General features: G+C 51.3%; 51 protein-coding genes, 1 tRNA gene and 1 pseudogene. 6 read left to right on the top strand and 47 right to left on the bottom strand.

Translation table 11 applies throughout. The annotated features are described in order from the left end of the window. Nucleotides 1-212: 212 nt before the first annotated feature. Nucleotides 213-1,565, bottom strand: coding sequence for an amino-acid N-acetyltransferase (argA, locus tag BUB73_RS15140; RefSeq protein ID WP_073287134.1), 1,353 nt, complete (start codon nucleotides 1,563-1,565; stop codon nucleotides 213-215). 113 nt (nucleotides 1,566-1,678) lie between these two features. Next, nucleotides 1,679-2,626, bottom strand: coding sequence for an FKBP-type peptidyl-prolyl cis-trans isomerase (locus BUB73_RS15135; protein ID WP_073287131.1), 948 nt, complete (start codon nucleotides 2,624-2,626; stop codon nucleotides 1,679-1,681). A gap of 299 nt (nucleotides 2,627-2,925) precedes the next feature. Between BUB73_RS15135 and BUB73_RS15130 the strand changes: the two genes are divergently transcribed. After that, the gene (locus BUB73_RS15130; protein ID WP_073159099.1) at nucleotides 2,926-3,147 is read left to right on the top strand and encodes a hypothetical protein; all 222 of its coding nucleotides are present in this window, start codon (nucleotides 2,926-2,928) and stop codon (nucleotides 3,145-3,147) included. Nucleotides 3,148-3,302: 155 nt separating this feature from the next. Continuing rightward, entirely contained in the window at nucleotides 3,303-4,148 is an 846-nt protein-coding gene (gene folD, locus BUB73_RS15125; RefSeq protein ID WP_073235761.1) for a bifunctional methylenetetrahydrofolate dehydrogenase/methenyltetrahydrofolate cyclohydrolase FolD, read from the top strand. Between the two features lie 199 nt (nucleotides 4,149-4,347). On the opposite strand, the gene BUB73_RS17455 is transcribed toward folD, so the two are convergent. The 4 genes from BUB73_RS17455 to BUB73_RS15105 all read right to left on the bottom strand — a co-directional run bounded on the left by BUB73_RS17455 (nucleotide 4,348) and on the right by BUB73_RS15105 (nucleotide 8,545). After that, nucleotides 4,348-6,081, bottom strand: a complete 1,734-nt coding sequence (locus BUB73_RS17455) for a carbohydrate-binding protein (RefSeq protein ID WP_158535434.1) — start codon at nucleotides 6,079-6,081, stop codon at nucleotides 4,348-4,350. 120 nt (nucleotides 6,082-6,201) lie between these two features. Further along, a complete protein-coding gene (locus BUB73_RS15115) occupies nucleotides 6,202-7,188 on the bottom strand; it encodes an SIR2 family protein (protein WP_073159105.1) in 987 nt (328 codons plus the stop codon). Nucleotides 7,189-7,256: 68 nt separating this feature from the next. Then, nucleotides 7,257-7,973 (bottom strand): histidine phosphatase family protein, encoded by a 717-nt coding sequence (locus tag BUB73_RS15110; RefSeq protein WP_254795037.1) that lies wholly within the window; start codon nucleotides 7,971-7,973, stop codon nucleotides 7,257-7,259. After that, nucleotides 7,973-8,545 (bottom strand): phosphatase PAP2 family protein, encoded by a 573-nt coding sequence (locus BUB73_RS15105; protein WP_073159108.1) that lies wholly within the window; start codon nucleotides 8,543-8,545, stop codon nucleotides 7,973-7,975. Before BUB73_RS15105 ends, BUB73_RS15110 begins: the two co-directional genes overlap by 1 nt. 160 nt (nucleotides 8,546-8,705) lie before the next feature. Here BUB73_RS15105 and BUB73_RS15100 point away from each other — a divergent pair, with 160 nt between their 5' ends. Further along, a complete protein-coding gene (locus tag BUB73_RS15100; protein ID WP_073287125.1) occupies nucleotides 8,706-9,884 on the top strand; it encodes an acetate/propionate family kinase in 1,179 nt (392 codons plus the stop codon). 249 nt (nucleotides 9,885-10,133) lie between these two features. Here BUB73_RS15100 and BUB73_RS15095 read toward each other — a convergent pair whose 3' ends face one another. The 9 genes from BUB73_RS15095 to BUB73_RS15055 all read right to left on the bottom strand — a co-directional run bounded on the left by BUB73_RS15095 (nucleotide 10,134) and on the right by BUB73_RS15055 (nucleotide 22,873). Beyond that, the gene (locus BUB73_RS15095; protein WP_073287122.1) at nucleotides 10,134-12,806 is read right to left on the bottom strand and encodes a tandem-95 repeat protein; all 2,673 of its coding nucleotides are present in this window, start codon (nucleotides 12,804-12,806) and stop codon (nucleotides 10,134-10,136) included. A 420-nt stretch (nucleotides 12,807-13,226) separates the two neighbouring features. Further along, nucleotides 13,227-15,113 carry an ATP-binding cassette domain-containing protein gene (locus BUB73_RS15090; RefSeq protein ID WP_073287120.1) on the bottom strand — a complete coding sequence of 629 codons (1,887 nt, stop codon included), beginning with the start codon at nucleotides 15,111-15,113 and terminating at the stop codon, nucleotides 13,227-13,229. Nucleotides 15,114-15,146: 33 nt separating this feature from the next. After that, nucleotides 15,147-15,626: a hypothetical protein gene (locus BUB73_RS15085; RefSeq protein ID WP_101480032.1), complete on the bottom strand. Its 480-nt coding sequence runs from the start codon at nucleotides 15,624-15,626 to the stop codon at nucleotides 15,147-15,149. 203 nt (nucleotides 15,627-15,829) lie between these two features. After that, nucleotides 15,830-18,211 (bottom strand): endopeptidase La, encoded by a 2,382-nt coding sequence (gene lon, locus BUB73_RS15080; RefSeq protein ID WP_073287117.1) that lies wholly within the window; start codon nucleotides 18,209-18,211, stop codon nucleotides 15,830-15,832. A 165-nt stretch (nucleotides 18,212-18,376) separates the two neighbouring features. Next, nucleotides 18,377-19,672, bottom strand: a complete 1,296-nt coding sequence (clpX, locus tag BUB73_RS15075) for an ATP-dependent Clp protease ATP-binding subunit ClpX (RefSeq protein WP_073159120.1) — start codon at nucleotides 19,670-19,672, stop codon at nucleotides 18,377-18,379. After that, the gene (locus BUB73_RS15070) at nucleotides 19,672-20,262 is read right to left on the bottom strand and encodes an ATP-dependent Clp protease proteolytic subunit (protein ID WP_073159122.1); all 591 of its coding nucleotides are present in this window, start codon (nucleotides 20,260-20,262) and stop codon (nucleotides 19,672-19,674) included. The genes clpX and BUB73_RS15070 overlap by 1 nt, the downstream gene beginning before the upstream one ends. Before the next feature lie 14 nt (nucleotides 20,263-20,276). Continuing rightward, complete coding sequence (gene tig / locus BUB73_RS15065) at nucleotides 20,277-21,536, bottom strand: trigger factor (RefSeq protein WP_073159124.1); 1,260 nt, start codon at nucleotides 21,534-21,536, stop codon at nucleotides 20,277-20,279. A gap of 49 nt (nucleotides 21,537-21,585) precedes the next feature. After that, a tRNA-Leu gene (locus tag BUB73_RS15060) sits at nucleotides 21,586-21,665 on the bottom strand. A 104-nt stretch (nucleotides 21,666-21,769) separates the two neighbouring features. Next, nucleotides 21,770-22,873: an acyltransferase family protein gene (locus tag BUB73_RS15055; protein ID WP_073287114.1), complete on the bottom strand. Its 1,104-nt coding sequence runs from the start codon at nucleotides 22,871-22,873 to the stop codon at nucleotides 21,770-21,772. A gap of 67 nt (nucleotides 22,874-22,940) precedes the next feature. On the opposite strand from BUB73_RS15055, the gene BUB73_RS15050 reads away from it, so the two are divergent. After that, on the top strand, nucleotides 22,941-24,014 hold the full coding sequence (locus BUB73_RS15050) for a glycosyltransferase family 2 protein (protein ID WP_073287111.1): 1,074 nt from the start codon (nucleotides 22,941-22,943) through the stop codon (nucleotides 24,012-24,014). Continuing rightward, entirely contained in the window at nucleotides 23,999-25,525 is a 1,527-nt protein-coding gene (locus tag BUB73_RS15045; protein WP_073287108.1) for a lipopolysaccharide biosynthesis protein, read from the top strand. The genes BUB73_RS15050 and BUB73_RS15045 overlap by 16 nt, the downstream gene beginning before the upstream one ends. On the opposite strand, the gene BUB73_RS15040 is transcribed toward BUB73_RS15045, so the two are convergent. Genes BUB73_RS15040 through BUB73_RS15030 form a run of 3 tightly spaced genes read right to left on the bottom strand, consistent with a single transcriptional unit; the run spans nucleotide 25,496 to nucleotide 29,135 of the window. Then, nucleotides 25,496-26,806, bottom strand: a complete 1,311-nt coding sequence (locus BUB73_RS15040; RefSeq protein ID WP_073159132.1) for an O-antigen polymerase — start codon at nucleotides 26,804-26,806, stop codon at nucleotides 25,496-25,498. The two genes, BUB73_RS15045 and BUB73_RS15040, sit on opposite strands and share 30 nt — an antisense overlap. 18 nt (nucleotides 26,807-26,824) lie before the next feature. After that, nucleotides 26,825-28,027 carry a GumC domain-containing protein gene (locus BUB73_RS15035; protein WP_073159134.1) on the bottom strand — a complete coding sequence of 401 codons (1,203 nt, stop codon included), beginning with the start codon at nucleotides 28,025-28,027 and terminating at the stop codon, nucleotides 26,825-26,827. A 1-nt stretch (nucleotide 28,028) separates the two neighbouring features. After that, nucleotides 28,029-29,135, bottom strand: a complete 1,107-nt coding sequence (locus BUB73_RS15030) for a polysaccharide biosynthesis/export family protein (protein ID WP_249269450.1) — start codon at nucleotides 29,133-29,135, stop codon at nucleotides 28,029-28,031. Here BUB73_RS15030 and BUB73_RS17780 point away from each other — a divergent pair. After that, nucleotides 29,113-29,262, top strand: coding sequence for a hypothetical protein (locus BUB73_RS17780; RefSeq protein WP_249269449.1), 150 nt, complete (start codon nucleotides 29,113-29,115; stop codon nucleotides 29,260-29,262). The two genes, BUB73_RS15030 and BUB73_RS17780, sit on opposite strands and share 23 nt — an antisense overlap. A 34-nt stretch (nucleotides 29,263-29,296) precedes the next feature. Here the strand turns inward: BUB73_RS17780 and rplQ are convergent, their stop codons facing one another. The 29 genes and pseudogenes from rplQ to tuf form a co-directional block, all read right to left on the bottom strand. After that, nucleotides 29,297-29,764 carry a 50S ribosomal protein L17 gene (gene rplQ / locus BUB73_RS15025; protein ID WP_073159138.1) on the bottom strand — a complete coding sequence of 156 codons (468 nt, stop codon included), beginning with the start codon at nucleotides 29,762-29,764 and terminating at the stop codon, nucleotides 29,297-29,299. A gap of 2 nt (nucleotides 29,765-29,766) precedes the next feature. Further along, entirely contained in the window at nucleotides 29,767-30,741 is a 975-nt protein-coding gene (locus BUB73_RS15020) for a DNA-directed RNA polymerase subunit alpha (protein ID WP_073159140.1), read from the bottom strand. An 18-nt stretch (nucleotides 30,742-30,759) separates the two neighbouring features. After that, complete coding sequence (gene rpsK, locus BUB73_RS15015; protein WP_073287138.1) at nucleotides 30,760-31,182, bottom strand: 30S ribosomal protein S11; 423 nt, start codon at nucleotides 31,180-31,182, stop codon at nucleotides 30,760-30,762. Nucleotides 31,183-31,208: 26 nt separating this feature from the next. Then, the gene (rpsM, locus tag BUB73_RS15010) at nucleotides 31,209-31,577 is read right to left on the bottom strand and encodes a 30S ribosomal protein S13 (protein ID WP_073159142.1); all 369 of its coding nucleotides are present in this window, start codon (nucleotides 31,575-31,577) and stop codon (nucleotides 31,209-31,211) included. 9 nt (nucleotides 31,578-31,586) lie between these two features. After that, a complete protein-coding gene (gene rpmJ / locus BUB73_RS15005) occupies nucleotides 31,587-31,703 on the bottom strand; it encodes a 50S ribosomal protein L36 (protein ID WP_014546097.1) in 117 nt (38 codons plus the stop codon). A 27-nt stretch (nucleotides 31,704-31,730) separates the two neighbouring features. Further along, nucleotides 31,731-31,949 carry a translation initiation factor IF-1 gene (gene infA / locus BUB73_RS15000; RefSeq protein ID WP_014546098.1) on the bottom strand — a complete coding sequence of 73 codons (219 nt, stop codon included), beginning with the start codon at nucleotides 31,947-31,949 and terminating at the stop codon, nucleotides 31,731-31,733. Then, nucleotides 31,949-33,310, bottom strand: coding sequence for a preprotein translocase subunit SecY (gene secY, locus BUB73_RS14995; protein WP_073159144.1), 1,362 nt, complete (start codon nucleotides 33,308-33,310; stop codon nucleotides 31,949-31,951). The genes infA and secY overlap by 1 nt, the downstream gene beginning before the upstream one ends. Continuing rightward, complete coding sequence (gene rplO, locus BUB73_RS14990) at nucleotides 33,310-33,747, bottom strand: 50S ribosomal protein L15 (RefSeq protein WP_073159146.1); 438 nt, start codon at nucleotides 33,745-33,747, stop codon at nucleotides 33,310-33,312. The genes secY and rplO overlap by 1 nt, the downstream gene beginning before the upstream one ends. A gap of 1 nt (nucleotide 33,748) precedes the next feature. Further along, nucleotides 33,749-33,928 (bottom strand): 50S ribosomal protein L30, encoded by a 180-nt coding sequence (gene rpmD, locus BUB73_RS14985; RefSeq protein WP_073159148.1) that lies wholly within the window; start codon nucleotides 33,926-33,928, stop codon nucleotides 33,749-33,751. An 11-nt stretch (nucleotides 33,929-33,939) separates the two neighbouring features. After that, entirely contained in the window at nucleotides 33,940-34,434 is a 495-nt protein-coding gene (gene rpsE, locus BUB73_RS14980; RefSeq protein WP_073159149.1) for a 30S ribosomal protein S5, read from the bottom strand. Beyond that, entirely contained in the window at nucleotides 34,434-34,805 is a 372-nt protein-coding gene (gene rplR / locus BUB73_RS14975) for a 50S ribosomal protein L18 (protein ID WP_073159151.1), read from the bottom strand. Before rplR ends, rpsE begins: the two co-directional genes overlap by 1 nt. 9 nt (nucleotides 34,806-34,814) lie before the next feature. Beyond that, the gene (gene rplF / locus BUB73_RS14970; protein WP_073159153.1) at nucleotides 34,815-35,354 is read right to left on the bottom strand and encodes a 50S ribosomal protein L6; all 540 of its coding nucleotides are present in this window, start codon (nucleotides 35,352-35,354) and stop codon (nucleotides 34,815-34,817) included. Nucleotides 35,355-35,356: 2 nt separating this feature from the next. Further along, the gene (gene rpsH, locus BUB73_RS14965) at nucleotides 35,357-35,752 is read right to left on the bottom strand and encodes a 30S ribosomal protein S8 (protein WP_073159155.1); all 396 of its coding nucleotides are present in this window, start codon (nucleotides 35,750-35,752) and stop codon (nucleotides 35,357-35,359) included. A gap of 13 nt (nucleotides 35,753-35,765) precedes the next feature. After that, nucleotides 35,766-35,951 carry a type Z 30S ribosomal protein S14 gene (locus BUB73_RS14960; protein ID WP_072799949.1) on the bottom strand — a complete coding sequence of 62 codons (186 nt, stop codon included), beginning with the start codon at nucleotides 35,949-35,951 and terminating at the stop codon, nucleotides 35,766-35,768. A 9-nt stretch (nucleotides 35,952-35,960) separates the two neighbouring features. After that, entirely contained in the window at nucleotides 35,961-36,500 is a 540-nt protein-coding gene (gene rplE, locus BUB73_RS14955; RefSeq protein WP_073159157.1) for a 50S ribosomal protein L5, read from the bottom strand. Between the two features lie 8 nt (nucleotides 36,501-36,508). Beyond that, nucleotides 36,509-36,808: a 50S ribosomal protein L24 gene (gene rplX, locus BUB73_RS14950; protein ID WP_073159159.1), complete on the bottom strand. Its 300-nt coding sequence runs from the start codon at nucleotides 36,806-36,808 to the stop codon at nucleotides 36,509-36,511. After that, entirely contained in the window at nucleotides 36,808-37,176 is a 369-nt protein-coding gene (gene rplN, locus BUB73_RS14945) for a 50S ribosomal protein L14 (RefSeq protein WP_073159161.1), read from the bottom strand. The genes rplX and rplN overlap by 1 nt, the downstream gene beginning before the upstream one ends. Before the next feature lie 21 nt (nucleotides 37,177-37,197). After that, the gene (rpsQ, locus tag BUB73_RS14940) at nucleotides 37,198-37,452 is read right to left on the bottom strand and encodes a 30S ribosomal protein S17 (protein ID WP_073159163.1); all 255 of its coding nucleotides are present in this window, start codon (nucleotides 37,450-37,452) and stop codon (nucleotides 37,198-37,200) included. A gap of 18 nt (nucleotides 37,453-37,470) precedes the next feature. Continuing rightward, nucleotides 37,471-37,662 (bottom strand): 50S ribosomal protein L29, encoded by a 192-nt coding sequence (gene rpmC / locus BUB73_RS14935; RefSeq protein ID WP_073159165.1) that lies wholly within the window; start codon nucleotides 37,660-37,662, stop codon nucleotides 37,471-37,473. Continuing rightward, the gene (gene rplP, locus BUB73_RS14930; protein WP_073159167.1) at nucleotides 37,662-38,075 is read right to left on the bottom strand and encodes a 50S ribosomal protein L16; all 414 of its coding nucleotides are present in this window, start codon (nucleotides 38,073-38,075) and stop codon (nucleotides 37,662-37,664) included. Before rplP ends, rpmC begins: the two co-directional genes overlap by 1 nt. A 2-nt stretch (nucleotides 38,076-38,077) precedes the next feature. Next, nucleotides 38,078-38,737: a 30S ribosomal protein S3 gene (rpsC, locus tag BUB73_RS14925; RefSeq protein WP_073159169.1), complete on the bottom strand. Its 660-nt coding sequence runs from the start codon at nucleotides 38,735-38,737 to the stop codon at nucleotides 38,078-38,080. A gap of 5 nt (nucleotides 38,738-38,742) precedes the next feature. Then, nucleotides 38,743-39,072 (bottom strand): 50S ribosomal protein L22, encoded by a 330-nt coding sequence (gene rplV / locus BUB73_RS14920; RefSeq protein ID WP_254794902.1) that lies wholly within the window; start codon nucleotides 39,070-39,072, stop codon nucleotides 38,743-38,745. Between the two features lie 17 nt (nucleotides 39,073-39,089). Then, on the bottom strand, nucleotides 39,090-39,371 hold the full coding sequence (gene rpsS, locus BUB73_RS14915) for a 30S ribosomal protein S19 (RefSeq protein ID WP_073159173.1): 282 nt from the start codon (nucleotides 39,369-39,371) through the stop codon (nucleotides 39,090-39,092). A gap of 3 nt (nucleotides 39,372-39,374) precedes the next feature. Continuing rightward, complete coding sequence (gene rplB / locus BUB73_RS14910) at nucleotides 39,375-40,205, bottom strand: 50S ribosomal protein L2 (protein WP_073159175.1); 831 nt, start codon at nucleotides 40,203-40,205, stop codon at nucleotides 39,375-39,377. 2 nt (nucleotides 40,206-40,207) lie between these two features. Continuing rightward, nucleotides 40,208-40,513: a 50S ribosomal protein L23 gene (gene rplW / locus BUB73_RS14905; protein WP_073159177.1), complete on the bottom strand. Its 306-nt coding sequence runs from the start codon at nucleotides 40,511-40,513 to the stop codon at nucleotides 40,208-40,210. Continuing rightward, a complete protein-coding gene (gene rplD / locus BUB73_RS14900; RefSeq protein WP_073159179.1) occupies nucleotides 40,513-41,133 on the bottom strand; it encodes a 50S ribosomal protein L4 in 621 nt (206 codons plus the stop codon). The genes rplW and rplD overlap by 1 nt, the downstream gene beginning before the upstream one ends. Then, nucleotides 41,133-41,750, bottom strand: a complete 618-nt coding sequence (gene rplC, locus BUB73_RS14895; protein WP_073159181.1) for a 50S ribosomal protein L3 — start codon at nucleotides 41,748-41,750, stop codon at nucleotides 41,133-41,135. Before rplC ends, rplD begins: the two co-directional genes overlap by 1 nt. A 5-nt stretch (nucleotides 41,751-41,755) precedes the next feature. Beyond that, nucleotides 41,756-42,064 carry a 30S ribosomal protein S10 gene (gene rpsJ / locus BUB73_RS14890; RefSeq protein ID WP_014546117.1) on the bottom strand — a complete coding sequence of 103 codons (309 nt, stop codon included), beginning with the start codon at nucleotides 42,062-42,064 and terminating at the stop codon, nucleotides 41,756-41,758. A gap of 10 nt (nucleotides 42,065-42,074) precedes the next feature. Further along, nucleotides 42,075-42,284, bottom strand: a pseudogene (tuf, locus tag BUB73_RS14885) (elongation factor Tu); the annotation flags it as partial.

The following is a 42,284-nucleotide window of genomic DNA, read 5'->3' as shown; positions in this document are numbered from 1 at the left end:
TGTAGATGTACAGATAGCCTACGAATGGGAATCGGAATCGAGAGAATCATCTAGCAAGGCTGCCTAAATGCTTCCACACATGTTGATGATGCCTCATTTTTTTTATCCTGCACCTTCGAACCTAATTCAGCTAAGGAACTAAAGTTCCTAGTTTCGTACAGCTCGCGGGATTGGATCCTTCACTTCGTTCAGGATGACGCACCTGCGGTGCGTCACCTCTCCAGCGGGAGCATCAAGATCCTTGACTTTCTGCTGTAATTGTAGTGATCGCGCTTGGTCTTGGGGAGTTCCTCCACAGTACCATCCACAAAGCCGAAATGGTAGAACCAGTCCAGCGCCTGGGTAGTCAAGAGGAACAGCTTCTTGCAACCCTTCATGCGACCAACGGAAATCAGGTGGCGGACAATGGCGTCGCCAATGCCCGACTTACGATAGTTGGCGCCAACGGCAATGCCAGCCACTTCGGCCATACCATCCTCAAATTCATGGAGGGCGCCGCAACCGTGAATGCTGTTATCGATGCTGTACACCACATAGTCCGAAAGCTTTTCGGAGATGCTTTCCTGAGTACGGGGCACCAGGAATCCCTTGTCGATATAGTCCTGCATAATGCGGAGGATATCGGGAATATCTTCCATGGTGGCCGGGCGGATACTAGAGTACTGGTTGGCGTACACCATGGTACCGTCACCACGGGCAGAGAACACTTCCTGCAGCAAGCTTCCCTGAAATTCACCGCTGAGCAAGTGGACACGGTTGGCGCCAGCCTCGCAAGCGTGAATGGCATTCATCAAGTAATCCATCTGGGCGAAATTCAAGACGTCAGAATTCAATTCCAGAAGTTCCTTGGCCTGGTCCACATCCATAGCAGAAATCAAACCTTTATCGGTAGGTTCCAGATACTTGGTATTCCTACCCGTCACGAGACCGCCAAGCTTGATACCGTTCTGGTTACCGATGAAGAACAGCTTTCCCACCTTCATGTACTTGCAAAGTTCGGTAGCCAGTTCCGTAGAACTGATATTGTAGGCATGACCAATCTTGTTCCAGCCGATAGGTGCAATGATAGGCACGAAATCTTCGTTCAGCAATTGGTCCAGAGTATCCTTCTGTACGCGTTCGATGCGTCCGGTGCGCATATAATCCACACCGTTGATCACGCCCATGCTGCGGGCCAAAATCCAGTTGCCCTGAATACCGCGAAGGCCGCTTGCCGTCAAATGACTCATAATGTGCTGGGCCGCACCTAGAGAAGCCTGTTCCACGTGGGGCAAGGCCTGCTCACTGGTAAGACGTACGCCACAATGGAACTTGGTTTCTACGTTCCAGGCCTTGAGCTGGGCGTCGATACTATTGCGGGTACCCGGCACGATAATGATCTTTACCCCAGTCTTGTGGAGCAAGGCGATATCACGCATGAGCACAGGGAAAAGCGGATGGCTCATGAGATCGTCTTCGATCTTCAACACAAACAGCTGGCCCTTGAAGCGTTCCATATACCCGAACACTTCGCGAATGAAACCTGCTATTTCAAAATGCTGGGAAGTAAAGTCATTTGGATTCATAAACTCAATAATAAAAAAATTGGTTCAGAAACAAAATGGCATAACGAAAAGAAAACAAAAAGAAAAACCGCGGGAAGTTAACCGCGGCCTTTCTTGAGAGAGAAAGAAAACTCTTACTTGGCAGGCTTGGCCTCAGCGGGGGCTGCAGGCTTGGCTTCGGCGGGGACTGCTTCTGCAGGCTGCGCGGCGGCACCATCCGTTGCGGCGGGAACGGCTTCAGCAGCCGGTGCTGCAACGCCTTCCTCAGCAGGCGGAACTTCTGCGAAGACCTTCAGCAATTCCACTTCGAACACCAGCATGGCATTGGCAGGAATCATGGGAGGTACGCCAGCCTCACCATAAGCCAGGTCGCTAGGAATCCAGGCCTTCACCTTGGAACCCTCCTTGAGAACCTGCAGCAGGTCCTGCCAACCGGCAATGACCGCATTCACCGGGAATTCCAGCGGTTCTCCGCGCTTTACGCTATTGTCAAATTCAGTACCATCCAGCAGGGCACCCACATAATGCACCTGGACCTTGTCGCTAGCCTTGGGAGAAATGCCGGTACCTTCGGTAATCACCTTGTACTGTACACCCTTGGGAGTCAGCTTCACGGTAGGATCCTGCTTGTTCTTTTCCAGGAACTTGTTCTGTTCATCCAGAGCCTTCTGGGCAGCGGCCTTTGCATCGGCTTCCTTGTTCTGCTGCATCAGCAGGAGCAAGTCCTGAAGGGCACTTTCTGCCGTAGAATCATCCATCAGGACCTTACGGTTGGAATCCACCACATCCTGGATGGCGCTCATCAAGAGCATCATGTTCACGGGAGCATTCACATTGGCAATAGCCTTACCCAGGTCCATACCCAGGGCATAGCTGTAACGGTCAGTCTTGTTTGCAAAACCGGCACCGGGAACAGCCACAGAAGCCTTGGCACCACTGGCTTCGGCAGAAACGGCTGCGGAATCGGCAGGGGCGGAACCAGCAGCTGGGGCAGCGGGATCCACAGCGGGTTTTTGAGAACCACCACATGCAGCCATGGCTGCGCAAACGGAAATTGCAGAAAAAAGACGGACAAAACTCATGTTAATTCCTTTATAATCAGTGACTTACTGCACATCAATTTACAAAAAAGTGTGTCGGGGAACACGCCGTGAACACTTTTTAGCGGCTAAAAAATAGCGAAAAAGAATCCCCCAGGGCATCCATTTTTGGCAGAAATCGCCGTTTTTGAATAGAAAAACGCCACTTTTATCCAAAACTACATTCGGGAAACCCATTTAGAACCGCCCCAAACCGTAAACTTGCGTAAACAAAAACCCTTTGAAAGGTACAAGAAAATTACTAACTTACAACGCCAAGAAAGAGAGTGTAAGGAAATTGTATGAATTACCGCTTTGAAAATTACATTGAATCGGCTTCTGCAAGCAAGAAAAACTTCGAACGTGACCTTGAAGGTATCAAGGCCTCCCTCCAGTCGTCTATCCAGGGCAAAACCTCCACCTTTACGGTTCAGCCCGCAAAGACCGGCTGGCTCAAGGGCAGCCTTTCCTACCCCTGGGTACTGATTTGCAGTATCGCTCCGGCCCTGAAGGAAATTTTCTAATAGATATCCCTATCTTGCATTTCATTTTATGAAAAACGCCGCCTGTTTAAACAGCGGTGTTTTTTTATGCTCTTATTTTTTTATTTCCGCATATTTAAAACATCATACCTTATTTTTAAATTTGAACCATAAGAAAATTAAACCTGGAGACCAATATGGCAGCTCTCGTTTTGGACGGCAAGGCTCTTGCCAAGACCACTGAAGAAGAACTCAGCGCACGCGTCGCAAAGCTCAAGGAAAAGACCGGCAAGACCCCGATCCTCGCCACCATCCTCGTCGGCGACGATCCCGCTTCCGCAACCTATGTGAAGATGAAGGGTAATGCCTGCGCTCGCGTGGGCATGGACAGCATCAAGGTCATCATGCCCCAGGACACCACTACCGAACAGCTCCTGGCCAAGATCCAGGAACTGAACAACAATCCGGACGTCCACGGCATTTTGCTGCAGCACCCGGTTCCCCGTCAGATTGACGAACGCGCCGCTTTCGAAGCAATCGACGCCCGTAAGGACGTTGACGGCGTGACCTGCCTGGGCTTCGGCCGTATGTCCATGGGCGAAAAGGCCTATGGCTGCGCCACCCCCCAGGGCATTATGCGTCTTTTGAAGGCTTACAATGTGGAACTCTCCGGCAAGCACGCTGTTGTTGTTGGCCGTTCCGCAATTCTCGGCAAGCCCATGGCCATGATGCTGTTGAACGCAAACTGCACCGTTACCATTTGCCACTCCAAGACCCCCAACGTTCCGGAATTGGTGAAGCAGGCAGACATCGTCGTTGGCGCTGTAGGCAAGCCTGAATTCATCAAGAAGGAATGGATCAAGCAGGGCGCTGTGGTTGTTGACGCCGGTTACCATCCGGGTGGCGTTGGCGACTGCGAAAAAGGTATGGAAGAAGTTTCCAGCGCATACACCCCGGTTCCGGGCGGCGTTGGTCCCATGACTATCAACACCCTCATCTACCAGAGTGTTGAATCTGGCGAGAAGTATCTGAGCCGAGTGTAGCGCCGAAGGCGCAAAAGCACATTCTCGGCTAATCGCAGAAGGTGCGTCGCGGCAGTTCCGCGGCAAGCAAAAAACTCGGTCGCTTTACGGCACCGAGTTTTTTTATTTCTTGAAGGTAGGAATTATTTCAAACAAAAATGCCTCTCTGCAGAATAATCTGCAAAGAGGCGGTTTTTAGGAGAATAAGAGAGAGATTTAATTACTTGCGGACGCGAATGGTCTGGGTAGCCTTACCAGCAACACCGTAGCGCATAACATAGGCGCCATTGCGCAGCGTTCCGTTAATGCCCTTCCATGCTTCCTGAGCGGAACCGGCAAAGACGTTTGCAGACTTGACCAGCTGACCGTTCATATCGAAAATCTGGCACTTGATCAATCCTGCGCCTGCATCCATCAGGATAGTGTTGGCAATCTTGACCAGTTCACCATTGCCTTCAAACTTGATCCAGTCCACATTCAAATTGTTGTCATTGATGGTCAGGCGCAGAATCTGCTTTCCGGCAGCCAGTTCCAATTCACCCGCTTCGACTTCGGTATAAGTATTCCAGTCACCCATGTTCTTGATTGCGGCATCCAGAGTGGCGGTACCCACAGAAACAGTTACAGAACCATCGGCACCATTACCAGTAGCGCCATTCACGGTCACCTTGTACTTGCCAGCAGCCTTCACATCGATGGTGTATTCGTAGTAGTCGCCAGCAGTGGTATAACCAGCGGCATAGCCTGCACCGGCCACAACGACGCCAGCATCATCTGTACGATAAGCGGTTCCATCATTTTTGGCCTGGCTGTGGGAATAGGCATTCACGTCGTAATTTTCTGCTTCCACAGTACCCGGAATTTCGATAGCGCCCTTAAAGGGATTGCCTTCGGCAGAAGCACTGGAAGAAGGTTCAGTAGAAGTGCTGGAACCCGGGTCCACCACAGCGGCGCCATCAGAAGAGAGCACAATGTCGCCACCATTGGGAACAGCATCAAAGTAGATGTAGCCATCCTTGATGGAGGCTTCGATGGCCTTGCCATCCTGGGTTGCGGAAACCTTGGTCCAGCTGCTCTTGACGCGAATGGACAAAGGATAGTTGTACTTGGAAATGTTGTCGGCGATGCTATGGGTAAGGGTATAGCTCATGCTGGTGGCGGAAGAAGACTTTTCAGTAATCTTCGCAGCCTTGCGTTCCTTGATGTACATGGCAACATGTCCCATGGGAGCAACCCAGATCTTGGAATCGTTCTGCTTTGCCCAACTGAGAGCGCCGTCGATGGCGCTAAGGTCCGTGGGAGAATAGGTAGCGTAACCATTGCTCTTGCCCTGGAAACCGTGAGTCAGGAACGAAACCCAGCCACCCTGCTGGATAGCCTTTTGCATTTGGCCAGTAAAGTCATTAGTGCTCTTGATGTCTCCCTCGGAGCCAGTCATGGTGGCGGGAACCTTGGTCCAGTCGCTGGGACCGTCCTTGCCCGAGATATCGGGCACACCCTGCCAGGAACCATTACAGATACGGCCAACAACGTAGTTCTGGCTCACAGAGGATGCACTGGGGGACTTACAGTTAGGATAAGCCAACGTGACAACGCCATAATTCTGGGAAATCTTGCCATTGATGGTATTTCTTGAGGAAGCCGATTCGTTATCAGGCATGGGGTTTCCATGATTATCGCTATGGCTTGCAATTTCGTGGCCATTATCAGCCATACCCTGGAAGCCACTCCAGTTAGGATTCCAAGTCGTCACAAGGTTAAAAGTACCCTTATAGCCGTACTTGTCAAATACCGGGGCGGCGTCAGTCACATGACTGGGAGCACCATCATCAAAAGTAAAGCTTGCCGCACCCTGACGGAAACCTGCCCAGGTTGCAATTTCCTGAGCCTGTACAGAAGCAAAAAGGCTGCCGATCACAGTTGCAGCAACAAAATATTTCCTTGATAGATTCATAACACATCTCCGCCTAAAAAGGCATAACTCTCTGAATCTATAAATACATTTTTCTAGTCCAACATGGACTATTTTTTAGGCGTTTCCGTTGTTGCTAATTACAACAACTGCTGATTCTATTTAACACAGCTTAGACAGGAAGGCCTTGGCATCTTCGCAGATCACCATCTTCTTTCCTAACAGCGACTGCAGACGTTCCAGGTCTGGATGCCCCTGCTGTTCATAAACAATCACGCGCTTGAACCGTTCGCGGTGCCGCAATAAAAATTCCAAATTGTTAATGTCGCTCTTGGGGAAACCGTAACCCACGAAGAAAATATCCTCCGCCTGCTTCAGGTAGTAATCGGCCTTGCTCCAGAGCAAGTTAAAGAGACTTCCGCGCAAGAAGCTTTCCTTGGCGTGGGCCATGGGAATATAGATGGGCGTATCTTCGCAATAGATGGGAAAACTGCGATCCCCCGGCTCCACCTGGCACACACTATTGAGATCCAGCGTGTCGGTCACCCCCTTGAGGGCATACCAGTTCAGGGAACCGTGAAGTTTGATCAAGTCGACGGTACGGCCGGTGTTGGCGCGTCGGGCAGTACGGTCAGCCGGCTCAATACGGACACCATAATCTACGGCCACCTGCCAGGACAGTTCTTCGTCGGAATAGATTGCCTTTTCAATCAGGGTATCGTAGTTGAAACTGAGAAGCAATGTATCGCGGGCACCGGCGCCAGAACAGTTGACGCAACGTCTGAGGAACGTCCGCAAGACCTTCGCCGAACTGGCATCCAGCGATTCTTCGCGACTGATAGCATTGGCAATAAAGCGAAGCAGTTCAAAACGCAGGGACGCATGATACAGGCGCTCCCGCTCCCCCGGGAAAATCTGGGCAGACAGAATGGACGTGGCCAAGGTCTCGATATCCAGATAATCCTTGCAACCATTGCACAAATCCAGAAACTTCCTGCAATAATCGCGAAAATGAGGGAATTCGTCGGGAATCCCTGCAGGAACCAGATTATTCAGGTCCCGAAGGGTCGGCATCTGGGGGCAAAAGGACTTACTGAAGCCCGACCCAAGCACGATAATTCGACGATATGCGTTTTTCGAAACACTCATGGTAGTGAATGTAATCAAAAAAGGCAGACTTTATTTGAAGAAATTTAAAAAAGTTTACAATGAAACGTCTAAAAAAGCATCCAACCCGTATCAAGGCCGGTCACGGGGACAAATCGTCTCACGGCACCAACATCCCCGGATTCCTGGTCCTTACCGATGACCACGGCCAAACCCGTCAGGAAGTTCATCCAGCGGCTGGGAGAGAATTGCAATCCGCAAAAATGATTCAGGCAGGGTACGATCCAGGCATCATGGGAACAGAAGATATTGATAGGGGCCTTCCCGTGAGAAAGCATGAACTGGACCATCTCCTGGGAGCGGGCTGCCAAGGGGAAATAAGCCGGGTCCACATAGCGGGAATCGGCGGCAGTTCCATCCAACCAACGACAAATCCCCTGGTAAAATCCAGTCACGTGAGTTTCCATGTAGGCATCGTAATTCTTTACAAAGAATTCCGCAAGGGGTTGCTGCGGCATTACATCGGGAGCATCTATCCCAAGACCAAGGCCGATATATTCGGCGGTCTGCATACAACGGCCTACGGGACTGCTAAAGAACATGCAATCGGCAGAAACTCCGCTGGTGCAGGAAGCGGCAATGGACTTGCCTAGTTTAAGGGCTTGTTCGCGACCACGGTCCGTCAAACCGACAAAGGCGCCATGATCAGGGTCGTTAGGTTTTATATGGTCCCGCTCACCGTGACGAACCAGGAAGTACACACGTTCGTCATTTCCAACAGTCTTAAAAAAATCTGCGGCACTAACAAATTCAATCATCGATGACATTAGAAAGTCAACATGGGAAGCAAGTCAGCAAGAACCGGCGACAGGAAATACCAGATGCCGTGAGTCAGACCAAAGCAGACGACACCCAGCAAGAAGCCGCAAATGATGTCGGTAAACCAGTGAACGCCAAAGTACACTCGCAGAAGACCCCAGCTCATGGGGAACAGAAGCATCACCCAGCCATAGTAGGGCATGGCGGCAGTCATAGTCATGGCAACAGCGAAGTTGTTCATGGTATGACCGCTGGGGAAGCTGTATTCGTCCATGGGAGGCACCTGGGGCTTGATAGAATCAAGAACCACGAAGGGGCGGGGACGCTTCACCGTAAGCTTGATCAGTTCGTAGAGTCCCAGGGAAATGCCCGTAACAATGGCAGCTTCCATAGCTACAGGAATAAAGGCTCGCCAACCGATATGGATAAAAAGCACAATGGCAAAAAGAATCCAGACGTAGCCATCACCCAGGCGTACGTAAGAGCGAAGAAACCTCTTGGTCTTTTCGGAAAAATGCCTATTGTTCCAATACCAATAGAGTGATACGCCTTCGTCAAATTTTTGGATTCTCTTAAACATTGCGCCAAATTTAAAAATTTTTTCTGATTCAATTTCCTACTTTTAACATATTAACGTTGAAGCAGGACCTGCCCAACACGAGTACTTTCGGCGCAGCCGAAGCCAACCGCCTTGCCCACTTCCTACTTCGAAGAATATTTGACCAAGATAGAGGTAAAAAATGCGTGTACTCGTTCTTAATTGCGGCAGCTCTTCTGTGAAGTTCGCTGTCATCGACACCAAGACCAAAGAATCCATCGCCAGCGGCCTTGTGGAAAACATCGGCGTTAACGGCCACACCAAGGCAAAGGGCCCGGAAGGCAAGATTGATTTCAACTTTGACTGCCCCACCCACGCCGAAGCTGTGGACCAGGTGAAGAAATTCCTGGACGAGCAGAAGCTCACCGACACCATCGAAGCCATCGGCCATCGCGTGGTGCACGGCGGTAAGTACATCAAGTCCGAAAAGGTGACCCAGGACGTCATCGACTACATCCGCAGCATCGTCCTGTTCGCACCGTTGCATGAACCTGCACACGCCACCGGTATGGAATGCGCCATGAAGTTCTTCCCGAACCTGAAGGACAAGCAGGTGGCCGTATTCGACACCGCCTTCCATCAGACCATGCCGAGGAAGGCTTTCCTCTACGGCATCCCCTACAAGTTCTACGAATCCGACGCTATCCGCCGTTACGGTTTCCATGGTACCAGCCACCGTTTCGTAACTGCAGAAGCTGCCGCCATTCTCGGCAAGAAGCCGGAAGAATGCTGCTTCATTACCGCACATCTCGGTAACGGTTCCAGCTGCTCCGCCATTCTCAACGGCAAGTGCGCCGACACCACCATGGGTTTCACTCCGCTGGACGGTCTCATCATGGGTACTCGTTCCGGTTCCATCGACCCGGCTATCCTCTTCTACATCAGCAAGAAGTACGGCTATGACATCGATCGTCTCGACAAGATGGTAAACAAGGAATCTGGCCTTCTGGGTCTTTCCGGCTTAAGCAACGACATGCGCACCCTGACCCAGGCTGCAAGCGAAGGTCACGTTGGCGCACAGATCGCTCTGGAAACCTTCTGCTACAAGCTGGCTCGTGAAATCGGCGGCATCGCCATGGCTCTCCCCCGCATCGACGCCCTGGTATTCACCGGCGGCATCGGCGAAAACAGCATGCTGGTCCGCAAGACCGTCATGGAAAACCTTGCCCTTCTCGGTTACCAGATCGACGAAGACCGCAACAACAAGAGCGGCAAGGAATCCGGCCACATCATCTCTAAGGAAGGCACCCCCAAGGCAATGGTGGTGGCAACCAACGAAGAACTGCTCATCGCCCTCGATACCGAAGACTTGGTAAAGTAGGAGTGAGGGCGCTGCGCCTTCGGCTCCGCGCTCAGGGGTGAGGTCGCGACTGCGTCGCTAGAGGTAAATTCTCTCACCTTCCCCGAAATACAAAAGAGACTCCCGTTCGGGAGTCTCTTTTTTTGTGCCGTTAGGCACCATTATCTTACCTCAAAGTGAGCCGCGTAACGCGAACGACCTCACCCCTGAAGCGAGTGCAAAGCACGAGCGTACCTCAAACCTCAAGCGAGCGTCGCGAGCGTACCTACCTTACTTGATAGTGAAAGTCTGCTGATTTACCTTCAGGATCTTGCGGCCCTGAACCGTTGCTGCAGCGGCACGAACTTCAGATTCGCTTACCGGCAGACGGCGGGTCCACATGACGCGGCCCTGCATATCCATCATGGAGACGGTACCGCGATTAGCCTGAATAGCCCCCTGCCAGTTCAACTTGGCAGAAGCCACCACGGGAGTAATACCCGTAGTAGAAGAACCTTCCAGGTAGAACACAACGCCTACAGTCTTAGTAGTGTCGTTGGCGTCGTAAGCGGAAAGGGATACGCGGTAAGCCACATCCTTGAACAGTTCAACTGTATCGGATGCCAAGGAAACCTTCAGGACGCCATCCACAATTTCAACATCCAGCTGCTTCGAATGGCTTCCGATGATGTAACCCAGTTCATCACCATCAACGTCAGTGAAGATGGAATCCATGGGAACTTCACCAACAAACTTCTTGCCATCAATTGTAGCTGAACCTCTCCAAATAACCACCGGAGCATCATCTACAGGAGTGATATTGACAGTGATGTTAAATTCAGTAGGAGTGCTCTTACCATCGGTAACAGTACCGACCACAATAGCTTCACCGAAGGCATTGCGAACCGGCGTAATAGTCAAAATGCCAGAAGTGTAGCTCACCAGAGTCTTGCCATCTTTGCTTTCAAAGCTGTAAGTCAAAGCTTCCTTTTCAACATCCGTTGCCCAGGAAGTCACAATAGCCTTCTTATAGACAATAGCTGCAGCATCTTCCATCACTGTGGTGTCAATGGCGTCAACAGTCATAATGGGAGACTTGTTCCTGTACTTCACATCCAGCATGACAACAGCCATTTCGGACTTAAGACCTGCGGAGTTTTCAATGTGATAGGCAAAAGCATCCGGACCTTCGTAATCATCATCGGTGGTGGTGTAGACGAAGGAGCCGTCCTCGGCAAGGACCACAGTACCTTCGGAAGGTTCAACATCCAGAACGGCAATCAAGGTAGAATCACCATCGGGATCCTCATCATTGGCAAGGACACCCTTCTTGGCTGTAATTTCGTTCTTGCCCTGCAGAACTTCATAGGTATCACCCTTGGCAATGGGAGCATCGGCAACAGGATTTACCTTTACATAGAACATCACATTGGGAATAGAAATAGCAGGGTCGGTAACCACGAGGCTAACCTTGGCAACACCGTTGGCATCCTTAATCGCCGACACATCAATCAGATAATTATCGTCTGTTGCAGAGACGCTCACGGTAACGACACCACTTGCCTTTCCAGTAACAGTATAATCGTCATCGCCATCTACATCCGTAATAGAAATGTTTTCCTTGGGGAACACCAGGACAAAGTCATCGAAATCTTCATCGACTACCAGGGTATCGCCAAAGGATTTTTCATCACCATCTTCATTCAAGAAAGTCTTGGTCAGGATCTTAACCACCGGAGCATCATTCACGTTTGTTACGGTAATAGTTGCAACGCCAATTTCACTTCCCCTGTCGGTGTTATTCTTTTCGACGCACTTGTAGGTGAAGGAATCCTTACCATAGAAATTTGCTGCGGGAGTATATGTGAATATGCCAGTCAGGGCAGCAATCTTCAGTTCACCATGTTCGGGTTCACTGAGCTGCACCCATTCAACAGCATCGCCATCGGCATCGGAGCAAATCTTGGTCAGGTTGTTCACGAGGAGAGTGCTCTTGTAAGAGGAATCTTCCTTGACCTCGAATTCCATGTTCTGGGCCACCGGCAGGTTTTCCGTATCTTCGGTATTGATGGTGAAGGAGAAGGTGGCGGTCTTCTTGGTGGGATCCGTTGCGGTCAGAGTTACCTTGGCGGGACCATCGGGATTCGGGGTGGTCGTGAACTTGATGATGCTATTCTGGTCGTACTTGGTAGAATCCACCAGCTTGACAGAATTGTTTTCGCTTACGATCTTCACGGTAATGGTCAGATCGTCTCCGTCGGCATCTTCAAAAACCTCGGCCATATTCATGGTATGAACGGCGCCTTCGGCAAGGTCGATGGAACCGCCGTTATAGCCAGCAAAACCTTCGGTTACGTTAGGAGCGGCAGTGACGCATTCATCCCCCAAGGTAAAACTATGCAGGGTGACCGTGTTAGAACCACTCTTGGCTGCCTTGGCGTGGGAGTCCTTGAAGCTGAACTGAACGCCCAGCTGAGATCCGGAATTCCAGGCTACGGTCTTGGTAGACTTCCAGCTCTGGGTAAGGGCAGAGAATGCGATGTAGGACCTTTTTAAAGAACCCTTGGTGGCAGCCATTTCCATGCCGTAATAGTTGTCATCGGTAATGGTAGACTGCTTGAAATCTACACGGAAGGGAGCGTCAGCCTCATAAGCCAGGCAAACACCCTTATAAGTCGCAATTGAAGTCACCTTGGGCTTGTAGCTTGCGTCAATGACCCAGCTAAAACCGAAACCGGCACCGGACTTGCCATCGGTAGTCGTGGGTGCAGTAAAGTCCAGAACACGGGCACCATTCACATTCGTTGTGTCAATGGATGCACCGGAACCATAATCGTAGATGTAGCTCTGGGCGTAGGGCTTATCGGCAGTAACGCCATCTTCATCCGAAAAAACGACAGCAGTTGCTGCGGCGGCATAACCAGCCAAAAGACCTGCCGTCAAAATTCCAATCTTCTTGATCATAAATGACCTCTCTTTCCAAAATCCTATACGTCATATAATTATAATAAAAAGATTACAAAACTCAAAATACTTATGATAGTCAAAAGGTTAAACATTTTTCACATCTAAAAAAAATGGTATCCCGTCATAAGGGTACCGCTAATTTTTAATGAAAAAAAGGGAATTTAATACCGGAACGAAAAGTTTCAGTGCAGGGATGAGGGCGGAGCCTGCGGCTCCTTTCAGGCTGATAATCGCGCAGGAGGAGCCTGGCTTTTTAATTCGTAACTAATTTTCGCGCCGGTTATCAAAGCAACGAAATTGCTCATTCATTTCTAAGCGCCTAAAAGCACCGCAGGTGCGACCCAATACCTAAAAGGCCGCAGGCCGACCTCACGGTTCATTGCTCATTGCTCGCGCCTATTGCCTGAAACCTGCCGCCTATCCCAGCGCGTCCAGTTCCTCATAGCGTTCGTAGGCTTTTTCCAGGGCCGATTCCCGTTCCGTGATTTCCTTCTGCAGTTCCACGATGCGGGAGGCGTTGGTACAGACTTCGGGCTTGCAAAGTTCTTCCTGGCGTTCCGCGATTTCGGCTTCCAGCTTCTCGATCTTTTCGGGAAGGGAATTGTATTCGCGTTCCTCGTTATAGCTGCGCTTTTTCTTCTTGGCGGGAGCGGAGCTCACGCCTTCCCCACCGTTTGCGTTACTGGCTGCGGAGCTGCGAGAAGCTTCCTTCTCGGCGGCGACGCGGGCAGCCGCTGCGGCTTCCTTATCACGGATTTTCTTGTTAGCTTCGTAATCGCTGTAACCGCCCACGGCCTCGAAAATGTTTCCGTCTTCTTCGATGGCCAAAATGCCTGTGGCCACGGAATCCAAGAAGGCTCGGTCATGGCTCACGGTAAGGACAGTTCCCTTGTACTCCGCCAGAAGTTCCGCCAGCAAGTCCAAGGTTTCCATATCCAGGTCGTTGGTAGGTTCGTCAAGAACCAGCACATTGCTGGGGTGGCTAAAGAGGCAGGCCAAAAGCAGGCGATTACGTTCACCACCGCTCAAGGCGCTAATGGGACCGCGGGCACGATCCGCGCTAAAGAGGAAGTCCTGCAGGTAGCTGAGCACATGGCGCTTGACGCCGTTCAAGGTAATGTAGGCCTGACCATCGCCAATGTTTTCGATAAGACTCTTGTCTTCGCGGAGGCGGGTACGCATCTGGTCGAAGTAGGCGATTTCAAGATTGCTGCCCAGGCGAACTTCGCCCTGGTCCGGCTGCAGTTCCCCAAGAATCAACTTCAGCAAAGTCGTCTTTCCGGAACCGTTGGGGCCTACAATGCCGATGCGGTCACCGCGGGAAACTTCGGTAGAAAAATTCTTGATGAGAGGCAGCGAGACGCCGCCCGTCGTTTCGTCAGCATAGGCATAACTGATGTCGGTGAGGCGGGCCACCATACGGCCGGAACGTTCCGCTTCCGTAATCTGCATATTCACGTTACCCGTGCGCACGCGGCGTTCGGCACGTTCCTGACGCATCTTGATCAAGGCGCGGACGCGGCCCTCGTTACGGGTACGGCGGGCCTGGATGCCCTTGCGGATCCAGACTTCTTCTTCGGCAAGGCGCTTGTCGAAAAGGGCGTTGGCCTTTTCTTCTTCGGCCAGGGCCTGATCGCGGAACTGCACGAACTTGTCGTAGGGGAAATTCCAGCTGCGGACGCGACCGCGGTCCAGTTCAAAAATTCGGGTAGCCACGCGGCGGACAAAAGCTCGGTCATGGCTAACAAACATTACGGCACAGTTCAGGCGGGTCACGATTCCTTCCAGCCACTGGATGGCGGGAATGTCCAGATGATTGGTAGGTTCATCCAGCAAAAGCAAATCCGGATCCTCGGCCACGGCGCGGGCAAAAAGCACACGTCGCTTCTGACCACCGCTCAAGCTATCGTAAGGCAGGTCCGCATCGATGCCCGTCTTTCCAAGAATCGCCTCTGCTGCAGAATCGTGATGTCCATCTTCGTTGGAACCATCCTTTACGCCCGTCCAGCCGGCGGAACTGCCTGCCGCAACCTTCCCCATCACAATGTCGCGGACAGTGCCGTCAATGTGGGCGGGAATTTCCTGGATCATGCGGCTGACCCGAAGGCCAGTCTTCTTCACGATATCGCCGGAGTTATACTCCATCTCGCCAGTGAGAACCTTCAGAAGCGTAGACTTTCCTTCGCCATTGCGGCCCACCAAGCAAATGCGGTCGCCAGGTTCAACATCAAAGGAAACGTTATCCAACAGCGGAGCGGTTCCGCCAAGACGCAAAAGAATGTTCTGTGCTGATAAGATAGGCATGGGAGCAAAGATAGCTTTTTACACTGAACTGCTTCAGTGGACTTCTACCAGTTTTCCATTGCGGTACGCGCAGGAAGCCACCCGTTGCATCAGACCTCCGCTTGAAGGAGCCCACAGTATCAATCGGGAGGCAAGGCGCTGCACAAAGTCGGCACAATATTGCCTTGTACTGAACAGACTCTCATCGTTCCAAAAACAGGAAACCACCAAAAGACGGCCTTCTGCAAACGCCTGGCAACAGGTGCTACTGTAAATGGTGGGAAGTTTGCGGTCTACAATCCATACGGCGTGTCCCCCATACCTTAAAAGAATTTCCAGGATATTCCTTTCGCTTAGATTGCGGAAGGAGCCAACCACCTTGCAACCTTCCAAACCTGCATCAGCCGCCCAATGGTCACGCCGGCGAGGCATCAGGATATCGCTCCGGTCCGAAGCAAAGACGCCCACAAGTTCTTCGTCCAAAAGGGAACTGTTCCCGATCCAGGTCGTGCCAACGAGATTCAAATTCTTCATGGCCCAAATATACACTTGCCACTATACCGAAACAAGGGAGCGGCCTTTCAGCCGTTCATTATGCAACCGGCTCTTTTAAACAAAGTAATATATGTAGGTCCGCAAAATAGAATTGCTAACTATAAAAGGGAAATAGAAAATCCGCACCAGACCGTCTAAAGTCCAGTGCGGAAATTTCCAGAGTCTAGGGACGAAACCGACCCTTAGTTCTTTTTACCGTCTGCGGAACCTACCTTCGTCACCACCTTAAAGCACTTGCTCTTATCGACACCCTTGAAGAGGATCTTGATAATTTCGTCAATGTGCTTGTGGGTAAAGATCTTCAGGCCCTTCTTTGCCGGAGCGGGAAGTTCGTCAACGTCCTTCTTGTTCTGTTCCGGGAGGCGCAAGGTCTTTACGCCAGCCTGCAGAGCGGCAAGGGCTTTTTCGTTGAGTCCGCCAATGGGGAGGCAGGCGCCAGTGAGGCTCACTTCGCCGGTAAAGGCGATGTCGGTGGGCACGGGGTGGCGGGTAAATGCAGAAAGCAGGCACAAGGTGAGTGCAATACCGGCAGAGGGGCCATCCTTGGGAACGGCACCTTCGGGCACGTGAATGTGGATGTCGGTATTCTTCACCACGTCAGGATCGATGCCGAAATTCTGCAGACGTTCGCGAACCAGGGAGAGGGCAATCTGAGCAGATTCCTTCATCACGTCGCCCAGCTTACCCGTCAGCAGCAGGCCGCCCTTGCCCTGCAGCAAGGTACATTCGATAGGCAGGATTTCGCCACCCACGCTTGTCCAGGCCAGGCCGGTAATAACGCCCGGGCGACCGGATTCGGGGAGCTGGCTATCCAGGAAGCGGGCGGCTCCCAGATATTCCTGCAAAGTCTTTTCGGAAAGTTCGGCCTTGAACTTCTTGCCCGTCACCATGTCCTTGGCACGATGGCGAACGATACGTTCCAGCACACGTTCCAGTTCACGGACACCGGCTTCACGGGTCCAGCCGCGAATGGCGTGGCGGATCACGTCTTCGTTAAAGGCGATGTCCTTGTCCAGGGTAACGCCGGTGCGTTCGCAGATGCGGGGCACCAGGTAGTTGGCCGCAATCTTTTCCTTTTCGTGGGGGAAGTAACCCGGCAGGCGCACCACTTCCATACGGTCGCGGAGGGGTTCGGGAATTTCGCCTTCGTTGTTGGCGGTGGCGATAAACAGCACGCGGGAAAGATCCAGGCCCACTTCCATGAAGTGGTCGGTAAAGTCGTGATTCTGTTCCGGATCCAGAACTTCAAGCATGGCGCTGGCGGGGTCACCGCGGAAGTCGCTGGCCATCTTGTCGATTTCGTCCAGAAGGATAATGGGGTTCATGCACTTGGCGCGCTTCAGGGCCTGAATAAAGCGGCCCGGCATGGCGCCAATGTAAGTGCGACGGTGACCGCGGATTTCAGCTTCGTCACGGACGCCACCCAAAGTGATGCGGACAAAATTGCGCTGCATGGCCTTGGCGATAGATTCCACCAAGGTGGTCTTGCCGACACCCGGAGGGCCAACAAGGCAGAGGATGGGGGCGCGGCGTTCGGTGCCGGTAAGCTTCAGGACCGCGATGTATTCCATGATGCGGTCCTTCACCTTGTCCAGACCAAAATGCTTGGAATCCAGTTCGGCCTTCACCTTCTTCATGTTCAGGCTGGTTTCCGTGTACACGTTGTACGGAAGGGTCAGGAACCAGTCCAGGTAATTGCGGCTGACGGCATATTCCGGGGAAGTGGGCTGCATCAGCTTCATGCGGCCGATTTCCTCTTCCAGCTTTTCGCGGATCGGTTCCGCAAACTTCTTTTCCTTAATCTTCTTCAGCAGCTGATCCGGTTCGGACTGGCCATTTTCGCCATCCAGTTCATCTTGCAACTGGCGGATCTGTTCAGAAATAAACCATTCCTTCTGCTGCTGGGCCATCTTCTGACGCACATTCTGCTGCACCTTCACCATCAAGGTGTCGTTGACGGCAGAAGCCTGCATAATCTCGATCAGGTTGTCGGCCAACTCGTCGATGGAACCTACTTCCAAAAGGCGCTGACGTTCAGACAGGGAAACCTGCAAGAAGGGAATCATACCGTAGAAGGCGTTCAGATGGCTATCCATGGTAAACAGGGCGTCCACCATGCCTTCGGTAATGTTGCGATGCATGGCGTATTCGCGGAACTGCACCAGAACGTTCTCGAAACGGGAACTCTTGTCAGTCAGCAGAACCGCCGGAGTATGGGCCGAAACCGTAACCTGCAAAAAGCCAAGTTCCATGTTCATGGAACGGAGGTCCACCACAGCTTCGCCTTCCAGCACCACCTTCACGCAACCGTTGGGGAACGGAGTCACGTTGCTCACGCGGGCCATGACGCCCACCGAGTAAAGGTCCAGCATGGGGTTTTCCAGTTCTTCCAGCTCGATATTTTTCTGGGCGGCCAGGATAATCACATTGTCATGAGCCTCGGCGTATTCCAGGGCCTTCAGCGAAATGTCGCGGCCTACCAAAATGCGGCGGGTGGTCAGCGGAAATACGATAGCATCTCTAAGGGGGAGCAGCGGATAGGTTCTAGAAAAATCAGTGGCCAAATTAAAATCTCCAGTGCAGGAATTCGAAACGAAAATCCTGAGTCATCCAAAAATAAAAAAATGGAGGTCGCATTCCGAAGAAGGACCATCCAAAAAATAGGCTTGCGGGTAAGTCCCACAGGGTATGGGCCGCACACAATCAAGTGCAACCCATTAATCGAAGAGTTATACGGACTTCTTACGAGTACGTTTGGGAGCCGCCGCAGTTTCGTCAGCAGGAACCACATTGTCCAAAGCCTGACGGACCATTTCGGCAGTCACTACAAGCTTGCTCTCGCCAGAACCCGGCATGGTAAACATGTAACGCTGCAAGGTCTTTTCCATAACGGAACGGAGGCCGCGGGCACCAGTCTTTCGAACGATAGTTTCGCGGACAATTTCCTTCAGGGCTTCCGGTTCAAAGTCCAGCTCGATGTCGTCCATTGCGAACAACTTCTTGTACTGCTTTACCAAGGCGTTCTTGGGTTCAGTCAGAATGTTCAGCAATGCGGCTTCGTCAAGTTCTTCAAGAGCGACAGCGATGGGCAAACGTCCAACGATTTCAGGAATCAAACCGAACTTGATCAAGTCATCAGGTTCCATCACCTTGAACAATTCGCTGAGGGTATTTTCTTCGGAGCTGCGGATATCGGCACCGAAACCCATGCCGCCCTTGTTTACGCGACGGGCGATAATCTTGTCCAGAGACTCAAAGGCGCCACCGCAAATGAACAGGATATTGCGGGTATTCACCTGCACCAGGGCCTGCTCGGGATGCTTACGTCCACCTTTAGGAGGAACAGCAGCCACGGTACCTTCGAGAATCTTCAGAAGCCCCTGCTGCACGCCTTCACCGCTCACGTCGCGGGTAATAGACGGATTGGCAGACTTGCGGGCGATCTTATCGATTTCGTCCACAAAGATAATGCCACGTTCGGCCTTGGCCACGTCATATTCGGCAGCCTGCAAAAGGCGAACGATGATGTTTTCCACATCTTCGCCCACGTAACCAGCTTCAGTCAGCACGGTAGCGTCGGCAATGGTAAAGGGAACATCCAGGAAGCGGGCCAGCGTCTGGGCCAGCAAAGTCTTACCGGAACCGGTGGGGCCCACCAGAAGCAAGTTGGACTTTTCAACTTCTACAGCGTTCTTGTCGGTATTCGTAGCCTTGTAACGCAAACGCTTGTAATGGTTGTAGACCGCTACAGACAAAGCCATCTTGGCCTGGTCCTGACCAATAACAAACTCATCCAGGTGAGCCTTGATCTCGGACGGATGCGGAAGAGGCTTTGCAGTCAGTTCAGCAGTTGCGGTTTCCTGCGCTCTGCGGGTACGATCCTCTTCGATAATACGATGGCACATGGAAACGCAGTCACTACAAATGTGGACGCCTGCGCCTGTAATCATCTTCTCGACTTGTTCCGCCGGCTTGCCACAAAAACTGCAATTCACCGTCGGATGGTTCTTCCCGCTACGATACATTAAAATCCCTCTTTACGCGGCACAAAAATTTCGTCAATAACGCCAAATGCCTTGGCTTCTTCAGGGCTCATGTAGAAGTCACGGTCGGTCTTTTCGCGGACTTCGTCGATAGCCTTGCCAGTATGCTTGGCGACAATTTCTGCCAGAGTATCCTTAGTGCGGACAATTTCCTTGGCAGTGATCTGGATATCGGTAGACTGACCGGTGGCAGCGCCAGAAGGCTGATGCAGCATGATGCGGGAATGAGGGAGAGCATAACGCTTGCCCTTGGTTCCTGCAGCCAGCAGCACAGCAGCCATAGAGGCGCAACTACCAATACAGATTGTAGCGATGTTCGGACGAACATGCTGCATGGTATCATAAATGGCCAAACCTGCCGACACGTAACCACCCGGGCTGTTGATGTACAGCGTGATATCCTTTTCCGGATTCTCGTATTCAAGGAAGATCAGCTGGGCCATCACATTGTTGGCCACTTCATCGTTAATGGGAGTTCCCAAAAAGATAATGCGTTCCTTAAGAAGACGGGAATAGATATCGTAGGCGCGTTCACCGCGTCCGGTGGTCTCGATGACGGTAGGAATGATCATTATGAGTTTACCTCTTACTTGTTTTCTTCGGCAGCGGGGCGGATACCGACGATGAAGTCAGCGGCCATCTGGACGCGGAGTTCGTCGCGGAGACCGTTGATGCGGCCGGACTGACGGAAGTGGTTCTTCAGGGATTCGAAGTCCACGTGATATGCGTTTGCCATGACCTGGAGACGTGCGTCGACGTCAGCCTGGGCCGGGCGGATCTTTTCAGCAGTAGCGACGAAGTCCAGAATGCGGTGCTTCTTGATTTCGCGGACAGCTTCCGGAGAGAGAGCCTTGATCTGTTCTTCGGTGGGTTCCACAACATCCTTTTCGCTCTGGGCGTTACGGTTCATGGACCAGCGGATCAGGTCGTAGACGCGAGCTTCGGGAACTTCGAACGGGTTAGCTTCGATAATCTTGTCGATAGCTTCGTTGATAGCCTTGTTCTTGGCAGCGTCCTTCTTCTGGTTTTCGATACCTTCGGCCAGGTTCTTCTTCAGGTCTTCAACGTCCTTGACGCCAACCTGTTCAAAGAAGGCTTCGTCCATGGTGGGAGGAACGATTTCGCGAACGTCGGTAATTTCGACCTTGAACTGAGCGGTCTTACCGCGATAGCGTTCGTCCTTGTGGTCTTCCGGATACTGGAAGTTGACTTCCTTAGCTTCGCCAGCCTTGGCACCGACGAGACCTGCATCGAATCCCGGAGAAGCGGATTCGCCGAGGAGAGAACGGAATTCCTTGTTTTCCGGCAGATCCTGCTTTTCGCCGTCGATGATGACTTCAACATAGTTGCCAACGACAACGTCACCAGACTTTGCTTCGCGATCGACGTGTTCGTCCTTGCTCCACATCTGCATGAGACGGTTGTATTCGTTGTCGATTTCTTCCTGGCTTACAGCAATGGCGGGAACGGTGATGCCGGTGTCAGCATAGCCCTTGATGTCGATGACCGGATCCATTTCGACTTCCACCTTAAGTGCGATGTCGTTTTCCTTGTCATCCTTGAAATCAACAACCTTCATCTGGCCAACGGGAATGATGTTTGCCTTCTTCAGTTCATCCTGGACGATCTTGTTGATGGTTTCATCCACAACTTCGTGGCGGATGGATTCACCGAACTGCTTCAGGATCATAGCCTTGGGAACCTGGCCCTGGCGGAAACCCTTCAGGGTAACCTGCTTCTTGTACTGATTCACCTTCTTTTCGAAGGGAGCCTTGAGGTCGGCCTGCGGAATGGTAATTTCGAGGGTGCGCTTGGTGGCGCTGGTTTCTTTGATTTCAACTGTCATTATGAACTCCGAAAATCGATTTCTTATCGGTTGTTAGATGTTAAAGACGTGCGAGGGGTGGGAGTCGAACCCACACACCGAGGTACCAGATCCTAAGTCTGGCGCGTCTGCCAATTCCGCCACTCTCGCAATTTTGCACCCAAAGTTAGAAAAAATCAAAACGACCACTTAACCCTTTACAACCAATTTATCGTTACAAAGGGAGTTTTTGTCTACGAAAAAATGCGTCTGACCTAAAAAAAGGCGAGCAATCGGCGACACAGGGCGGAAATCTTTTCGGAAACCAGATTTTCTAGGGTAGAAACCCTCAAAATTTTAAAGAACGTTCTACGAATAAATTCAATTGCAGAACAAGATACATAGATGCCGACAACCAAACCTATAAATAAAAGGGTAGCTTTGTATACCGGCTGTTCCAAAATCCAGGAAAAGGGAGCCTCGCCCAGATACTGCCAAACCATGGGCTGCATATGAATCAGGTAAACCCCAAAAGTCAGGGGCGCAAGAACTTTTACGACAGCGGCCCCGCAGGCCCCCCATTTAATTCTGGAAAACAGGATCAAAAGCATTACCGAAGCCACGATAATCGTAGGGGACGTGTATTCCAGCAGCACATTGGTGTGAATGCTCTCGGAACCCGTCAGGCGAATCGACAAAAAGGCCAGCCCATATTTCGCCAGCAGATTGCAGCCCACGGCAACCGCAAAGACACTCACGCAGAACAACTTGCTCTTGCCAAGCCAAGCCCCATGATGGCGCATATAAGCCCCCAGGATATACATCACGGCAAGCCACAGCGCACTGTAACCGTTCATGGAATGGAATACATCCTCATCGACAATCGTGGGCAAGACTGCCAACAACACAAAGCACAGGGCCAGGAATTTCTTCTGCAGATCCTTAGGCGCCTCCAGCACAAAACGGTTCATGAACGGCATAAAGAAGAACATGCAGAAATAGGCCGAAAAATACCAGTAACGTTCAAAAAGCACCGGCAACGCCGACTTTACCAGATCGCCAGTCCCGAAAACGCCCGGAGCAAGCAAGTAAAGCGCAACCGCGATTCCCAGCGAATAGAATTCCACCTGGAACCAGAGCGACACAATATTCTTCAGCTTGAACTTCGAATAAACCCCGACAAATCCCGATATGAGGGCGTAGCAGTTTACCGCGCAGAGAATCAGATTTTCCACACCCCAGGCGGCAAAATAGTGGGCGGTTCCCCAGGCGGATTTGGCCAGGATGCCCCCGGCCCCCAGCACATGCAACATGACAATCATGAACATCGAAACAATGCGCAGTGAATCAATTCCGTAATTTCTTTCGTTGGATGCCATGCCTGTTATTCTTCTGGTGGATTAATTTTTTAAATTACTGAGAACCCTAGCGAATATAAAAAAAATCATGCCCAAAGTCAGTATCATCACGCCGTCCTACAACACGCCTCCCGATTTTTTCAAGCAGTGTATCGAGAGCCTGTTAGGGCAGACGCTAAGGGACATCGAGCTGATCATCATCGATGACGGCTCCACATCGAAAGACGAAACTGTCGCCCCCTGCATCCAGCTTTGCAACAGCTACGCCGCCGACACCCGCATCAAGTTTCTAAAACAAGACCACAAGGGCGTCTCGGAAGCCCGCAATCTCGGCATCCAGAACGCAACCGGCGACTACATCGTATTCCTCGATTCCGACGACTGGTTCGATACCGACACACTGGAAAGTTTATACAACTACGCCGTAGCCCAAAATTCCGACATTACCATCTTCGAAAACTATCGAAACACGGCCACTTCGGAACAGAACTTCAAGGCATTCCCCAAAGACATCGGCCATTTCGAAGGCGAGAACCTGGTCGAACTGATCAAAAATGCGGTACAGACAAATCCGCTCCACTGCGGAATCATTATTGGTGTTTGCTGCAAATTTTACAGAGCTGATTTTTTAAAGAAAAATGATTTAAAATTCAGGTCGGGAATCTCTCTTGGCGAAGACAGGATGTTCTTCCTGAACGCCCTTTGCAAACGTCCAAGAATATCTTACCTGGCACGCCCCTTCTACCACTATCGCGAATCGGAAAGTTCCCTTTCCCAGGCCGTCCGAAAGGATTTCGGATCCATTCTCGCCAACAGTGAGCTGTACCTGCAGCAACTCCCCATCGCCGAAGCCTACGGCATCCCCACCGAGACTTACACATCCTGGGTCTACACGGATTTCGCGAGAATCATATGGGCCTCCCTGATCCAGTATTACATCAACCCGCAGAATCGGGATTCCTATTTCGCCACCCGAAAGAACTTCCTGGAATTTATCAACCTGGATGTCTGCCAAAAGGCACTGAGGCGATTCAACCGAGAATGTTTCAGCAAGAAAGACCTGCTTAAACTCAACCTCTGTCAGGCAAGGCTGTTCTCGGTACTTTACCTTTTTAAAATTAAGCTGTCCATCCAGAGAAGAATCCTATGCCGTCACAAGTAAACCGACGCATCGCCAAGAACACCCTCTTCCTTTACATAAGGATGGCGTTCACCCTGGTCGTCTCCCTCTATACGTCAAGAATCGTACTCAAGTACCTGGGCGTATCGGACTTCGGAATCTTTGAAATTGTCGGAAGCATCGCCGCCGCCTTCTCGTTCCTGATTGCCTCCATGACCCTGGCCACCCAGCGCTACCTGAATTTCGCCCTGGGCCAAAAAGACCTTGAAAGGGTTTCAAAAGTCTTCTCGGCAGCCATGAACATCCATGTGGGAATCTCGCTGGTCCTGCTGATCTTGGCAGAAACCGTGGGCCTTTACTTCTTGAACCATAACTTGAACATTCCCGAAGGCCGAATCGGAATCGCAAACATTGTCTACCAGTTTTCCATCGGCAGCACCCTTCTGGGCATTGTCTTCATCCCCTACAACGCGCTGATCATCGCAAACGAGAAAATGTCCTTTATCGCAGGCATCAGCATCGTCAACGCCCTGCTAAGATTGGTCATCGTCTACATGCTGGTCATCATCAACGCCGACAAGCTCCTCGCCTATGCGGCGCTGGCCTTCGCCGTCTGCGTCATCGTGCAATTATCCTACGCCGTCTACTGCAAGCGAAACTTCAGCCAGCATTGCAGATACAGCTTTGAGCGCGACAGGCAGCTCTTCAGGGAAATGGCCTCCTTCTCCGGGTGGTGTACCTTTGGCGGCGTCACCTCCATCTGCAAATCCCAGGGCATCAACTTCATCCTGAACATTTTCCACGGCGTTACCCTGAATGCCGCCATGGGAATCGCCAACCGTGTCGCCGAGGCAACGAACCAGCTGGTCGCCAGTTTCCAGACGGCAAGCAATCCCCAAATTGTCAAGCAGTACTCAAACGGAGAATTCGAATCCCTTTCCACCCTGGTCATACGGGTCTCGAAATTTTCCTATTTCCTGATGTTCATCTTCGCGGCACCGCTGCTGCTGAACATCGATTTCATCTTCAGCATCTGGCTTGTAGAAGTGCCCGAATACGCCACGTCCTTCGTCAAGTGGATGATCCTCTTTGTTTTGACCGATTCCATCGCCGGTCCCCAATGGATGTCCATTCTCGCCACAGGAAAGGTCCGCAACTACTACATCATCGAAACAGCAATCACCTTCCTGAACATTCCCCTCTGTGTGCTGGTCCTTTACCTGAACTACTCGCCGGTCTACGTTTTCGTGGTGCGCTTCGCCATCAACCTCGTGGTACTCTTCTGGCGCGCCGCCTACATGCAAGACAAAATCCACCTGCCCCTCAAACGATATCTGGGTAAGGTCATCTGGCCCATCATCCTGGTTTCGTCAGTGGCAGGCGGCATCTCCCTCGCCAGCGCAGAAATCCCCGTTCAGGGCGTCGTACGCTTTGTCGTGCTTTCTGCCATATCGGCAACAGCAGTCATCGGTGCCACATGGATATTCGGCCTTAACGCCGACGAACGCCATTCCTGCAAGAACCTAATTCTTAGCAAGCTCAAGCGAATCTAGCTCAGCCGTTTGTGCAACAGCCGGCCTGCGCCTTCTCTTGCAGGCGAAATGCATAAATGCGATAAGGTAGACCCAGAGCCAGACATGGCCCAGCTTAAAGCCACCTACAAAGAAACTCCAACCCACATGGTAGATGGACAGGGCCATCAGTACGAACATCTGGGGGCGACAGCAAACCTTCATGCGTTCATAAAGGAACGACATCAGGAACGAAACGAAAAACGGGAAGAATATACAGCCTGCAATTCCAAAGTTCTTGTAGACTTCCCACAAGTAGCTAACAGTATTGTAGCCGCGCTGTTTCATGATGCGGTCATTGAAGACGTCATCCCACCCGTAAGACGACCTAAAGCCACCCGGCGCTCCCGTATATTCCACAAGGGCACCCGCCATGTCCAGGCCGTAAGTATACGGATGTATTTCCCTATCGTTAGGGGGATTTGCCGCATAATCAAGATTCCAATAGTTATTGGCAATGTAATTATAGGGCAAGGTCATCACGTACTTCAAGCCCATCCCTTCCAGCGAGGAACTTCCATACTGCGAACGGACAAGACCTACCGCCACGAAAGATGAGATGGCAAGGACGATCACCATGATAATCGCCTTGGTCGGTATGCGTTTCTTTAGATAGTGAAAAAGAATAAAGGAAGAGCCCAGGCACAGGAATAGGGCATTACGTCCAGGGTACACGCATACAGATAATATAATGACACAAATCGCCAGAATGAATGAAGCAATCCTGATACACTTATAGGGATTGATAGACTTGAAGGAGGCGACCATCAGCGTCACCACCACAAAGGGGGAACTGGCAAAGCTGACATTGGCAAAGGCCGACGCCTGAACGCTACTCCTTAAAGTTTTCTGCCCCACGCTCATAAGGTACATTCCGCCCATAGCTCGAGATACAAGGAACGCACCCACAGCAAAAATGGCCACAAAAATCAGCGAGAAGACAAAGTGCAATTTCCAGTTGTATTCCCGCCCCACTTCCATGGTCCGGCTCTTTTCCAGCTCGACCGTTTCCGGCTTTATCAAGTAATAGGCCATGGAACCAAGGATAAACGCAGCCATGGCACCGAGCCAGGCAAACCAGGTAACAATCTTGAAATCGCTCATGGACGGGGAAATCTTCAGGTACGAGATTCCCAACGTGACGCATTGGCAAAAGACATAGAAAACGGTCGGGTGGAAAAAATCCCTTTTCAGGGCCCCCACATACACAATGCAGAGAATTGCCGATAAGGCACAGGCGATTGAAACGTAATAAGCTTCCACCAGAAAACCGTTTCGCGACTACTTAAATCTAATCTTGCGAGAGAACTTGCTGATTTCCTTGCCCAGGCTAGATTCAGGATCCACGCTGCGGCAATATTCAATAAAGCAGCAGAGGGAAACAGCCAGGATAAAGCTGAGAGAGAATACGAACACCAGGGTAACACCACGCAGCGGTCGAATCTTCTTGTCGTTATCCCAAGGCGGCAACAACACAATCAGGTTAGACATCAGGTTGCTCTCTTCGATATAGAGACGTTCGCTTTCCTGCTTCAAGAAAGTATAAATCGCCCCCTGCATCCTGATTTCCTTTTCCATTCTGGTATATTCGGCAGCCAGCCCGGGAACCTTGCTCAGAGAAAGCACACCGATATTGCTCTGCCTTCCACCGAGGGCCTGGTTTCTGGTGTTTTCCACCTTCTTGACACGTTCATTCAGTTCGCGGTAAAGCTTGGTATTTTCGCCATGCTCTACGCGTTCCTTATCAAGCGCAAGAGACACCACATTGTAATCAGTCTGCAGGCTAGCCAGATACTTCATTGTACCTTCAACTTGCACTTCAGGATCATACACATGGTTCTTCTGCTGGAAATTCACAAATTCCCTTTCCAGGGAATCCAACCTGACCATCACTTCTTCAAGACGCTGGTTCATATACAGCCTAGACTGGCGGGCCTGAGTCGTCTTGAAGGAATTGTACATGGAGTCCACGTTGGCCAGCATGAAACTCAAAATGTCTGCGGCAAGCTTATGGTCCTCGTCGACAAAAGTCACGTGGAACATTTCTTCGTCGTTTTCTTCCAGAGAAAACTTCTTGCGGAAAAGTTTCAGCAAGTCTGCATGAAAGTTCCCGTCAAATTCGTAATGGTCTGCCAGGTTGAACTTCTCGATAACCTTGTTGTGCAGTTCCCACGAATTAAAATAAGTCCAGACAATGTTCTTGCCGTCATCACCCCCTCCCAGCAGGGAAGACATAGAAGACAGACCACCGGCACCATCCAGCAACTTGCTGAGGCTTCCGGCAGAAGTTCCAGAACCGTTAGGCGGAGTTACGACAGCCTCGGCAGAATATTCAGGCTTGATAACCCACATCACCAATACAAAAGCTACCAACACAGGAAGCCAAAGCGTAACCATAAACAGGAACTTGTGCGAAAGGCAGCTATTGACCATCTTCAGCACACATTCCAATAAAGTCATGTCTTTCTGATTTTCAGTAACCATACTACTTGTAACTCATGTATATGATAAATGTAGACGAAACCACCGATAGCAGCGAGGCCAGGAACAAGGTGAAATCCTTAAAAGATTCGTAATGGCTTTTAGGAATTTCGATATAGTCGCCCGGAAGAATCTGATCTTCAGTGACGCTCAGGGTAAGGGCCGTCGGCTTGTTACCACGCCACACCCTAATCTGGTTCCAGGAACCGGCAATGGTGTTGATACCGGCAGCGGCGGCATAATCCAGCGCATGCCAGCTGGGATTATACGGATAACGGCCAATGGCATTTACGGCACCACCCACATAGACCAGCATTTCCTGCACAGAAAATTCCACTTCGGTATTGGGCGCAATCTGGGTCAGCTTCATTTCAGAAAGGGTAATCCAGCGGGGAGCCTTTCCAGGTTCGCGGACACAGACCGCCTTGTAACCTAGGTTATGCATACGGGTACCGCCGGCAAGCTCAAAGTAATCCTGCAAAGTCCTTCCTTCCTGGAAGGCCACACTAGTACGATACCCCGGGAAAATCAGCGCAATGTTATCGCCCATAGCGACAAAGGGAACATAAATCTTGTCCCCCTGTTCCAGCATGACATCCTGTTCGAAATCACCCGACGAAGACATTGCATTATAGTTCACATGCAGGGTATCGTTACCACGCAGGACCCAGATATCTTCCTTGTTGGCATTGGGAAGAACACCGCCAACCTGTCTAATGAAAAAGCTCAACCTGGTCTGAGGTTCAACCACCTGCTGACCGATTGTCGTTACGGCACCCATCACATTCACACGGAACTTCTTGAGAGCGGAAAGCTGGACAAAACAATATTCGCGGTTATAACGTTTAGCCACAAGATCAAGAATCAAGGTCTGGGCCTCGGACAGGGTTTTTCCACCAATATTGACCGAACCGCATTCCTCGATAGCCACGGAACCATCCGGATAAATTTGAACGGTGAGATACTTGTCTTCAAGCATCAAGTCCAAAAAATCACCCGGTCCAAGAACATAAGCAGAATCCACCTGAACTTCGGCAAAGGCCGGCTGAAGAGAAACTGTGCTACGGGAAGGCGCACCCTTACTAGAAGTGGACAACGAAGAACTAAGCATTGATGTCTCTGCAAAAGCAGAAAGAATGCAAAGCAAAATAAGTGAAATAATTTTCGGCATGTTGAACGAAAAATACAAAAATAAAGCAGCCGGAGTTATGGGTAAAAATAAAAAAGCCCAGTCATAGGACTGGGCTCTTTAAACCGATTGCAAAAGATCGATTAGACGGACTTGCCTTCGCCTTCAACCATGTTAACGGTTTCAGACTTTGCAGGTTCTGCAGACTTCTTAGCCTTAACGACGATTTCGTCTTCGACGAGACCGACGAGAGCCATTTCAGCAGCGTCACCAGCACGGTTCGGGCCAAGCTTCAGGATACGGGTATAACCACCGTTACGGGAAGCATAGCGCGGGCCGATAGTGTTGAACAAATCCTGGAGAACCTTCGGGTCCATCACGAAGCGAGCAGCTTCACGACGTGCAGAAAGGTCACCCTTCTTTGCATAAGTGATCATGCGATCCACGCAGCTACGAACGAGCTTAGCCTTGTGGAGAGTGGTGCGCACGTAGCGGTTGCCCTGTTCGGCTTCCATACCCTTTCCAAGAATGGAAGTGGTAAGAGCGCGGAGGATGGCACGCTTGTGCTGGGCGTTAACGCCGAGTTTCTTGTTTTTTACACCGTGTCTCATTTTTAATCCTTCAAGTAGTCATCGACGTCCATACCAAAGCTGAGGCCCATGGAGGTCAATACTTCATTAAGTTCAACCAAGGACTTACGACCGAAGTTCTTGTATTTGAGCATATCGTTTTCCTTGTTGCGCACAAGTTCGCCAACGGTATGGATGTTTGCCATACGGAGGCAGTTGCTGGAGCGAACGGAAAGTTCCAGATCGTCCACGCGGGTGCGCAGGAGCTGAGCGATACGCTGACGTTCTTCGTCCATCTCCAATTCTTCGGGAGATTCGAGATCGCCTTCGAAGTTGATGAAGATTTCCAGGTGATCGACCAGGAGCTTTGCAGCATAAGCCAAAGCATCTTCCGGATCGATGGAACCGTCAGTCGTAATCTCAAGTTCCAGACGGTTGTAGTCCGTCTTCTGGCCAACGCGGGTATCGCTGATGTGCATTGCTACTTTCTGCACCGGATTGAAGTTGGCGTCCATGGCGATTACGCCGATCGGAGCGTCCTTGTCCTTCAATTCGTCAGCAGTGACGTAGCCACGGCCGCTGGAAATCTTAACTTCCAGAGACAGCGAAGCGTTACCGTTCAATGTTGCGATATGAACATCCGGAGTCAGGATAGCGACATTCGGATTGTCCATGAAGTCCTTAGCCGTGACTTCGCCGTCGCCGGACATATCCAGGCGAAGGGTTTCGTCGTGGTCGGAAAGGAGCTTAACGCGGATGCTCTTAAGATTCAGGATAATGTCAGTGACATCTTCCTTAACACCCGGAATCGTCGAAAATTCCTTGTCAACGCCTTCGATTTTCACGGAGACAATAGCCGCACCCTGCAGAGAGGAAAGGAGCGTACGACGGAGAGCGTTACCGAGGGTGATACCCCAGCCACGTTCCAAGGCTTCTACGACAAACTTAGCGTAGCGGCCGTCTTCGCCGGTTTCCACTTTCTGGAAGCTGCGCGGCATCTGAAGTGATTTCCACATCATTGGCGATACCTCTTTAGATTAGACTCTTCTCTTCTTTTTAGGACGGCAACCGTTGTGAGGAACGCCCGTCACGTCTCGAATAGAGAGAACTTCGAGGCCCGCATTCTTGATAGCACGGACAGCGGATTCACGACCACCACCTGCGCCCTTGACGCGGACATCCACCTTACGCATACCGAGGTCGAATGCCTTGTGAGCAGCAACTTCAGCAGCCAGCTGAGCAGCGAACGGAGTGCTCTTACGAGAGCCCTTGAAGCCGGAGTTACCGGGAGAGCCCCAAGCTACAACGTTACCGCGAGCGTCGGTGATAGAAACGATTGTATTGTTGAAGGAAGCGAACACGCAGGCGATACCCTGGAGGTCAATACGCTTCTTACCCTTCTTAACCTTGACTTCTTCAGCAGCAGCCGGAGCTTCTACAGCGGCGGCAGTTTCATTAATTACTTCTTCAGCCACGATGAGACTCCTTACTTCTTCTTGTTAGCCACAGTTTTCTTCGGGCCCTTACGAGTACGGGCATTGGTGCGGGAACGCTGACCGCGGACCGGGAGGCCCTTGCGGTGGCGGATACCACGGTAGCAACCAATATCCTGCAAACGCTTAATGTTCAGGGTAACTTCTGCGCGAAGCTGACCTTCCACAGAGTATTCGTCTTCCAGGAGATGACGAACCTTACCTTGTTCTTCTTCAGTCAGGTCATCACACTTCTTGTCTTTGTCAATGCCCAACTGAGCACAGACCTTACGAGCGGTGAACAGACCGACACCATAAATTGCCGTCAGACCATATTCAACAGTCTTGTTTTTCGGTAAATCGACACCAGCGATACGTGCCATACGATCTCCTTATCCCTGCTTCTGCTTGTGACGGGGGTTCTTCGAACAGATGATGCGCAATACACCCTTACGACGGATGATCTTGCAGTTTTCACATCTGGGTTTGATGGAGGCTTTGATTTTCATAGGTTTGACCTTCTTTGAAAATACCTATTACTTGTAACGGTAAGTGATTCTTCCACGATTTAAATCGTAGGGAGAAATTTCTACCAACACTTTGTCGTCAGGCAAAATTCTAATGAAATGCCGACGCATTTTTCCTGAAACATGGGCCAGAATTTCGTGACCATTTCCGAGTTGAACGCGGAAGAAAGCGTTGGGAAGGGCTTCCAACACAACGCCTTCTACTTGAATTCCTTCTTCTTTAGCCACTAGTTAGCCATCCTGCCGCGGATGCGGCCATTTTTCAAGAAACCTTCATAATTTTTGGTATGCAACTGAGCTTCGAGCTGACGAAGTGTATCAAGTGCAACACCAACCACGATAAGTACCGAGGTACCCCCAATATAGAAAGTCATATTGAGTTCGTTTTTCAAATGCAGGGGAACAACGCTAATAAAAGCGAGATAAAGTGCCCCAGGCAGAGAAATTCGAGTTAAAACGTGGTCAATATACTCTGCAGTCTGCTTACCCGGACGTACACCAGGGATAAATCCGCCAGACCTCTTCAGATTTTCAGCAATATCATTCGGGTTGTACTGAATTGCTGTGTAGAAGAAGGTGAAGAAGATAATCAGGAGTGCATCCACCACACTGTAAGAAATGTGGCCGGGGATAAACATAGATGCAAAGCTCTGCATCGCTGTAACGTTCGGGAACCAAGATGCAATCATTGCCGGAATGAACATGATGCAAGAGGCGAAGATCACGGGGATCACGTTAGCGGTATTCACCTTGAAAGGCAGATAACTAGACTGACCACCTACGACCTTACTACCGACAGTACGGCGAGGACTTTGTAGAGGAATTCGACGGGTCGCCTGTTCCACGAAGACGATGAAGCCGACAATCAGGACCACGATGGCAAGGATCATTACTTCGAATGCCAGGGGATGAATGCCTTCCTTCAACATTTCCGCTTCAGCCATAACGGCCCTCGGGAGGCCGCCGACGATACCGGCGAAAATAATAAGAGAAATACCGTTACCCACACCATGAGAGGTGATTTGTTCACCAAGGTACATCACAAAGATCGTACCAGCAGTGAAGGTCAGGGTAGCGAGTAAACGGAAGCCGACGTTACCGGCGCCAGAAGCGAAGTCGTCCGCAAGGACCGACACGCCAGCACCAGTAGCGGTAGTCACCTTCAGGGAGGAAAGCCATACAGAAATGCCCCATCCCTGCAGAGCAGCCAAGGCTACCGTGAAGTAGCGAGTATACTGGTTCAGCTTAGCGCGTCCTTCCTGACCTTCCTTCTGTAACATCTGGATGGCGGGAATAACAGAGCCCATCAACTGAATGATAATGCTCGCACTGATGTACGGCATGATGCCCAACGCAAACACTGTGGCCTTAGCGAAAGCACCGCCAGTGAAGGAGTCATACAGACCGAACAAGTTGTTTGAATTACGGAAGAACTCCGCCAGAACGGCAGAATTCACTCCGGGGATGGTGATGTGAGCGCCAATACGATAAACGATCAAAAGACCAAGCGTAAAAAGCAACTTCTTACGCAGGTCTTCAATCTTGAAGGCATTGACGAACGCATCAATAGCTTTCTTGAGAGCTTCCATTAGATGATCTCGACTTTGCCGCCAGCAGCTTCAATGAGGGCCTTAGCCTTTTCGCTGATAGCGTTAACCTTTACGTTGATAGCCTTATCGATGGCACCAAAAGCGAGGACCTTGACCGGCAGTTCGACGTTACGGATGAAGCCCTGATCGAACAGAGACTGTGCATCGAAGTCGACGACGCTGCAGGAAGCAAGCTTCTTCAGGTTCACGATCTGGTATTCGACACCAGCGTGCTTGAAGCCGCGCTTCGGGATACGACGGTGAATAGGCATCTGGCCGCCTTCAAAAGCGACACGACCGGCCTTAGCACTCTTACGAGCACCAGCACCCTTCTGACCACGGCCAGCAGTGGTGCCCCAACCGGAACCCGGACCACGGCCGATACGCTTGCGCTTTACGACCTTGGCCTTGCCAGGATTGAGAGTATTGAGTTCCATCTTAGATCTCCTCGACCTTTACCATGTCAGCCACAGCATTGATCATGCCCTGGATGGAGGGGGTCAAATTGTGTTCAACAGACTGTCCAATCTTGCGCAGACCGAGAGCAGCAACGTTTGCACGATGCATCGGGAGGCGACGGACGATACCCTTGATCAAAGTAATACGAACTTTCTTCATTGTATTACCCCTTAGGCGTTAGCACCGCGCAGTGCAGCGCAGTCCTGTTTGTTCTTCTGAGCCAGGAGGCCTTCGACGCAAGCGCGAACGACGGTGCTGGGGTTGGAAGAACCGTGAATCTTAGTGAGAATGTTGCGCACGCCAGCGAGTTCGAGAACTGCACGGGCAGCAGCACCGGCGATAACACCAGTACCCGGAGCAGCCGGCATCAGGAGGATGCGGGTTGCACCGCTCTTGACTTCGATGTCATGAGGGATGGTGCCGTCCAGGAGCTGGACTTCGACGATGTTACGGTTAGCAGCTTCGGTACCCTTACGGATAGCTTCGGAAACTTCCTTAGCCTTGCCGAGGCCTACACCAATCTTACCATTCTTGTTGCCAACGACAACGAGAGCGGAGAAAGACATACGACGACCGCCCTTAACGGTCTTGGCGCAACGGTTGATGTGTACAACCTTGTCTTCAAATTCAGAAACTTGAGCTTCGCGTTCCAAAGTGTACCTCATTAGAACTTCAGGCCGCCTTCACGAGCACCTTCTGCAAGGGCCTGAACGCGACCATGATAGATGTAACCGCCGCGGTCAAAGACCACGGATTCAATGCCCTTGGACTTGGCGATTTCAGCAATCAAAAGACCGAGCTGCTTGCTCTGTTCAGTCTTTGTCATTTCACCGAACTTGCCCTGGAAATCCTTGGAAGTAGTGGTGAGCTGAGCAATAGACTTGTTGTTTGCGTCATCGATAATCTGGGCGACCATGTGAGACAAAGAACGGCGAACAGCCAAACGAGGGCATTCTGCAGTTCCGACAACAGACTTACGTACGCGAGCGTGGCGTGCGATTCTGGACTGGATTCTTTTCTTAGCAATTGCAGTCATAGTTTACCCTTATTTACCTGTCTTCTTACCCTGCTTGCGACGGACAATTTCGCCAGCGTACTTAATGCCCTTGCCCTTATACGGTTCAGGACGGCGGTACTTGCGAATTTCAGCAGCAGCCTGGCCAACCTTCTGCTTGTCGATACCCTTGATGGAAATCTTCAGGGGATCAACAGCCTTCAGTTCCACGCCTTCCGGTGCCTGGAAGATAACCGGATGAGAGAAACCGAGAACGAGGTTCAAGTCCTTGCCCTTCTGTTCAACACGATAGCCAACGCCAACGATTTCGAGAACCTTTTCGAAACCCTTGGTCACGCCTTCAACCATGTTGGCAACGAGAGCGCGAGTGGTGCCGTGAATTGCACGGGTGAACTTCTGGTCGTCAGGACGGGTGAAGGACAGCTGGTTGTTTTCGAACTTGATAGCAATCAGTTCGTGAACGTCAGCTTCGAGCTTGCCGAGGGGACCTTCAACCTTGATGTTCTGACCATTGATGGCAACCTTAACGTTTGCCGGGACGTTGATAATAGCTTTACCGATACGGGACATCTTTACCAAACCTTTGCGATGACTTCGCCGCCCACATTTTCCTTGCGAGCTTCGTGGTCAGTCATGACGCCTTTAGAGGTGGAGATGATAGCAAAGCCGAGGCCATTGCGAACGCGCGGAAGCTTGGCTGCGTCAACGTAGTGACGAAGACCCGGGGTAGACACGCGCTGGATGCCCTGGATTGCGGATTCACCGTTAGTGTAGCGGAGGAGGACCTTGAGGATGCCCTGCTTACCGTCTTCAACTACGACGAACTTCTTAATGAAACCTTTTTCCTGCAGAACGCGAGCGATTTCACGCTTCAGGTTGCTGGCAGGAATGTCCACCACGGGGAGCTTTGCCGTAGAGGCATTGCGGATACGGGTGAGCATATCGGCGATAGGATCTGTCATTGCCATGAGTATACTCTCCTTACCAAGACGACTTAGTGATACCGGGGATTTCGCCGGCCAGGGCCATTTCGCGGAAGCAAATACGGCAAAGGCCAAAGCGGCGCATAAAGGCGTGCGGCCTACCGCAACGCTTGCAACGGTTGTACCCACGAACGGTATACTTCGGAGTACGCTTGCATTTTTCAATCATTCTTGTGCTAGCCATGGTATTACCTTACTTACGGAAGGGGAGTCCAAGTTCTTCGAGGAGAGCACGGCCTTCGTCGTCAGTCTTTGCAGAGGTAACGAAGGAGATGTCCATACCGAAGGTACGAGAGATCTTGTCGATGTCGATTTCAACAAAGATGGTCTGTTCCTTGATACCGAGGGTAAAGTTACCCATACCATCGAAACCACGACGTGCGAGACCACGGAAGTCACGAACACGAGGCAGGTTCACGTTGATAAAGCGGTAGAGGAAGTCCCACATGTTTTCGCCATGGAGAGTGACCTTAGCGCCGATACCGATGCCTTCACGGAGGTGGAAGTTAGCAACAGCCTTCTTAGCGTTGGTAACGATAGCCTTCTGACCAGTGATTGCAGTCAGGGTATCCACAGCTTCGTCGAGAACCTTACGGTTCTGGGAGGCAGCGCCAACACCCATGTTGATCACGATCTTTTCGAGGCGGGGAATCATCATCACGTTCTTGTAGGCAAACTTCTGCTGCAAGGCCGGGACGACTTTTTCGAGATAAAATTGCTTCATCTGGTTCATTGTAATCCTCACAGAGCCTTACCGGACTTAACGCTCACGCGAACAGCCTTCTTGCCAGCTTCGCGAACAATGCGAGTACGTACCGGAGTGTTGCCTTCGAGAAGCATCACGTTGGAAATGTCGATCGGCAGTTCCTTTTCGATGATGCCACCGGTCTGGTTGGTCTGGCTCGGCTTTTCGTGACGCTTGCAAACGTTAACGCCGCTAACGGTCACCTTGCCTGCCTTGACGCTAATCACGGTGCCGGTCTTGCCCTTGTTGGCACCGGAAATCACCTTGACGGTATCATTCTTCTTGATGTTAGCCATTAGAGAACCTCAGGTGCGAGGGAGATGATCTTCATGTATTTCTTGTCGCGGAGCTCACGAGCCACCGGTCCAAAAATACGGGTTCCACGCGGTTCACCTTCCTTATTGATGAGAACCACTGCATTGTCGGAGAAACGGATCAAAGTTCCATCCGGACGTGCGATTTCCTTACGAGTGCGGACGACTACTGCGTCTGCCACGGAACCCTTCTTCACCTTGCTCTGGGGGATAGCGTCCTTAACGGCTACCTTGATGACATCACCGATGCTAGCATAGCGACGGTTTGTGCCACCCAAAACACGGATGCAGGCGACTTCCTTGGCACCACTGTTATCGGCCACGACGAGTCTGGTTTCTTCTTGAATCATATTCGCCTTACTCCAAAAAGATTATTTCTTCTTTTCCACAATGCGAACCAAGCGCCAGCGCTTAGTTGCAGAGAGGGGACGAGTTTCCATGATTTCTACCAAGTCGCCTTCCTGGGCTTCGTTGTTTTCATCGTGAGCCTTGAGCTTCTTGGTAGTGGTCATGATCTTGTTGTACATCGGGTGACGCTTGCGGTTTTCAACCACAACCGTGATGGTCTTATCCATCTTGTCGGAAGAGACAACGCCCTGCTTAACCTTACGAAGGTTTCTATCCATTTCCTGCTCCTGCCTGGCTTAAGCCTTGGCCTTTTCGGTGAGGATGGTCTTGACTCGAGCAATATCCTTGCGGGTTGCCTGAATCAAAGAGGGTTTTTCCAAGCTACCAAGCTTTGCAGCCATGCGGTAGTTGAACAAATCGAGATTCAACTGAGCGAGCTTTTCCTTGAGCTGGTCAACACCCAGTTCCTTTAATTCACGTGCCTTCATTAGATCTCCGATTCTTCGATGATTTTGCACTTGAGGGGGAGCTTCTGAGCTGCCACGTGGAGAGCTTCCAGTGCCAGTTCGCGTTCGACGCCACCCATTTCGAAAATGATGCGGCCCGGGAGGATCACGGCTGCCCAGAATTCGACAGCGCCCTTACCCTTACCCATACGAGCTTCTGCAGGATGGCGGGTGATCGGCTTGTCGGGGAAGACGCGGATCCAAACGCGGCCACCGCGCTTGATCTTACGGGTCATGGCGATACGAGCAGCTTCGATTTGGCGAGCAGTCAGCCAGCACTTTTCGAGAGCCTGAATGCCGAATTCGCCGAAGGCGATGGAGTTACCGCGAGAAGCGATACCCTTCATACGGCCTTTCATCTGCTTACGATGTAATGTTCTTTTAGGACTCAGCATAATTACTTCTCTCTCTTGTTGTCAGACATGACGTCCTTACCAATCTTTTCACCGTGCATGATCCACACCTTAATACCGATGGCACCATAAACGGTCTTGGCAATCGCAGTTGCGTAATCGATGTCAGCGCGCAGAGTATGCAGAGGCACGCGACCTTCAGCATACTTTTCAACGCGAGCAATTTCAGCACCGCCGAGACGGCCACCGCACTGCACCTTGATACCTTCCACACCCATACGCATAGCGGACTGGATGGCGCGCTTCATAGCGCGGCGGAAGGAAATACGCTTTTCGAGCTGACGAGCGATATTTTCGGCAACCAGCTTAGCGTCAGTTTCCGGACGCTTGATTTCCTGGACGTTAATATAGATTTCTTTACCGGTGATCAACTGGAGTTCGCCCTTCAGCTTCTCCAATTCTTCGCCCTTACGGCCGATCACGATACCCGGACGGGCAGTAAAGAGGTTAACATTCACCTTCTTGACGGTACGTTCGATGCCAACCTTGGACAGGGAAGCATGTTCGAAGCGCTTCATCAAGTAGCGACGGAGCATGATATCTTCATAAAGAAGATCTGCAAACTTGTCTTCGGCATACCACTTGGATTCCCAGCCGCGGATGACGCCAAGACGAAGACCATTCGGATGAGTTTTCTGACCCATTTTAATTACTCCTTGTTGGCCACAACGACTGTGATGTGAGAGAGCGGCTTTTCGATACGGAAAGCACGGCCCTGGGAACGCGGATGGATGCGCTTCATGATGGTTGCACCGTCAGCAGTGATGGTCTTGATGACCAGTTCTTCTGCTGCAACAGCGGAAGCGGACTTCTGCTTGAAGTTAGCAACAGCGGACTTCAGTGCATTTTCAACCAGGGGAGCGCCCTTGGTCTGCGTGTGGAGGATAGAGAGCATTGCGAATGCTTCTGCAACGGACTTGCCACGAACCAGGTCGACAACGCGACGCAGCTTGCGGACACCGTAACGGACGTTTTTCACTTTAGCTACAGCTTGCATTATTTCTTGCCTCCGACAGTTTCAGTCTTGCGGTGACCCTTGAAAGTACGGGTCAGGGAGAATTCACCCAGCTTGTGACCGACCATGTTTTCGGTTACATAGACAGGAATGAACTGCTTACCGTTGTACACGGAGAAAGTAAGTCCGACCATATCGGGGATGATGGTAGAACGACGGGACCAGGTCTTGATAGCCTGTTTCTTGTCGGAACCGGCCATGGCCTGAGCTTTGACGAGAACGTGGGAATCCACGAACGCACCTTTCTTAAGGGATCTAGACATGAATTAGGCCCTCTTCTGACGACGACGAACGATGAAACGATCGGTACGCTTATTGTTACGAGTTTTTGCACCCTTAGAGTTCTTACCCCAAGGAGAGCAGGGATGACGACCACCAGAGGTACGACCTTCACCACCACCAAGGGGGTGATCGACCGGGTTCATAACGACACCGCGGACAGACGGGCGAATGCCGAGCCAGCGAGAGCGGCCTGCAGAACCCGAGGATTCATTCATGTGATCGATATTGGAAACCTGACCAACGGTAGCGAGGCAGTCTTCCGGAATGTAGCGAACTTCGCCACTCGGCAGACGGACCTGGCACAGCTTGCCATCCTTAGCAACCAGTTCTGCACCGGCACCAGCGGAACGAGCAATCTGGGCACCCTTGCCCGGCTTCATTTCGATGTTGTGGATAATGGTGTTCAGCGGAATTTCGCGGATGGGAAGAGCATTACCAACGCGGAATTCGGCACCTTCGCCAGAATTCAGAACGTCACCGACCTTAACGTCTGCAGGTGCGATGATGTAGCAGCGCTTGCCGTTTTCGTACTTGACGAGAGCGATGCGAGCAGTGCGGTTCGGATCGTATTCGATAGTTTCGACGACGCAGGAGACACCTGCGAACTGACGCTTGAAATCGATGAGACGATACAGTTTCTTGTGACCACCACCGCGACGGCGGGAAGTGATTTCACCGGCGTTGTTACGGCCAGAGCTACGCTTGATACCCTTGGTAAGCGGCTTGTACGGCTTGTCAGCAGTGATTTCCTTGCGGTCACCAATCTGCTTGTAACGAAGCGTCGGGGTAAGCGGGCGATAAGACTTCAAACCCATGATTATACTCCTTCGAACTCAGCGATGGACTGACCGGCCTTCAAAGTAATGTAGGCCTTCTTCCAGTTGGACTTCTTGCCAGCAACCATGCCCATACGGACACGCTTCATCTTACCACGGTTGATCAAGGTATTGACGGAGTCAACAGAAACGTTGAAACGCTTTTCGATAGCTTCCTTGATTTCGGTCTTGGTGGCAGACTTGGCAACCTTGAAAACGTACTTCTTCACATCCTTGGATGCAGCCATAACCTTGGCAGCGTCTTCGGTAATGTGCGGAGCAACGAGGATTTCGTGAATTTCAGCCATTAGCGGCCTCCTTCAAGTTCTGCGAGTGCAGCCTGAGAGATAACAACGTTGTTGGCACGAACGATATCGTAGGTGTTAACGTCGGCTACGCGAGCGCAACGGCACCAAGGGATATTGTTGGAGGACAGGTAAAGGTTCTGATCCTTTTCGCTAACCAGGAAGAGAGCGTTACGCTGTTCCAGACCAGCCTTAGCGAGAACGGAGAGGAGATCCTTGGTCTTGGGAGCTGCGAAGCTGAGAGCTTCGAACACCATCACCTTGCCTTCAGCTGCCTTAGCAGAGAGAGCAGAGTGGAAAGCGATCTTCTTAACCTTCTTGTTGACCTTTTCGAAGTAGTCGTGAGACTTCGGACCGTGAGCCTTAGCACCACGAACCCAAACTGCAGAGGTGTTCTGACCGGAACGAGCGCGGCCGGTACCCTTCTGCTTCCACGGCTTCTGACCACCACCGCTAACGGCGGACTTGTTCTTGGTCTGAGCAGTGCCCTGACGGTTGTTGTTCAGGATAGCCTTGATATGCAAGTACATGCAAACCTTGTTGACTTCCACGTCGAACATTGCCGGGAGCTGAATATCATTCTTAAAATCGCCAGTAGCGGCGAAGAGCTTTGCATTAGCCATTAGTCTTTCCTCACCACGATAATGCTGTTCTTAGCACCGGGGACTGCGCCACGGACGAAGATCAGGTTGCGGTCGCCATCAACCTTAACGACCTGGAGGTGCTTAACGGTAACCTTCTTGTTACCGAACTGACCAGCCATGCGCTTACCCGGGAAAACACGGCCCGGATAGGAGTGAGCGGAAGTACCACCCGGTTCACGCATATTGTGAGTACCGTGGGAACGAGGACCGCTGTGGAAGTTGTGGCGCTTGATGGTACCAGAGAAGCCGTGACCCTTAGAGATGCCGGAAACGTTGACAACCTTAACGTCAGCGAAATCAGCAGCACCAAATTCCTTGCCAACCGGCCAGGATTCGAGATCAGCGACATCAAATTCAGCGAGGTGTTCACGAACAGCAACGTCAGCCTTCTTGAAATGGCCGATTTCTGCCTTATTGGCACGCTGTTCCTTCTTGAGACCAAAGCCGATCTGGACAGCAGTATAGCCATCCTTCTCTTCTGTCTTGTGGGAAACGACCACGCACGGACCGGCTTCGAGAACCGTAACAGGAACGCATTCGCCCTGTTCCGTGAATACCTGGGTCATTCCCAATTTCTTTGCGAGAATACCGTTCATTGTTATTAAACCTTAATTTCGACTTCAACGCCTGCGGGCAAGTCAAGTTTCATGAGGGAATCTACAGTCTGCGGAGTAGCATCAAGGATGTCGATAAGACGCTTGTGCGTACGGGATTCGAACTGTTCACGAGAAGTCTTGTCAATATGCGGAGAGCGGAGCACCGTATACTTCTGAATCTTCGTCGGGAGAGGGATGGGGCCAGCAATGCGGGCACCAGTGTTCTTAGCTGTATTCACGATGTCCTGAGCAGAGCGGTCGATCATGCGATGATCGAAGCTCTTCAAGCGAATACGAATGCGTTCACCAGCCATTGTAAATTCCTTACTTGATGATTTCGGTTACAGAACCAGCACCAACGGTACGGCCACCTTCGCGGATTGCGAAGCGGAGCTGCTTTTCCATTGCAACGGGGGCAATGAGAGTGGTGTGGATGGTCACGGTGTCACCCGGGGTCACCATTTCGACACCTTCCGGCAGCTGGATGGTACCAGTAACGTCGGTGGTGCGGAAGTAGAACTGGGGACGATAGCC

It is taken from the genome of Fibrobacter sp. UWH6, assembly GCF_900142465.1.
GTDB lineage: Bacteria > Fibrobacterota > Fibrobacteria > Fibrobacterales > Fibrobacteraceae > Fibrobacter.
Note: the sequence above shows the minus strand (reverse complement) of the source record. Positions and strands in the feature narration are given on the sequence as shown.

Coding starts and splice junctions, on each gene's coding strand:
- argA (WP_073287134.1), bottom strand. CDS start 1,565: ATGAATCCAAATGACTTTACTTCCCAGCATTTTGAAATAGCAGGTTTC.
- BUB73_RS15135 (WP_073287131.1), bottom strand. CDS start 2,626: ATGAGTTTTGTCCGTCTTTTTTCTGCAATTTCCGTTTGCGCAGCCATG.
- BUB73_RS15130 (WP_073159099.1), top strand. CDS start 2,926: ATGAATTACCGCTTTGAAAATTACATTGAATCGGCTTCTGCAAGCAAG.
- folD (WP_073235761.1), top strand. CDS start 3,303: ATGGCAGCTCTCGTTTTGGACGGCAAGGCTCTTGCCAAGACCACTGAA.
- BUB73_RS17455 (WP_158535434.1), bottom strand. CDS start 6,081: ATGAATCTATCAAGGAAATATTTTGTTGCTGCAACTGTGATCGGCAGC.
- BUB73_RS15115 (WP_073159105.1), bottom strand. CDS start 7,188: ATGAGTGTTTCGAAAAACGCATATCGTCGAATTATCGTGCTTGGGTCG.
- BUB73_RS15110 (WP_254795037.1), bottom strand. CDS start 7,973: ATGTCATCGATGATTGAATTTGTTAGTGCCGCAGATTTTTTTAAGACT.
- BUB73_RS15105 (WP_073159108.1), bottom strand. CDS start 8,545: ATGTTTAAGAGAATCCAAAAATTTGACGAAGGCGTATCACTCTATTGG.
- BUB73_RS15100 (WP_073287125.1), top strand. CDS start 8,706: ATGCGTGTACTCGTTCTTAATTGCGGCAGCTCTTCTGTGAAGTTCGCT.
- BUB73_RS15095 (WP_073287122.1), bottom strand. CDS start 12,806: ATGATCAAGAAGATTGGAATTTTGACGGCAGGTCTTTTGGCTGGTTAT.
- BUB73_RS15090 (WP_073287120.1), bottom strand. CDS start 15,113: ATGCCTATCTTATCAGCACAGAACATTCTTTTGCGTCTTGGCGGAACC.
- BUB73_RS15085 (WP_101480032.1), bottom strand. CDS start 15,626: ATGAAGAATTTGAATCTCGTTGGCACGACCTGGATCGGGAACAGTTCC.
- clpX (WP_073159120.1), bottom strand. CDS start 19,672: ATGTATCGTAGCGGGAAGAACCATCCGACGGTGAATTGCAGTTTTTGT.
- BUB73_RS15070 (WP_073159122.1), bottom strand. CDS start 20,262: ATGATCATTCCTACCGTCATCGAGACCACCGGACGCGGTGAACGCGCC.
- tig (WP_073159124.1), bottom strand. CDS start 21,536: ATGACAGTTGAAATCAAAGAAACCAGCGCCACCAAGCGCACCCTCGAA.
- BUB73_RS15055 (WP_073287114.1), bottom strand. CDS start 22,873: ATGGCATCCAACGAAAGAAATTACGGAATTGATTCACTGCGCATTGTT.
- BUB73_RS15050 (WP_073287111.1), top strand. CDS start 22,941: ATGCCCAAAGTCAGTATCATCACGCCGTCCTACAACACGCCTCCCGAT.
- BUB73_RS15045 (WP_073287108.1), top strand. CDS start 23,999: ATGCCGTCACAAGTAAACCGACGCATCGCCAAGAACACCCTCTTCCTT.
- BUB73_RS15035 (WP_073159134.1), bottom strand. CDS start 28,027: ATGGTTACTGAAAATCAGAAAGACATGACTTTATTGGAATGTGTGCTG.
- BUB73_RS15030 (WP_249269450.1), bottom strand. CDS start 29,135: ATGCTTAGTTCTTCGTTGTCCACTTCTAGTAAGGGTGCGCCTTCCCGT.
- rplQ (WP_073159138.1), bottom strand. CDS start 29,764: ATGAGACACGGTGTAAAAAACAAGAAACTCGGCGTTAACGCCCAGCAC.
- BUB73_RS15020 (WP_073159140.1), bottom strand. CDS start 30,741: ATGATGTGGAAATCACTTCAGATGCCGCGCAGCTTCCAGAAAGTGGAA.
- rpsM (WP_073159142.1), bottom strand. CDS start 31,577: ATGGCACGTATCGCTGGTGTCGATTTACCGAAAAACAAGACTGTTGAA.
- rpmJ (WP_014546097.1), bottom strand. CDS start 31,703: ATGAAAATCAAAGCCTCCATCAAACCCAGATGTGAAAACTGCAAGATC.
- secY (WP_073159144.1), bottom strand. CDS start 33,310: ATGGAAGCTCTCAAGAAAGCTATTGATGCGTTCGTCAATGCCTTCAAG.
- rplO (WP_073159146.1), bottom strand. CDS start 33,747: ATGGAACTCAATACTCTCAATCCTGGCAAGGCCAAGGTCGTAAAGCGC.
- rpmD (WP_073159148.1), bottom strand. CDS start 33,928: ATGAAGAAAGTTCGTATTACTTTGATCAAGGGTATCGTCCGTCGCCTC.
- rpsE (WP_073159149.1), bottom strand. CDS start 34,434: ATGAGGTACACTTTGGAACGCGAAGCTCAAGTTTCTGAATTTGAAGAC.
- rplR (WP_073159151.1), bottom strand. CDS start 34,805: ATGACTGCAATTGCTAAGAAAAGAATCCAGTCCAGAATCGCACGCCAC.
- rplF (WP_073159153.1), bottom strand. CDS start 35,354: ATGTCCCGTATCGGTAAAGCTATTATCAACGTCCCGGCAAACGTTAAG.
- rpsH (WP_073159155.1), bottom strand. CDS start 35,752: ATGGCAATGACAGATCCTATCGCCGATATGCTCACCCGTATCCGCAAT.
- BUB73_RS14960 (WP_072799949.1), bottom strand. CDS start 35,951: ATGGCTAGCACAAGAATGATTGAAAAATGCAAGCGTACTCCGAAGTAT.
- rplE (WP_073159157.1), bottom strand. CDS start 36,500: ATGAACCAGATGAAGCAATTTTATCTCGAAAAAGTCGTCCCGGCCTTG.
- rplX (WP_073159159.1), bottom strand. CDS start 36,808: ATGGCTAACATCAAGAAGAATGATACCGTCAAGGTGATTTCCGGTGCC.
- rplN (WP_073159161.1), bottom strand. CDS start 37,176: ATGATTCAAGAAGAAACCAGACTCGTCGTGGCCGATAACAGTGGTGCC.
- rpsQ (WP_073159163.1), bottom strand. CDS start 37,452: ATGGATAGAAACCTTCGTAAGGTTAAGCAGGGCGTTGTCTCTTCCGAC.
- rpmC (WP_073159165.1), bottom strand. CDS start 37,662: ATGAAGGCACGTGAATTAAAGGAACTGGGTGTTGACCAGCTCAAGGAA.
- rplP (WP_073159167.1), bottom strand. CDS start 38,075: ATGCTGAGTCCTAAAAGAACATTACATCGTAAGCAGATGAAAGGCCGT.
- rpsC (WP_073159169.1), bottom strand. CDS start 38,737: ATGGGTCAGAAAACTCATCCGAATGGTCTTCGTCTTGGCGTCATCCGC.
- rpsS (WP_073159173.1), bottom strand. CDS start 39,371: ATGTCTAGATCCCTTAAGAAAGGTGCGTTCGTGGATTCCCACGTTCTC.
- rplB (WP_073159175.1), bottom strand. CDS start 40,205: ATGGGTTTGAAGTCTTATCGCCCGCTTACCCCGACGCTTCGTTACAAG.
- rplW (WP_073159177.1), bottom strand. CDS start 40,513: ATGGCTGAAATTCACGAAATCCTCGTTGCTCCGCACATTACCGAAGAC.
- rplD (WP_073159179.1), bottom strand. CDS start 41,133: ATGGCTAATGCAAAGCTCTTCGCCGCTACTGGCGATTTTAAGAATGAT.
- rplC (WP_073159181.1), bottom strand. CDS start 41,750: ATGAACGGTATTCTCGCAAAGAAATTGGGAATGACCCAGGTATTCACG.
- rpsJ (WP_014546117.1), bottom strand. CDS start 42,064: ATGGCTGGTGAACGCATTCGTATTCGCTTGAAGAGCTTCGATCATCGC.